The organism is Lolliginicoccus suaedae (assembly GCF_008312885.1).
GTDB lineage: Bacteria > Actinomycetota > Actinomycetes > Mycobacteriales > Mycobacteriaceae > Lolliginicoccus > Lolliginicoccus suaedae.
This window is the reverse complement of the sequence record NZ_VSSO01000003.1, coordinates 115,344-171,475: the sequence shown is the minus strand read 5'-3', so window position 1 is coordinate 171,475 and position 56,132 is coordinate 115,344. Positions and strand designations below refer to the sequence as shown.

Sequence of the window (56,132 nt, the reverse complement as noted above, 5' to 3'; positions counted from 1 at the left end):
ACCGGGGCCCGCAAGTCCCGGGATATCGCTGCCTATGCGAAAGCAACCGATACGGTCCTCGGATCGCTATCCCCGCATGGGCTGACGCTGTGCGCATCGACCCGGCCGACGATCTCCTGGCAGGGCTACCAGCCGAGCCGCAAGGCCAGCGAGATGCCCCAGCCGAACCCGGCCGCCGATCCGGGGCATCCCTTCCATGGGCAGGTCGTCGTGGTCACTGGCGAGTTCTCGCGTTGCAGCCGGGAAGCGTTGTGGGACATGATCGCCGAGCGTGGCGGCAAGCCCGAGCTCAATGTCACCCGGCGCACCACGATGCTCATCAAGGGCACCTGGGTCGATTCGAATGGATCCCCGATCGAGACGAGCAAGGAGCGCAAGGCCCGCGAGCACATCGCGGCCGGACGCCCCATCACGATCATCGACGAGAGCCAGCTGGCGGGCCTGCTGGATTGAGGGAGCGGCGCCGGTGCAGGCGCACGTGCTGCTAGCGGTGCACTTGCGGAATCGCCAGAACGTCGGAGCAATGCGCAAGGCCCCCGGCATGTTGTGCCGGGGGCCTTGCGCGGAAGTAGCTGGTGTCAGCCGTGGTAAGGCTCTGCCTTGGTGAGGGTCACGGTCATGATCTTGCCGTTCGGCAGCTTGTACTCCTTCGTCTCACCGACCTTGGCGTCGATCAATGCCGAGCCAAGGGGGGAGCTGGGGGAGTAGGTCTCGAGCTCATCCGTCGCCGTGCTCTCCTCGCGCGTCGCGATGAGGAACGTCTCGGAATCTGATTCGTCGCCACCGTAGTAGACCGTGACGACGGAGCCGGGAAGGGCGACACCGGACTGCTTGGGCGCCTGACCGACCTTGGCGTTGTTGAGCAGTTCCTGAAGCTGGCGGATGCGCGCTTCCTGCTGCCCCTGCTCCTCGCGGGCAGCGTGGTATCCGCCGTTCTCCCGAAGGTCGCCTTCCTCGCGTCGCGCGTTGATCTCCGCGGCGATCACGGGTCGATTAGCGATGAGCGCCTGGAGTTCACGATCGAGCTTGTCGTACGACTCCTGGGTAAGCCAGCTCGCCTTCGTGTCGGTCATTGTCGATCACTCCTTTATACTGTGGCTGGTGCGCTTGTCACCAAGCCCAAGCCGGGCGGACCGGGAACCATCCACGGTCGCCATGCCATTGGGAACAATTGCTCCCACATGCGCGTACACGGCCCCACTCAGGGCCGTGCCCATACAGGATACACGTCCTTTGCATGAACAGCGGTCTAATGAATCCTGAACCGCGGCTTGCCGAATGCCAGCCCGAGCAGATCGATCCGGTGGGCCCGGCAGCTCGTTCCCGCCCGCGCCGCAGTCTATGCCGGATATGCCGGTTTTCCTCGATTGTCTTTCGCCCCAGGGTTTTCCGGGCGGAAAATGCTGCGGAACCGTGCGCCATCGAGCATTCTGGTCGAGGGTGACGCCCGTCACTGCATATTCCTGATCAAGGGAGAACGACCCATGCGAAATGTCGTGCGCGCGGGAATCGCCGCCGCCGCTACGGTTCCGATGATGCTCGCTGCCTCCGGGATGGCGTCGGCCCAGACCGAGTTCGGTGCCACCGCGATGGAGCTGGGCCCCGTCATCATTGTCTCGGTGTCCGGCGCCGAGCCCGAGGCCGAGTGCGTGACCGTGCCGCCCCAGGTGTTCGGTGGCACCGCTGACGCCGACGGCAATGCCTTCCTGGTCCTGCTCAGCGCCACTGACCTGGTGGGTGGCATCCTCGTGACATGCACTCCGGGCGCGTTGATCATTCCGGATGTCACCACCGCTGAGGTGGAGTCGGGCTCGCTCGAGTCCTGATCCGTGCCTCGTGGCCCTGCCCGTGGGAGCGCGGGCGGGGCCACGAGCATGTGCGGTCGGCGAGGCGGTGGGCACCCCAACGAGCCCCGAGCCCCGAAGCCTCGCGCCTAGCCCTGCTGGGGCTGGAGGTACGCCGGGACGGTGCCGCCGCAGCCGTAGACCTCGGCCATTCCTGGCGGCTTGGAGGTAATGATGGTGGTGGTCACCTCGACGGCACTGCTGGGGGAGCCGGGGACGAGAACTTCGCGCCGCCCGGTTTCCGATCCGTCGCGGGACCGGGATCGCACGATGCACACCACGTCGGCTTCCGGATCGTCGCGGACGACCTTGAACCGCAGCGTGATGGTCTGGTCGTCGATGACCTCATAGCCGAGCGACTCGGCCTCGATGGGTGCCGAGGTGATCGGCCGGTAGCCGAGGTAGGCGATCACGGCGATCCCGAGGGCGAAGACCACTCCGAGCGCGATCACGAACGGTCGCCTGGTCCGCCCATTCGATGCTGCTCCGGGGTATCTCGGGGGCTGGTCGTGCTGCGTGCTGGTCAAGGCGGTGCTTCCCGTTGGACGTGATGGGGGATTGTGGAGGTGCTTGCCTCCCATGATGCCACCCGCCTGGCGCTCGCTGCCCGCTGCGCTGGGCCGAGGGTAGCCGGGCGGTGCGCCGTGGCGAGGCACGGGCGGCCACACGTATCCTCTTATGGAGCGTGGCGCGCGAGCTGACCGTGAGTTGCCGTCGTGCCGCTCATGCGGAATCGTGAGAGTCCACGGCAGGCTGGACGTGGGCGCCACCAGGCGGCCCAGGGGTCGCGCAGGGGAGATGCGGAGGAGATATCGTGGCCGGTTTGAGGCTCATGGCGGTACACGCGCACCCTGATGATGAGGCGAGCAAGGGTGCCGCCACGATGGCCCGCTATGCCAAGGAGGGCCACGAGGTCATGGTCGTCACCTTGACCGGTGGCGAGCGTGGCGATGTGCTGAACCCTGCGATGGACATCCCGGGCGTGCTCGAGCGCATCAACGAGGTGCGGCAGGAGGAGATGGCGCAGGCCGCGAAGATCCTGGGCGTGCAGCATCGCTGGCTGGGCTTCGTCGATTCGGGCTTGCCGGAGGGTGATCCCTTGCCGCCGCTGCCCGAAGACGCGTTCGCGCTGGTTCCGATGGATGTGGCCACCGAGGCGCTGGTACGGGTGGTCCGGGAGTTCAAGCCGCACGTGATGATCACTTATGACGAAAATGGTGGCTATCCCCATCCCGATCACATCATGTGCCACAAGGTATCGATGGAGGCCTTCGAGGCGGCGGGCGACCCGGCCCAGTTCCCCGGAGCGGGCGAGCCGTGGGCGCCGTCGAAGATCTACTACGTGCATGGCTTCCTGCGCGATCGCATGCAGTTGTTCCATGATGACTTCCTCGCCCGCGGCCTCGAGAGCCCCTACGCGGAGTGGCTGGCGAACTGGAAGCCCCGGCAGGGCGACATCATGGGGCGCGTGACCACCCAGATCACCTGTGGTGATTTCTTCCCCTTCCGGGATGATGCGCTGCGCGCCCATGCGACGCAGGTGGATCCGAACGGCCCGTTCTTCGTGGTGCCGCTGGAGATGCAGCAGCGGCTGTGGCCGACCGAGGAGTTCGAGCTCGCTCGGACGAGGGTCCGCACAGCCATCCCGGAGACTGATCTGTTCGCTGGCCTCGTTGCCGGCGATGATGCGAAGGAGCAAGACTGATCGTGGCCACCCATATTCCTGACGTCGCGGCCTGGGGCAACTGGGCGCTGGCCGAGGGTGCCACTTTCCTCGCCCAGAATGGCGTGGAGACGACTGGCCCCGAGTTCGGCAAGGCGCCGCCGGTCGCGGCGGCGATCATCCTGCTGCTCGCGGTCGGGCTGTTCCTGCTGATCCGGTCGATGAACAAGCATCTGGCCAATCTGCCGGAGACGTTCGAGCGGGAGCATCCCGAGCCAGATCAGGCGGTCGATGAGGGCACTGATCGCTCAGCCGTGGAGACGGACCAGCCACAATGAGCGGGGCCGGGGAGCAGGAGCGGTCGCGCAACATGCTGGGCGGGGCGTCGAGCCCTTACCTGCGCCAGCATGCCAGCAACCCGGTGCATTGGCAGGAGTGGAGCAGCGGCGCGCTTGAGTGGGCGCGCGAGCGGGACGTGCCGATCCTGTTGTCGATCGGCTATGCCTCGTGCCACTGGTGCCATGTGATGGCGCACGAGTCGTTCGAGGACGAAGAGATCGCGGCCATGATGAACCGGGACTTCGTGTGCATCAAGGTGGATCGTGAGGAGCGCCCGGACCTCGATGCGATCTACATGAATGCCACGGTCGCGATGACCGGCCAGGGTGGGTGGCCCATGACGTGCTTCCTCACCCCGGGCGGGGAGCCATTCTATTGCGGCACGTATTTCCCGGCGCGGCCTCGTGGCAGCATGCCAACGTTCCCGCAGGTGCTCGCCGCGATCTCGGGCACCTGGCGGGACCGGCGCGAGGATGTGCACCGCGCGGCAGGCTCGGTGACCGCCGCCCTGCGCGAGAACGCGGGCGCGCTGCCGGCGGGGGAGCGACTGCCCGATGCGGCCATGCTCGAGGCCTCCGCGGCAGCGGTCCTGGCCGATGAGGACACCGAGCGCGGCGGGTTCGGGGGCGCGCCGAAGTTCCCGCCGTCCGCGCTGCTCGAGGGCTTGCTGCGGCGCTATGAGCGCACTGGCGAAGGCTTGCCGACGATACAGCGGGCAGCCGCGGCGATGGCGCGCGGCGGCATCTATGACCAGCTCGCGGGCGGGTTCTCCCGGTATGCGGTGGATGCCGAGTGGGTGGTGCCGCACTTCGAGAAGATGCTCTACGACAATGCGCTGCTGCTGCGGTTCTACGCGCACCTCGCGCGCCGGACGGGTGATGCCCTCGCCGCGCGGGTGACGCGGGAGACCGCGGGCTTCCTGCTGCAGGACTTGCGGACACCCGAGGGCGGATTCGCCTCGGCATTCGATGCGGACACCGAGGGCGTGGAGGGCCTGACGTATGCGTGGACGCCGCAGGAACTGATGGATGTCCTCGGCCTCGAGGATGGATTGTGGGCGGCCAGCCTGTTCGCCGTCGGAAGCACGGGTACGTTCGAGGGCGCGCAGAGCGTGCTGCAACTGCCTGGTGACCCCGATGACGCCGAGCGCTTCGCCCAGGTCCGGGCCGCGCTGCGCGTCGCGCGGGACGAGCGGCCCCAGCCGGAGCGCGACGACAAGGTCGTTACTGCATGGAACGGGCTCGCCATCACCGCGCTCGTCGAGGCCGGGCTGGCCCTCGATGAGCCCCAGTGGGTCGAGCAGGCGCGGGTCGCCGCCGATTACTTGCTCGGCACGCATGTCGTGGATGGCCGGCTGCGGCGTGCTTCGCTGGGCGGGTCGGTCGGCGACGCCGTCGCGGTCCTCGACGATCATGGCGCGCTCGCGGTGGGCTTGCTCGCGCTCTACCAGGCCACGGGCGAGGATCGCTGGCGGGCCAGTGCCGAGGAGCTTGCCGACGTCGCGCTGGCGCGCTTCGCGGATGCCGAGGCTCCGGGCAGCTGGTTCGATACCGCTGATGATGCCGAGACGCTTCTCGCGCGCCCCCGTGATCCGCTGGATGGAGCCACGCCCTCGGGCGCATCGACGATCACCGAGGCGTTGCTCGCGCTCGCGGTCATCGCCGAGCCGGAGAAGGCTATCCGGTACCGGGAGCACGCGGAGGCGTCCCTGGCGCGGGGAGTCCTGCCGATCCAGCGTGCGCCGCGCTCGGCGGGGCATTGGTTCGCGGTGGCGGAGGCTGCCCTGCATGGCCCGATCGAGGTGGCGATCAGCACCACCGGCGGGGACGATGGCGGGTTGCTCGCGGCCGCGCGGGCAGGATCACCGGGAGGCGCGGTCGTGGTCGCTGCAGAGGAGGGCTCCACGCCGCCGCTGGCCGACCGCCCTGCCGTGGACGGCCAGCCAGCGGCCTACGTGTGCCGGGGCACGGTGTGCCAGGCGCCCGTGGGCGACCGCGACGCTCTTACTGCGCTGCTTGCTGCTTCCGACGGCTGATCACGGCGGCGGCGAGCTCGTCGAGCAGGCTCTCGGTGGTACCGAGATCCATGCAGGCATCGGTCACTGACTGCCCGTAGACGAGCGTGCCGGGGCCTGGCTCCTGGCGGCCCGCGACGAGGAAGCTCTCCAGCATCACCCCGGAGATCCCCTGGTTGCCGGACGCGACCATCGCGGCGACCTCGCGCGCTACCTCGGCCTGGCGGATGTGGCTCTTGCCCGAGTTGGCGTGGCTCGCATCGACCATCACCGAGCCGGGCAGCCCTGCCTTGCCGAGCAGTGCCACGGCTGCCTCGATGTCTGCCTCGTAGTAGTTGGGCCCGCCGCGCCCCCCGCGCAGGATGACGTGGGTGTCAGGGTTTCCGGTCGTCGAGACGAGGGCCGCCTTGCCCTCGACATCGGAGCCGAAGAACACCTGTGCTGCTCCCGCGGCCCGGCAGCCATCGATCGCGACCTGCACGTTGCCGTCGGTGGCGTTCTTGAAGCCGATGGGCATCGAGACTCCGGACGCGAGCTGGCGATGCACCTGGCTCTCGGTGGTGCGGGCCCCGATGGCGCCCCAGGTGACGGTGTCGGCGATGTACTGGGGACTGGTTGGCTCGAGGAACTCGCATCCTACTGGCAGGCCCGTGTCGAGCACGCCGAGCAGCACGGAGCGGGCGAGCCGCAGGCCGCGCGGGATGTCGTAGGTCTCGTCCATGCCGGGATCGTTGATCAAGCCCTTCCAGCCGACGGTGGTGCGGGGCTTCTCGAAGTACATGCGCATCACGATGCGCAGCTCGTCGCGGTGGGCGTGGGCGATCGGGGCGAGCCGCTGCGCGTAGTCGAGCGCGGCCTCGGTGTCGTGCACCGAGCAGGGGCCGGTGACTACGACGAGGCGGTCATCGGTGCCGTCGAGGATGGCGCGGACCTCGTCGCGGGTGGTGGCGACGAGGGTGGCACGCTCGTCGCCGAGCGGCATCTCGTCGAGGATCGCGCGCGGGCTCGGCAGGGGCGAGATGGAGCGGATATGCACGTCGCTCGTGGAGGCTGCGGTGCCATGCTGGCTGGCGGGCTGGACATCGTCGCCGAGGGAGAGAGACATCGTGGGCCTTTCGTTGATGCTGAGGCGGCCACACGTGGAATGCTCATCCCGGTGCCCGCCGACTAGCGGACTGGAAGCCAGCAGGCGGTGCTGCCTGCGGCTTGGGCTCCGGATGAACAGTGATCGTCAGCGCGCGAATCGACGACCGGCTCCACCCGGAGCCGGTGTAAAGCGCCAATACGACCTGACAGGAGTCATGCCAACGACCATAACGCAGGATCGCCGTTTCGTCATCTCAGTGACTATTGCGGACTACAGCCACGCTCCCACCCCCTGGGCCGGAGTCCCTCGGTCACTGGTCATCCGGCGATGTCGCGCCGCGCGAAGCCCGTCGCGGCGGCGATCAGCAGCGCTGCCGCGATGCCGAGCAAGGCCCAGGGAAAGGCCGCGGAGGGGTAGTCGGCGACATGGGCGAAGGGCGTGAGGTCGCTCGCCCACCCCGGGAGGCGCAGCACGGGCCCCAGGATCGCGATGATGGCGGACGCTGCGTACACCAGCCATGCGATGCCCACGAGGCGTGGAGCAGTGGCAGCCAGGGCGAGCGCGAGCGCGCCGAGCACGAGCGCCGGTGCTGCCTGCACCAGGCCACCGGTGATGATGCTCGTGGTGGCCGACCAATCATTCCCGCTGGCGCCCGCGCCGATCGCGAGGGCGGTGCCGCCGACGAGGCAGGTCAGCACTGCGGCAAGGAGCATCGGCAGCGCGTAGAGCGCGAGAACGCGGTGCCGGCGGAGCGGGGCCACCGCGAGGGCGGGGAGGCGGCCCGCTCGCTCATCGGCGTGCAGGCGCAGCGCCACGGCAGTAGCGCCCCCGGCGGCGAGGATGGCGAGAGCGATCAAGCAGAAGGCGAGGAACGCATCAGTGAGGGACTGGTCGCCGTAGGCGGCCATGACCTCGGCGGTGGCCTCCGAGGATCCAGCGATGCTGTCGATGCTGGGCACGATGGAGCCGAACGCGGCGAACGTGATGCCCGCGGCGACGGCCCAGGCGAGGATGGTGCCGCGCGCGAGCCGCAGGTGCAGGCCAGGAAGCGTCTGCAGCAGCGGCCCCGCGCTCGCTGGCCCGGGCCGCGCGGCGAGCAGTCCTTGCCCAAGGTCGCGGCGCGCGTTGACGGCGAGCGCGAGCAGGAAGATCATGGCCGCGGCGGCGACCGTTGCGGCGAGCGGGAGGGGATCGTTGCTCCCGAAGGGCTCGCTGGCCTGGGCCCAGCTCAGCGGCGATGCCCAGCCGAGGGGCAGGTCGGTGGTGTCGTGGATGGCGCGCAGCGCGAAGGAGGCGCCGAGGATGCCGAGCGCGAGCCTGCGTGCCGCGGAAGCGTTGCTGGCTACCTGCGCGGCGAGCAGCGCGAGCATTCCGAACAGGATGCCGATCGTCGCGGCAGCGGCACCGAATGCCAGGGAGCCGCCGTGGTCCGCGCCTGCTGCGAGGAGGGCGAGACTGATGGCGGCGCCGAGCACGAGCTGGTTGACGGTGACGAGCAAGGCGCTGGCCGCGAGGGGGGCGCGCGGGCCGATCTGTCCGGCAAGGATGAGTTCCCACGCGCCGGAATCCTCGTGGGCGCGGGTCGCGCGGATCGCGAGGAGGATCGCGCTGGCGGCGATGGCGATGCTGGCGAGCCAGCCGGCCTCGTAGACGGTGATGCCGCCGATGGTGTCGAGTCCGCGCGGGGGGCCGCTCATGGCGATCTGGGCGGTGATCTGGCCGTTGGTGCGGGCGTAGGCGACGCGCTCGGCGGCGGTGGGGTAGAGGGAGGCGATCGACCGGGCGCCGAGCCAGACGAGGGCGGGCAGGGCGAGGAGCCAGATGGCCATGCGTGCCCGGTCGAGGCGCAGGAGCAGCCGGAGGAGCGTGGCGGTGCCGGTCATCGGGTGCTCCCGCTCGGGGTGGCGTAGTAGCTGCGGAAGAGGTCCTCGAGGGTGGGGGGCGTGCACGAGAGCTCGAGGAGGCCAGCGGCGTCGAGGCGGTTGATGACCGCGGGCAGGCCTGGCGCCGAGATGTCGAACTCGGTGCGGTGGTCGCCGTCATCGGCGGAGGTGGCGAGGTTGGCCAGGCCGTCGGCGTCGTCGAGCGAGGGCTTGGCGCTGGTGCGGGCGATGATGTGGGACCGGGCGGCGCCGCGGAGCTCGGCGAGCGATCCGGTTTGCACGGTGCGGCCGTCGCGGATGATGGTGGTGGTGTCGCAGAGCTGGTCGACCTCGCTGAGGATGTGGCTCGAGAGCAGTACTGTGGTGCCTTCGCGGGCGGCGGCGGTGACGCACTGCGCGTACTCGGCGTGCATGAGCGGGTCGAGCCCGGTGGTGGGCTCATCGAGGATGAGAAGGTCCGGGCTGGCGGAGAACGCGGAGATCAGGGCGATCTTCTGCCGGTTTCCCTTGGAGTAGCCGCGGATGCGCTTGCGGGGGTCGAGACGGAAGCGGTCGATGAGCTCGGCGCGCTTGCGCGGGCTGGTGCCAGGGTTGGCGCGCGCGAGGACGTCGAGCGTCTCGCCGCCGGTGAGGCTGGGCCAGAAGGCGACATCGCCTGGCACGTAGGCGGTGCGGCGGTGGATGTCGAGCGCGTGGGTGGCGGGGTCGTGCCCGAGGACGGTGGCGTTGCCGCCGGTGCGCCGCATGAGGCCGAGAAGGATGCGGATGGTGGTGGATTTCCCGGCACCGTTGGGGCCGAGGAAGCCGTGGATCGATCCGGTGGCGACCTGGAGGTCGAGCCCGTCGAGGGCGGTGAAGCGGCCGAACTCCTTGGTGAGCGCGGTCGCGTCGATGGCGAGCTTCATGCTGGCTCCTGCGGCGAGGCGAAATGTCAGTGACTGTCAAATGACAGTGACTACCAAAAATGTAGCGCATCATGGAGTAGAACTGCAAGTGACTGTCAGAATTCGCTAGCATGGTGCCATGAGTCCCACCACGCACCGCGAGCCCGGTCTGCGCCAGCGCAAGAAGGCCGAGGCCATGCGTCGCATCCAGCACGCCGCGCTCGACCTCTTCGAGGACCAGGGCTACCAGAACGTCACCATCGAGCAGGTCGCCCGCGCCGCCGATACCTCGCCGAGCTCCGTATACCGCTACTTCGGCACCAAGGAGCAGCTCGTCCTGCACGATGACTACGACCCCGAGCTCCTCGCGCTCCTCGCCGCGGCCCCCGGCTCCATCGTCGAGGCGCTCGAGACCATGCGCGCGGGCATGGCCACCATCATGGCGGGATGGGAACGAGACGAGGTCGAGGACATTGCGCGGCGGCTGCGCCTGATGCTCGAGGAGGACAGCATCCACGCGGCCATGACGCTCCAGATGGCTGAGTTCGAGTCGTTCATCCGCTTAGCGCTCGCCGCGCGCGACGAGCCTGGCGAGGCGGCGCTGCGGACGCGGATGATCGCCGCCATCCTGGTCGCGGGGCTCGTGGCAGCGATCCGCCACTGGGCCGACACCGGATACGGCGATCGCCTCGCCGAGGTGCTCGACGAGGCGATGGCGACGATCATCCGCGCGGCGCGCGCGATCGAGGGCTGAGCCAGCTGCGGGGGGGGGGTCTAGTTGAGGGCGACCAGCCAGATCGCGATGTAGTGGCAGAGCGCGGCGATGACGGTCGCGGCGTGGAAGAACTCGTGATGACCGAACGTGGTGGGCCACGGGTTGGGCCACTTGGTGGCGTAGAGCACCGCGCCCACGCTATAGAACACGCCGCCCACGGCGAGCAGCACCAGGGGCACCATTCCGGCCTCGGAGACGAGGTCGGGAATGACGAAAGCGACCGCCCAGCCAAGCAGGATATACAGCGGCACGCCGAGCCAGACAGGCGAGGTGGGCCACAGCATCTTCAGCGCGACCCCGGCGAGCGCACCTGCCCAGACCACGGTCAGGATGAGTCGGCCCGTGTCCTCCGGCAGGGCGAGCATGCAGAAGGGCGTGTAGCTGCCGGCGATGAACAGGAAGATCATCGAGTGGTCCGCCCGCTTCATCCAGATGCGCTTGGCGGGGGACTTCCAGGTGACGCGATGGTAGAGCGCGCTGACCCCGAACAGCCCGGAGATCGTGACGCTGTAGATCGACACTGCGAGCAGCGCGCGCGATCCTTCCAGCGCACCGACCACGGAGACGAGAGTGATGCCAGTGATGATCGAGATGGCAAACGCGTAGAGATGTATCCACCCGCGCATGCGGGGCTTGAGCGGCTTGAGCGCCTCGACGATCGATGACATGGGAGCCGTCGCCTCCTTATAGGGCTGTTTGTCCGGGCAGGAACTTTACTTACGGTAGCGTAGGTTACGCAACAGTAACTTGCTGTGTGGCGCGTTCAACTCGCCGTTAATCCATTGTCCTCCCCCGAGTCGCCCAAAGCTGCCTGGCAAGCGGCGTAGGCTACGTCACCGTGGTGATCGAACTGTGAAGCTACCGTCCACAACGGTGTACCGGCTGTACGAGCAGCGACTCCTCCGGAAGCTCGAAGGCATGCAGCGTCCCAAGCACATCGCCGTCCTCTGCGACGGAAACCGCCGCTGGGCACGCGCGGCGGGCTTCACCGACGTCAGCCACGGCTACCGCATGGGCGCGCGCAAGATCGCCGAGATGCTCGAATGGTGCGACGAGGCAGGCGTCGGCCTCACCACGATCTACCTGCTCTCCACCGAGAACCTCCACCGCGACCCCGATGAGCTCGCCGCGCTCCTCGAGATCATCACCGACGTCGTCGAGGAGATCTCCGGGCCCGGCAAGAACTGGCGCGTCCGCGTCGTCGGTGCGATGGAATTGCTCCCGGAAGCCGCCGCGACGCGTCTTCAGGAGGCCGCGCGGCGCACCCGCGGGCGCACCGGGACCAACGTCAACGTCGCGGTCGGCTATGGCGGCCGCCAGGAGATTTCCGACGCCGTCCGCGCGCTGCTCGCCCGCGCCATCTCCGCGGGGAAGACCGGCGACGAGCTCATCGAGTCCATCACCGTCGAAGGCATCGCCGATCACCTCTACACCTCAGGCCAGCCCGACCCCGACCTCGTCATCCGCACCTCCGGCGAGCAACGCCTCTCCGGCTTCCTGCTGTGGCAGAGCGCCTACTCCGAGATCTGGTTCACCGAGGCCTACTGGCCCGAGTTCCGGCGCGTCGACTTCCTCCGCGCACTGCGCGACTACGGCGCCCGCCACCGCCGCTTCGGTCGCTGAGAAGCACCGGCGGCAGGCTCACAGCTTGCGCAGCCGCAGCCTGTTGATCCGGTGATTGTTGTCCTTGCGCAGCACCAGCGTCGCCCGGGGGCGGGTCGGCAGGATGTTCTCCACGAGGTTCGGATAGTTGATCGACGCCCAGATCTCGGACGCCTTGGCGCGCGCATCCTCATCCGACAGCGACGAGTAGTGGTGGAAGTGCGAGCGCGGATCCGCGAACGCCGTCTTGCGCAGCGTCAGGAACCGCTGGATGTACCAGTCCTCGATGTCCTCGATGCGCGCATCGACATAGATGGAGAAATCGAACAGGTCCGACACCATCAGCGTCGGGCCGGTCTGCAGCACGTTCAAGCCCTCGATGATCAGGATGTCGGGCTGGCGCACCACGTGCCGCGCCCCGGCCACGATGTCATACGCATGATGCGAGTACACCGGCGCGGAAACCTCCGCGGCGCCCGACTTGACCTCCGTGACGAAGCGCAGCAGCGCCCGCCGGTCATAGCTATCGGGAAAACCCTTGCGGTGCATGATCCCGCGCCGCTGCAGCTCCCGCGTCGAATGCAGGAACCCATCGGTGGTCACTAGGTCCACCCGCGGATGGTTCTCCCACCGCGCGAGCAGCGCCTGCAGCACGCGCGCGGTGGTGGACTTGCCCACCGCGACGCTACCGGCGACCCCGATCACGAACGGGACCTGCTGGTCGGGGTGCGCCTCGCCGAGGAATGTCGCGGTCGCGGCGAACAGCCTTTGCCGCGCCGCCACCTGCAAATGGATCAGCCGGGAAAGCGGCAGGTACACCTCCTCGACCTCCGCGAGATCGATCTGCTCGCCGAGTCCGCGCAGCCCGCGCAGCTCATCCTCGGTCAGCACCATCGGCTGCGACCTGCGCAGCCCTCGCCATTGGTCGCGGGTGAACGCCACATACGGGCTCGGCTCGCTCATCGACAAGCCCCCTCGCTGGCGTAGTGCCGGGCGCCGGACCTGGATTCCGTGCGCTCACCGATGTTCGAACTGATCGTCAACTCCTCGTGCTTGGCCCGATGCCCTGCCCACGCGGCCCTACAGGCAGATCCTAGCCCCTGCGACGCGCTCCGGATCCAGTACCTCGGCGGGCACGGCCGCGTTGCCGATATCGTGGACCGTCATGGACAGCGCGGCGCCCACGGACGGACTCGTCAACGACTACCTGCGGCTCGGTCTGCGGTTCGACCGCATCGAGGAAGGATTCGTCGACGCCTACACCGGCGATCCCGCGCTGCGGCGCGAGGTCCTCGACGAACCCGCTCCCGATCCCGCGCGGCTCGCCGCCGAGGCCCGCCGGCTGCGCCGCGACATCGACCAGAGCGATCTGCCGGCGCAGCGCCGCGAGTTCATCGCCACGCACCTGCGGGCGCTCGAGTGCTCCGGCCGCAAGCTCGCCGGCGAGGCTGTCCCGTTCATCGAGGAGGTCCGCGACTACTTCGACGTCGAGATCGGGCTCGGCGACCCCGAGCACTACCGGCAGGCCCACCGCGAGCTCGACGCGCTCCTCCCCGGGAACGACGACCTCGCCGAGCGGATGCGCGCGCACCGGGCCAGCGAGGAGATCCCGCCCGAGCGGCTCGACGAATGCGTGGCGGCATTCTCGAGCGCGCTGCGCGATATCGTGCGGACCCGCTTCGGCCTGCCCGCCAACGAGCAGGTCACCTTCGACATCGTCACCGACAAGCCGTGGTCGGGCTTCAACTATTACGAGGGCGGCTTCCGCTCCACCGTTGCCATCAACGCCGACCTGCGGCAGCACACCTCCTCGCTGCCGCACCTGATCGCCCACGAGGCATACCCCGGCCACCACACCGAGCACTGCCACAAGGACATCGCGCTCGTCGAGCAGGGGCAGCCCGAGCAGACCATCTTCCTCGTCAATACCCCGCAATGCCTCATGGCCGAGGGGCTCGCGGACCTCGCGCTGCACGCGGCAGCGGGGGAGCAGTGGGGCACCTGGGCCCAGGAGATCTACGCCGACCTTGGCCTGCGCTTCGACGGGGAGCGCGCGCAACGGATCGCCGCCGCGGCATCGGGGCTGCTGGCCGTCCGGCAGGACGCGGCCATCATGCTCCACGACCGCCACGCCGATGCCGACGAGGTGGCGGAGTTCCTGCAGCGCTGGCTGCTCATCACCCCGCAGCGCGCCCGGCAGACGCTCCGGTTCCTCACCTCGCCGCTCTGGCGGGCCTACGTGAGCACCTATGTGGAGGGCTACCAGTTGCTGCGCGACTGGTTGCGCCTCGACGACACGAGCACCCCGGTGGCCGGGCAGCCAGGCTCGGGGGGAAGGTTCGCGCGGCTGCTCGACGAGCCCCTGCTGCCGGGCACGCTGCGGGCCGATCTCGGCCGGGCACGGAGCTGAACCGTCCGCTGCTGCTCGCTCGTGGCGGGTTTCACCGGGGCTGTGAAGTTCCGTACACTTGGGCAGGCTTCGCGCGATCGACGTCGCCACGGACGAAGAACCCAGGAGATTTCACTGATGACTGCTGCATCCGCTGCCGCTTCGAGCTTCACCGCATCGCTCGCTGAGGTCGATCCCGACGTCGCGGCAGCGATGGCCGGTGAGCTCGCGAGGCAGCGCGACACCCTCGAGATGATCGCGTCGGAGAACTTCGTGCCCCGTGCGGTGCTGCAGGCCCAGGGCTCCGTCCTGACCAACAAGTACGCCGAGGGCTACCCGGGGCGCCGCTACTACGGTGGCTGCGAGCACGTCGATGTCGTCGAGAACCTCGCGCGCGATCGTGCCAAGGCCCTGTTCGGCGCCGAGTTCGCCAACGTGCAGCCCCATGCGGGCGCCCAGGCCAACGCGGCGGTCCTGCATGCGCTGATGAAGCCGGGCGAGCGGCTGATGGGCCTCGATCTCGCCCACGGCGGCCACCTCACCCACGGCATGCGCCTCAACTTCTCCGGCAAGCTCTACGAGGTCGGCTTCTACGGCGTCGATCCCACCACCTTCCGCGTGGACATGGACGCCATCCGCGCGAAGGCGCTCGAGTTCCGCCCCGAGGTCATCGTCGCCGGCTGGTCGGCCTACCCCCGCCAGCAGGACTTCGCCGCGTTCCGCGCCATCGCTGATGAGGTCGGCGCGAAGCTGTGGGTGGACATGGCCCACTTCGCTGGCCTCGTCGCCGCGGGCCTGCACCCCTCGCCCGTGCCGCACGCCGACATCGTCTCCACCACCGTCCACAAGACGCTCGGCGGCCCCCGCTCCGGGCTGATCATGGGCACCAAGGAATGGCAGAAGCCCATCAACTCGGCAGTTTTCCCCGGGCAGCAGGGTGGACCGCTGATGCATGCGATCGCCGCGAAGGCAGTCGCGTTCAAGATCGCCGCGACCGAGGAGTTCGCGCAGCGCCAGCAGCGCACCCTCTCCGGTGCCCGCATCATCGCGGAGCGCCTCACCCACAGCGACGTCGCGGGCAAGGGCATCTCCGTCCTCACCGGCGGCACCGATGTGCACCTCGTGCTCGTCGACCTGCGTGATTCCGAGCTCGACGGCCAGCAGGCCGAGGACCTCCTCCACGAGGCAGGCATCACCGTCAACCGCAACGCTGTCCCGTTCGACCCGAGGCCGCCGATGGTCACCTCCGGCCTGCGCATCGGCACCGCCGCGCTCGCCACCCGCGGGTTCGGCGACGCCGAGTTCAGCAAGGTCGCCGACATCATCGCCCGCGCCCTCACCGGCGCCGCCGACGTGGATAAGCTACGTGGCGAGGTCTCCGCGCTGGCGAAGGAGCTCCCGCTGTACGAGGGCCTCGAGGACTGGCGCCTGATCGGCTAGCAAGCACGACGAAGGCGGCGAAACCACAGGTGAACAGTGGTCTCGCCGCCTTTCGTAACGGTTCACCCAACGTTTACCGCCATGGCGTCACCTCGACAACGAGCGAGCGGTAGCGTCGCCGGTGTAGGGCACATCACGTGCCTACCCGGGAAGCCCTGACCGCCATCACGAAAGGGTCGGCACCCGACCCGGCGCACGGGACCACCCCGGCCACAGCGAGACCGCCCACAGTGGTGCGCGTGGGCAAAGGAGCGCCCGTGACCGTGACGAACACCCCACGTTCCGTCCGCACATATGTCCTCGACACGTCGGTCCTGCTGTCCGACCCGAGGGCGCTCGCGCGGTTCGACGAGCACCACATCGTCCTTCCTCTCGTCGTCATCGGCGAGCTCGAGGCCAAGCGCCACCACCCCGAGCTCGGCTGGTTCGCCCGGGAATCCCTGCGCACCCTCGAGGACCTCCGCACCGAGCACGGCCGGCTCGACAGCCCCGTGCCCGTCGGCACCCTCGGCGGCACCCTCCGCGTCGAGCTCAACCACATCGATCCCGATGTCCTGCCCGCGGGTTTCCGCACCGAGACCAACGACTCGCGCATCCTCGCCTGCGCGCTCAACCTCGCCGCGGAGGGCCAGGATGTGGTGCTCGTCAGCAAGGACATCCCGCTGCGCGTCAAGGCCGGGGCCGTGGGCCTGCGCGCCGACGAGTACCACGCCCACGACGTCGTGATCTCCGGCTGGACCGGCATGACCGAGGTCTCCGTCGATCGCGCCACCATCGATGCGCTGTTCGAGACCGGCGAGATCGATCTCGAGGAGGCCCGCGAGCTGCCCTGCCACACCGGCCTGCGGCTGCTCTCCGCGAGCTCGAGCGCCCTGGGCCGCGTCACCGCCGACAAGACCATCAAGCTCGTCCGGGGCGACCGGGAGGCATTCGGGCTGCACGGACGGTCCGCGGAGCAGCGCATCGCCCTCGACATCCTCCTCGACGACAGTGTCGGCATCGTTTCCCTCGGCGGCCGCGCGGGCACCGGCAAGTCAGCCCTCGCCCTGTGCGCCGGGCTCGAATCAGTCCTCGAGCATGGCAACCACCGCAAGATCGTGGTGTTCCGGCCCCTCTACGCCGTCGGCGGACAGGAGCTCGGCTACCTGCCGGGCAGCGAGAGCGAGAAGATGGGGCCCTGGGCGCAGGCCGTGTTCGACACCCTCGAAGGGCTCGCCAGCCCCAACGTGATCGAGGAAGTGCTCTCCCGCGGCATGCTCGAGGTCCTGCCGCTCACCCACATCCGCGGACGCAGCCTCCACGATTCGTTCGTCATCGTCGACGAGGCCCAGTCCCTGGAGCGCAACGTGCTGCTCACCGTGCTCTCCCGCCTCGGCACCGGGTCGCGGGTCGTGCTCACCCACGATATCGCCCAGCGCGACAACCTCCGCGTCGGCCGGTTCGATGGGGTAGCTGCGGTCATCGAGAAGCTCAAGGGGCACCCGCTGTTCGCGCACATCACCCTGACGCGCAGCGAGCGTTCTCCCATCGCGGCGCTGGTGACCGACCTGCTGGAAAGCTGACGCGGCTGCTTCGCGGCAAACGGCGGACGGCCCCGGGATGATTCCCCGGGGCCGTCCTCAGTCATCGGGCGAATGCCGCGGGGAAGATGCCCCTGCAGCATTCGACGGGTCACTCCTCGCCGGTCAGATCCTCGGCCTCGTCCAGCGGGGCCGTGACGCCCGGATCCTCGGCGGGTGCCTCGCCGAACGACATCGTATCGAGCTGATCGAGAATGCCCGACTCGGTGAGGGTACCGAGGATCGCATCGAGCATCCCGGTCGAGACTTGCCCGAAGATCTCACCGAACACCTCGTTCAGGGCGTCGCCACCCACGACGCCGAGCAGATCGAATCCCCCATCGAGGAATGCATCCAGCATTGGCCGCTCCAATCATTGTCCACGCCTTGCGATACTGGCCGCGCTGACACGACCGCTCCAGCATTCGTAGCACGCCGCCGGGCCCGTTCCTCCCGGCTCAACCAGACCGCAACGCAGACGAGACCGCGCGTGCATCAAAACAGCTGCCCGGCAGCGGAACAGGTCCGCTACCGGGCAGCTAGGCGCAATGCGACAGGCCTACTTGACCTTCGCCATGGCGAGCACATCGAGGCGCTTGTCGAGCTCGGCCTCCGACAGCTTCTCCGGCACAAGGCCGCGGTCGATCACGGTCTGCCGGATCGTCTTCTTCTCCTTGAGCGCTTCCTTCGCGACCGCGGCAGCCTCCTCGTAGCCGATGGCGCTGTTGAGCGGCGTCACGATCGACGGCGAGGACTCGGCGAGCTCCTTGAGGTGCTCGGTGTTGGCCACCAGCCCCGCGATGCAGCGATCCGCGAAGATGCGCGACACGTTGGAGAGCAGCGTGAACGACTCCAGCACGTTGCGCGCCATCATCGGGATGTAGACGTTCAGCTCGAACGCGCCATTGCCGCCGCCCCACGTGACGGCAGCATCATTGCCGATGATCTGCGCGCCGACCTGCGTCACGGCCTCCGGGATGACCGGGTTCACCTTGCCCGGCATGATCGACGAGCCCGGCTGCAGGTCCGGCAGCTGGAGCTCGCCGAGGCCAGTCAGCGGGCCGGAGCCCATCCAGCGGATATCGTTGGCGATCTTCGTCAGCGACACCGCGATCGTCTTCAGCGCGCCGGATGCCTCGACCAGGCCATCGCGGGCGGCCTGCGCCTCGAAGTGATCAGCGGCCTCGCGCAGCTCCGACAAGCCCGTGGACTTCTTCAGCTCCTTGACGACCTTCGCGCCGAACTTGTCCGGTGCGTTGAGGCCGCTGCCCACCGCGGTGCCGCCGATCGGCAGCTCGCCCAGGCGGGGGAGCGTCGCCTTGACGCGCTCGATGCCCGCCTCGATCTGTCGTGCATAGCCGCCGAACTCCTGGCCCAGCGTCACCGGAACCGCATCCATCAGGTGCGTGCGGCCCGACTTCACCACGTTCTTCCACTCCACCGACTTCGCCTGCAGCGCCTTGTGCAGGTGCTCGAGCGCGGGGACCAGCGTCTTGATCGCAGCCTCGGTCGCCGCGAGGTGCGTCGCAGTGGGGAACGTATCGTTCGACGACTGCGACATGTTCACATGATCGTTCGGGTGGACCGTCACGCCGTTCTGCGCGGCGATCGACGCGATGACCTCGTTGGCGTTCATGTTCGAGCTCGTGCCGGAGCCGGTCTGGAACACATCGATCGGGAACTGATCGTCATGCTTGCCCTCGGCGATCTCGTTGGCCGCCGCGATGATCGCCTCGGCCTGCTCGGCCGGGAGCAGCCCGAGATCCTTGTTCACCTTGGCGCACGCGGCCTTCAACAGGCCCATCGCACGGATCTGCGTGCGCTCGAGGCCACGGCCACTGATGGGGAAGTTCTCCACCGCGCGCTGCGTCTGCGCGCGCCACAACGCGTCGACAGGGACACGCACCTCTCCCATGGTGTCGTGCTCGATGCGGTACTGCTGTTCAGCCACGGTTCCTCCGGGATGGTCGACTTTGCTCTCGGGCCTTGCTGTTCGTGCACAATACTGCTGCCCCCGCCAGGCAGGGGAAGCGAGGGGCGGCGCCATCGGCGCCAGCGATCAGGGCAACGGCGGGAACGCCGAGCCGTCACCCTCGAAATCAATGCTGGAGTACGACTTCAGCTTCGTCAGGCGATGATAGGCCTCGATCATCCGGACCGTGCCCGACTTCGAGCGCATCACGATCGACTGGGTCGTCGCGCCGCCCGCGCGGTAGCGCACACCGCGCAGCAGATCGCCATCAGTGATCCCGGTGGCCACGAAGAACACATTGTCGCCCGCGACGAGATCCTCGGTCAGCAGCACCCGATCGAGGTCATACCCGCGATCCAGCGCCTTTTGCCGCTCCTCGTCATCCTTCGGCGCCAGCCGGCCCACCAGCGTGCCACCGAGGCACCGCATCGCAGCGGCCGCGATGATGCCCTCCGGGGTGCCACCGATGCCCATCAGCATGTCCGTGCCCGAATCCGGACGGGCCGTGGCGATAGCGCCGGCGACATCGCCATCAGAGATCAACCGGATCCGCGCGCCCGTCTCGCGGACCTCCTGGATCAGCTTCGCGTGGCGCGGGCGATCCAGGATGCACACCACCACATCACCGACGCTGGACTTGTGCGCCTTCGCCACCCGCTGGATGTTCGCCTTCACCGGGTCATTGATGTCGATGACATCCGCGGCATCCGGGCCCACTGCGATCTTCTCCATGTAGAACACCGCCGACGGATCAAACATCGCGCCGCGCTCGGCGACCGCGAGGACCGAGATGGCGTTCGGCTTGCCCTTCGCCATCAGCGTCGTCCCGTCGATCGGATCAACGGCCACATCCACCTCGGGACCCTCGCCGTTGCCGACCTCCTCGCCGTTGTACAGCATCGGGGCCTCGTCCTTCTCGCCCTCCCCGATGACCACCGTGCCACGCATCGTCACCGTGCTCACGAGCTGGCGCATCGCATCCACCGCGGCACCGTCCCCGCCCTCCTTCGCGCCACGGCCGACCCACCGGCCCGCGGCCATCGCGCCCGCCTCGGTGACGCGCACGAGCTCCAGCGCGAGATTGCGGTCAGGCTTGGGGTTCAGCAAAGGATCAGGGGTGGGTGTGCCACCGGAAATGGTCGTCATGGACGAGGTGCCTCCCTCAGGTTTGTCGCCGGGCCCGGCGCCCAGAGCAGCGACGAGCCCACAGCGTCAGGATGTGCTCGCTCGCATTCTTCCAGAGAAACCCGCACCGGGTGGGCGGCAGGCGCAACATGTCGTGGCCCGCGGGCTTCGCGGCGCACCCAGGGATCGCCAGCCACGGCGATGCGGGTTCCTGGCCGGAAGTTTGGAATACTGGCCCCGTGGCGTCGAACAAACCTCGCATCCTGCAGAACCAGCGCGACATGCTCCTCACGATGATCCCGCTCGTCCTCCTCATCGCGCTCGTCGCTGGCATCTCCGGCCTGTGGAGCAACCCAGACCCGGCCCCCGTCGGCAGCATCGACGAGACGCTCGCCCTCGAGTACGACGCCACCATCGTGGATTTCCCCATCCGCATCCCCGACGCGCCCTCGGAATGGCAGCCCAACTCCGGGCAGCGCGTCGAGCTGGAGGAGGACGGCGGCGGCATCGTCACCTGGATCGGCTACGTCACCGACGACAACCTCTACCTTCGGTACAGCCAGTCCGGCATCAGTGCCCAGCGGCTCGTCGAGTACCACTACGGCGATATCAACAATGTCCTCGGCACCGAGACGGTCGACGGAACCACCTGGACCCTCTACCGCGCCGGCAACGGAGAGCCCATCTGGCTCGTCGACCTCGACGACGTGCGCATCGCCATGACTGGCAGCGCCACCGAGGCGCAGTTCACCACCATGGCCGAGCGCATCATGGCCGTCGAGCCGCTCGACTAGCTGGGGCTGGGCCGGATGGCGGCCCGTGCGGCCTTGGTCGGGCTGGCTCGCGGCTGGCGGCCCGTGCTGCACAAGCACCGGAAGCTGCTAAACGCGATAGAAGCCGCGCCTGGTTCGCGGCAGTTTGTATCGCGTTTGCGGCTTGGGACTCGCGTGCGGCGCGGCTGGCGAGCGCGGCGACAGGCGAATGCCGCCACCGGGGAATCCCTGACGCATCAGCCCGCGTCGCTGTCCTCGCCGCCAACCTCGTCGCGCGCCGCGATGGCAGTCTCGATGCGATTTCGCGCACCGGAGAGATGCTCCTCGCAACGGTCCGCGAGCTGCTCGCCGCGCTCCCAGAGGGTGATCGAGGTGTCGAGATCGAGCCCGCCTTGCTCGAGTACACGAACGATGTCGATGAGCTCGTCGCGCGCACGCTCGTAGCCCAGCGTGGCGGTCGCCGGGCGCGACTGGATCTGCTCGGGCGTGATCTGCTCGGCCTGCGCCATGATCGTGGGACCTTTCGTTATCGGTTCGGGGGTTGCCTGAACTATTCGGAGCCGCGCGAGGAGGCGCGGAACACACCATCGGTGACGCGCACCCGCAGCTCGGTGCCCGCCGCGGCCTGAGCCACCGATGTGACGACCCGTGCCGGGCCGTCCGCCGGGATCTCCTGCACCACCGCGTAGCCGCGAGCCAGCGTTGCTGCGGGGCCGAGGGCGGCAAGCCTGGCCCGGACATGCGAGATCTCTGACCGCGCGACATCCACGGCCCGGGAGAGCTCCCGGCGCGCGCGCTCGCGGTGCAGGGTGATGTCCTCGCGATGCTGGTCGACCATGACCATCGGCGTAGCGAGCACCGGTCGCGTCCGCAGCTGCTCCAGCAGGCGTTCCTCGCGCACCACCCATGTTCGCAGAGCGGAGACGCAACGGTCCCGCAGTTCCCGTACGAGCTGGCGCTCCGCAACCACGTCGGGGACCACGCGCTTGGCTGCATCGGTGGGCGTGGCGGCCCGCACATCGGCGACATGGTCGCACACGGGACTATCCGGCTCGTGCCCGATCGCCGACACGACTGGAGTGGTGGCGCTGGCGATGGCGCGGCACAAGGCCTCGTCGGAGAAGGGCAGCAGGTCCTCGACGCTGCCACCTCCGCGAGCGATGATGATCACATCGATCTCGGGATCCGCATCGAGCTCCCGCAGTGCCTCCACGATTTGCGCGACAGCCCCGGCGCCCTGGACAGGGGTGTTGCGGATCTGGAACTCCACCTCGGGCCAGCGCCGCTCGCTCACCGACACCACATCGCGCTCCGCGGCGCTCGCTCGCCCAGTGATGAGGCCGATCCGGTTCGGCAGGAACGGCAGCGGACGCTTCAGCCGCGGATCGAACAATCCCTCTGCCTGCAGCAATGCCTTCAGCCGCTCGATGCGGGCCAGCAGCTCACCGATCCCGACCGGCCGGATCTCGGTCACTTGCAGCGAGAACGTGCCCCGGCCCACGTAGAACGATGGCTTGCCCCACACCACCACTCGCGTTCCCTCCACCAGCTCGACCGGGGATTCCGAGAGCAGGCGGGGAGAGCACGTGACCTGTAGCGACACATCCGCCGAGGGATCGCGCAGCGTCAGGAAAGACGTCCTGGTTCCGGGGCGGCGGCTGAGCTGCGTGATCTGGCCCTCCACCCACACGCCGCCGAGCCGATCGATCCACTGCTTGATCTTGGTGGAGACGACCCGGACGGGCCACGGCTCATCCGCGGTGCTCGCCGGGCCCGGGGCAGCGCCCGATGCAGTGCTCGGCGGGGGGCCGCCACTGGATTGTGCTGAGGAACTCACCCGGACGACAGTACAAGCCGGCCCCGACATTTCTTGGATCAGCGCGCCCCAGCTGACCGGGACCGCTCGCTGCGCGAGGACCCTAGTTGCCCGAGACCGTGGTGATCCGGTTGGCCAGCATCGTCTGGAACGGAGCGCGCTGGAACTTCTGCTCCTCGTAGCGCAGCAGCTCGGACAGCTCGTCGCGCGAGAGCTTGCGCAGCCGCGCACGGAGCTGCGCGAGGGTAAGGGTGTCGTAGGCGATGCGCGCGGCGATCGCGGGAACGAACACATCATTCTCGAGCGCGACGCTGATGGCCCGGCTCGACGCCGAGACCGTGGCCCGGCGAGGTGGTTGAACGGCCTTGGCCGGGCTGACCGGCGCTGAGTAGAGCGCGAACCGACCGCTCGCCGCCGCGGAGGCAGCCGGCGCGGAGACCGCCTTGGGCGCGGGCGAGCCGGCGGGCCGGGCCACGGTGCTCACGCTGTCACGGTCCTCGTCGAAGGTCGCCCATTCGGGCTCATCCTGCGGCGGGTACAGCCATACGAATGCTTGATCGCCCTTGATGGCCAGCTCTGTCATCTTTTGCTGCATCCGCATCGAGGTTTGCAGCACCTGGCTCACCGCGGTCATCGGGAAGGTCGCGGCGGTGCTGGGTAGTCGTCGTGTTTCCTCGACCAGCGTGACGGCGATGCCAGCCATGACTCGTGCGGCGAAAGGAGGGCGTCTCATGCTTCCAGCGTGCCCTATCACCGCCGTGTTCTCTAGCAGATCCACTCCGACGTGTCGCGGGAACTTGCGGGCGCACCGTACCCTGGAGGCATGTCGTCGGCAGTGAACATGGGAATTCCCGGGTCCGTCAGCAGCACCGCTTCCGCCGAGCAGGGCAAGCGGATCCTGCTCGCGGAGCCCCGAGGCTACTGCGCCGGGGTTGATCGCGCGGTAGAGACCGTGGAGCAATCGCTCGCCAAGTTCGGCGCCCCGGTGTATGTGCGCAAGCAGATCGTGCACAACAAGCACGTGGTGGAGACGCTGACCGAGCGTGGCGCGGTCTTCGTCGAGGAGGTCGATGAGGTCCCCGAGGGCGCGATCGTTGTCTTCTCGGCCCACGGGGTCGCCCCGACCGTTCATGTCGGTGCCGCGGAACGAAACCTGCATGCGATCGACGCGACCTGCCCGCTGGTCACCAAGGTGCATCAGGAGGCCAAGCGGTTCGCTCGCGATGACTACGACATCCTGCTGATCGGCCACGAGGGGCACGAGGAGGTCGAGGGCACTTCCGGTGAGGCGCCGGACCATGTGCAGCTCGTCGATGGCCCGCATGCCGTTGATGACATCACGGTTCGCGACGAGAACCGGGTCGTGTGGCTGTCGCAGACCACCCTGAGCGTCGACGAGACGATGGAGACCGTCCGGCGACTGCGGGAGAAGTTCCCCAACCTGCAGGATCCGCCGAGCGATGACATCTGCTACGCGACGCAGAACCGGCAGGTCGCCGTGAAGGCGATGGCGCCGGAGTGCGATCTCGTCATCGTGGTGGGCTCGCGCAACTCCTCGAACTCGGTTCGGCTGGTCGAGGTGGCTCTCGACGCTGGCGCGCGCTCGAGCTACCTGGTGGACTACGCCAAGGAGATCGACCCGACGTGGCTGGACGGCGTCCAGACGGTCGGTATCACCTCGGGCGCGTCGGTTCCCGAGATCCTCGTCGAGGGCGTTATCGAGTACCTCGCTGACCATGGCTTCTCCACGGTGCAGCCGGTCACCACCGCCAACGAGACCCTGGTCTTCTCACTGCCGCGCGAGCTGCGCAACGCACGCCGCAACGGCTAGCTCCCATCCCCGGGCCGTGCACTACTGCACGCGTGGGTCGCTGGGACGAGGCCCTGCGCTTCCTGGACCTGCGCTGCCTGTCCCGTCGCTGCGCGGGTCCCGCTGTGGAGACCGTGGCGCAGCGGTGCCGTAGCTACCGCTCGGGTATGCGCTGGAACCACCGCCGTGCTGCCGGGCGGTGCCCGCGCGGGGGGCGCGTGCCGAGGGAGCTCCCGCGCGGGAAGCCCTGGGGTCGGCGCTCCCTGGTCGCTGGCCCATCCCGCCGGGCCGCTGGACCCGCCGCGGTTGCTGCGGCGCGCTGCGTGGGAGGAACAGCCGGATCCCGCCGATCACGACGACGGCCGCTGCCACGAGCAGCATGAGCGGGAACCGCGAGACGAGCGGGATCACGAGATCGAAGATGCGGGTGCGCAGACCGCCAGCGGTCTCCGGCACGATCACCTGGTAGGCGAGCGGCACGGCCACGAACAAAATCAGCGGTGGTTGCACCATCGCGGTGAACAGCGCGCGCTGCTGCACGAGGACGACTGCGGCGACGCATCCGAGGAAGTAGAAGATGCTGAACACCAGCGTGAGCTCGTCGCCGCGCACCGCATCGAGCGCGATCCCGACGATGGTGAGACCGACCGCGATGGCGATCGCTCCCCACCAGGGCACGCCTGAGCGGTGGGGGAGCAGGGAGCGCATCTCGGCGGGGACCGGGTTGGAGAACTGGCGGTTGTCAGGCACTCTCGCACCATACCGGGCCGTGGTCATGGCAGGCGCTCCGCGGGGGCGAGCGCGGCGGGCGTGCCGTCCGAGCGGGTCACGGCACGGGGAACCGTGTCGACGGGGCTCACCGTGGGCGGTTCCGCGGTGAAAGCGGGCAGCTCGTGGAGCTTCCGGGCAGTGACGAGGATGCGGGATTCCATCGACGAGACGGTCGAGTTGAACGCCTCCACGGACTTGCCGAGCTGCCCACCGAGCTGGTCGAGGTGCTTGGCGAGAGTGCCGAGCCGTCCGTAGAGCTCGCTGCCGAGCTGGTGGATGCGCTGCGCGTCCTGCGACAAGGCCTCCTGCTTCCAGGTGTGGGCGATGGTGCGCAGCAGCGCGACGAGCGTGCTGGGGGTGGCGAGCACGACGTTGCGGGCGAACGAGTGCTCGAGCAGCTCGGGGTCGGCGCCGACGGCGGCGTCGAGGAACGGGTCGCCGGGGATGAACAGCACCACGAACTCGGGCGAGGGGTCGAACGCGGCCCAGTAGGACTTGGACGAGAGCTGCCCGATGTGGGCGCGCAGCTGGGCCGCGTGCTTGCGCAGGAGCGCGGTCTGCTCGCTGTCGTCGCGCGCCTCGAGGGCCTCGAGGTAGGCGCTGAGCGGGGCCTTGGCGTCGACCACGATGTTCTTGCCCCCGGCGAGGTGCACCACGAGGTCCGGGCGGACGGCGCGCGTGCCTTCCGGGCCATCGTGCGTCGCGTGCGCCTGGGTGCTGAAGTCGCAATGCTCGGTCATGCCGGAGAGCTCCACCACTCGCTGGAGCTGGATCTCGCCCCACCGGCCCCGCACCTGCGGCGCGCGGAGCGCCTGCACGAGCTGCCCGGTGTGGGTGTTGAGCGTCTGGGAGACCTGCTGCATCCCGGTGACCTGCTCCATGAGTCCCGAGTACGCGGCGATTCGGTTGTGCTCCACGCGCTGCACCTGTTCCGCGAGCGTTCCCACGGCCTCGCGCAGGGGACCAACAATGTGCTGGACCTGCTCGTTCATGGCGCCAGAGTGCCGCTTCGCCGAGTCCTCGCTGGCCGCGGTGAGCGAATCGCGGAGCAGGTGCTCGGAGTCCTTGCGCGCCTGCAGCTGGGCCTCGGCGTAGGCGATGCGCTGCCCGTGGCGGCTGGATTGCAGGAGCCAGCCGATGCCGATCCCCGCGGCGAGGGCGACGAGCAGGGCCAGGAATGTCAACGCGTTCATGGACGCCATCATGGCGGCTGGCTCCGACAGAAACACGGAACGGCGTGTTGTCGGTGTGGTGCTCTATCCTCGGTCGCCATGAGGATCCTGCACACCTCCGACTGGCACATCGGCCGAACGTTCCACGGTGTTGACCTGCGCGCCGACCAGGACGCGGTGCTCGCGGCCATCGCAGGCATCGTCGCTGCCGAGGGCGTCGATGGGGTGGTGGTATCGGGCGATCTCTATGACCGGGCCATGCCCAACGCCGATGCGGTGCGCTTGTGCAACGACGCGTTCGTGCGGATCAGGGACGCAGGTGCCCGGATCATCGCGACGTCGGGCAACCATGATTCCGCGACACGCGTGGGCGCTGCGGCGGAGTTCGCTGCAGCCGGTGGCCTGCACCTGCGCACCCGGGTGGCAGAGATCGATGTGCCCGTGCTGATCGAGGACGAGCATGGCCCGGTGGCGTTCTACGCGATCCCGTACCTCGAGCCGGATGTGGTGCGCGGCGAGCTCGGCATCGCCGAGCGATCCCACGAGGCGGTCCTGGGCGCTGCGATGGCCCGGATCAACGCGGACCGCGAGGAGCGCGCGGCCGGGGCCCGCCTCCGCACGGTGGTCAGCGCGCATGCGTTCGTCACAGGGGCCGTGCCGTCGGAATCCGAGCGCACCATCAGTGTCGGCGGGGTGGAGACCGTGCCGATGTCGGTGTTCGGGGACGTGGACTACGTGGCGCTCGGCCACCTGCACACCCCGCAGGTCCTCGCGCGGGGGATCCGTTACTCCGGCAGCCCGGTGCCCTACTCGTTCGGCGAGCGCAGCGACCGCAAGGCAGTGTGGATCGTCGATCTCGACGCGAACGGCCTCCGCGATGTCACCGAGGTTGCCCTGCCGCTCGCGCGCCCGCTGGGGGAGCTGGCGGGGACCGTGGAGCAGTTGCTGTCGGATCCCGCGCTCGAGGCGTTGACCGGCCACTACTTGTCCGCTGTGCTCACTGATGCGGTGCGTCCCCGCGATCCTATGCGCGTGCTGCGCGAGCGCTTCCCGCACCTTGTCCACCTGCGCTGGGAGAGCCCGGTGCGGGACAAGGAAACAAGCTACCGGCAGCGCGTGCGCGGGGCGAGCGACAAGGAGATCGCGCGGCGCTTCCTCGTCGATGCCTGGCGCGAGCCCACCACGGAGGACCTCGATCTCGTCGAGGACGCATTCCAGGAGGCCCGCGCGGAATCGCCCTAGCGGTGCCCGCGTCCCGTCGGCAGCACCCTGACCCGTCCCCGCACCACCACTCGAGAAAGCCACGGCACCCTCATGCGACTGCACACTTTGACGATCGAGGCATTCGGTCCTTTCGCGGGCACCGAGCGCATCGACTTCGATGAGATCGGTGGCGACGGACTGTTCCTCCTGCATGGGCAGACCGGTGCGGGCAAGACAACGATCCTCGACGCCGTCGCGTTCGCGCTGTTCGGGTCGGCGCCAGGCGCGCGCGGGAGCGGTCACAAGTTCTTGTCCCACCACGCCCCGGAGGACGCCACTCCGCGGGTGACGCTCGACGCGACGATCAAGGGCCGCCGGCTGCGCCTCGTGCGCAGTCCCGAGCATCAGCGCCCGAAGCGCCGGGGCTCCGGTTTCACGACGCAGAACGCCGGGGCAAGCCTGGAGTGGCTCGCGCCAGGCGGCGGCACCGGCACTGGTGAGCACCTCACGCGCATCGATGAGATCGGACGTGCCGTCAGCGACCTTCTCGGCATGAGCAAGGATCAGTTCTTCCAGGTGGTGCTGCTGCCGCAGGGCGAGTTCGCGGAGTTCCTGCGCGCGTCCATCGAGGACCGCGAGAAGCTGCTCGAGAGCCTCTTCGCCACGCACCGCTTCGGTACCGTCGAGAACTGGTTCCGCGATCAGCGCCGCGCCTCCGAGCGTCGCATGCAGGATGCCATCCACAAGATCGAGCTGCAGATCAGTGCTATCAGCACGTCCGCCGACCTCGGTGCCGACGATGATGCCCCGCCAACGAGCAGCGATGACGTGCGTGCCTGGATGGAAACGGTCGAGGCGGTCGTCGCCGCGCGGGCCGAGGCGGCCGAGGCGGCCCGCGCGGAAGCGGCCACCACGTTCGCTGCCGCCGATGCGCAGCGGACCCGAGCGCGGGAGAACGCGCAGCGCCGCGATGCCCTCGCCGAGGCCCGGAAGCAGATCGACGAGCTCGAGCGTGACTCCGCCCGCATCACGGCCCTGGCCGCTGAGCTAGGCGACGCGCAGCGGGCCAGCACCGTCGCCGGCCCGCACGAGAAGCTCGGCGAGCTGCGCGCCCGATTGGCCGAGTCCCGCAGCGCGATGGCGCAGCATGAGCAGGTGCTGCAGGACGTGCCGAGCAGCACGGAGATCGCCAGCCTTATCGAGAGTGGCGACCACGCGCCGGCGCGAGGCCTGCTCGACACGGCGATCGGAGCATGGAACGCCGAGATCGGCAAGCTCACCGGACTTTCCCGCTATGCCACCGAGCTCGACGGTGCCACGACCCGGATCGCGAAGCTCGACCAGGCGATCCAGGACGAGCAGTCGAGCCATGACGCGCTGTCCGCCCGGCTCGACGACATCCCTGCCGAGCGGGACCAGATCGACACGGCGATCGCGGAGGCCGCGACCACGGCCCGCACCGAGGAATCATCGCGGCACGAGCTCGCCTTGCTCGCGGACCGCCGCGACGCCGCGCGCAAGCTGAAGCCGGCGATCGCCGTGCTCGAGGATGCGCGAGCGGAGCACGATGCGGCCCGGGCTCGCTACCTCGATTCCCGCGAGCTTCGTATTCGCTTGCACGCGCAGCGCATCGCGGGGATGGCCAGCGAGCTCGCGCAAAAGCTGAGGCCAGGCGAGCCGTGCATGGTGTGTGGCTCGGCCGAGCATCCAGCCCCTGCCACGCCCGGCCAGGACTCCGTCAGCGATGGCGCCGAGGAGGAAGCCGCGCGGGCGGAGATGACGGACCTCGCCGCCCGGGATGCCCGGCAGGAGGAGGTCCGTATCGCCGAGAGCGAGGTGGCGAGCCTGAGCCAGCGTGCCGGGGACATCGAGCTCGACGAGCTCGAGCGCCAGCTGACGGATGCCGGGAAACTCCACGAGCAGGCCCAGCAGGCTGTCACTGAGCTCGAGCGGCTCCAGCGCCGCCGCACAGAGCTCGACGGTGCCGAGTCGGCATTGCGCGAGAAGCTCGCTGCCTCGCGCACGACGCTCACGTCCATCGCGGAGCAGCATGCATCGCTGCTGCAGCGCGCGCACGAGCTGACCGTGATGCTCGATGAGGCCCGCGGCAGCGATCCGGACCTCCATTCGCGCAGGGAAAGGCTAGAGAAGCTCGCCGCCGTGGCAACGGAGCTGCGCGATGCCATGACGGCCGTGGACAACCTCGAGTCGCGCCTGAGCGAGCAAACCCGCGAATGCGAGCAGGCCGCCCTCGAAGCGGGTTTCCAAGCCGTGGACGAAGCGATCGCCGCGATCCGGGACCCCAGGTGGCAGGAGTCGGCCACGAAGTCGCTGCAGCAGCACCGCGACCAGCACAACCGGGCCCGGGCGGTGCTCGACGACACGGACAACCAGGCGGCAGAGCAGGATCCCCTGGATCTCGCGGCGGCGGAGGAGACCTTCTCGCTCGCCCAGGAAACCAGCGACCGGTCTTCCGCGGACCACGCCCGCGCCTGCCACGCGCGCGACCGCACCGCGAGAAGCATCGTCACGCTCACCACGCTGCTCGACGAGCACGCCGGGCGGCACGAGAAGCATCAGCGGCTCATCAAGCTCACCGAGGTCATCACCGGCACCGGTGAGAACACGCGCAGCATGTCACTGCGCTCCTACGTTCTCGCGGCCCGCCTCGAGGAGGTCGCCGAATCCGCTTCGCAGCGGCTGCGCATCATGACCGCGGGCCGCTACGAGTTCCAGCATTCCGACAGCAGCGGGCGTCACGGCAAGCGAGGCGGGCTCGGCCTCGATATCCGCGACGACTACACCGGCACCCTCCGGCCCGTGAACAGCCTCTCCGGCGGCGAGACGTTCATGGCGTCGCTGTCGCTCGCGCTCGGCCTCGCCGACGTCGTCGCCGCGGAATCCGGCGGCGCCATTCTCGACACACTCTTCATCGACGAAGGGTTCGGCACCCTCGACGCCGATACGCTCGATGCAGTGATGAGCGTGCTCGACGAGCTGCGCGCGGGCGGTCGTGTCGTCGGCATCGTCAGCCACGTCGACGAGATGCGGCAGCGGATACCCTCGCGCATCCATGTTCGCAGAGGACGCGACGGTTCCTCGATCCACACCACAGCCCCCGGGGGCGACGGTTCCCGCTGATCCTCACCAGTGACAGGGAGCGGCTACCTAAGTTGCTGGGTGGCGGCGTTGCTAGGTAGCTGGAGGGGCGCCGCGCTAGGGTGCCTACCCCGCCGGTGAGTGTGCGAAAAGCGACAGTCGCCGTCGAGAATGCTGTCGTTTCCCGCACACTCGCGGCCTGGCGCGCGGCCCCGCTAGGTCTCGGATGCGGGGCCAAGCTCCGCCGAGGGCTTCTCCGCGAGTTCCTCTGTCAGCTCCCCGTCGTCCCAGATCTCGCCGCCGTTGCTCTTGATCGTCACCACCTCGTCGACGTAGCGCACCAGCACCGCGACCATCGCGGCCACCGGCACAGCGAGGAACGCACCGATGATGCCGAACAGCGTGGAGCCTGCCGTCACCGAGAGGAGCACGATCACCGGATGCAGGTTCATGCTGCGGCTCTGCAGCACAGGCTGCAGCACGTTCCCCTCGAGCTGCTGCACCAGAATGATGATGCCCAGCAGGATCAACGCGGTTATCCAGCCATTCGCCACCAGCGCCACCAGCACAGCGAGGGCACCCGCGACGAACGCACCAACGATCGGGATGAAGCCGGCGACGAACGTGATGATGACCAGCGGTCCCGCGAGGGGAACACCGAGGATCACCAGGCCGAGGCCGATGAAGGCGGCATCAACGAAACTGACGATCGCCTGCGTGCGGATGAAGCCGCTGAGGGTACGCCACTGCCGGAACAGGACCTCCTCGACGTGGCGAGCGGCGGGCGAGCCGGTGACCCGGCCCATCCACGGCAGGAAGCCCGGCCCATCCTTGATGAAGAAGAACGACAGCACCAGCGTCAGCACCAGCGTGATCATCACCGACGTCACCGCGCCCACACCGGTGAATACCCCGGAGGCGATGGCGCTGGACGAATCCTGGATGCCCGTGACAACGGTATTGATGTACTCCGCGAACTGCTCCTCGCGGATATTGAGCGGGGGACCCTGCAACCAAGCCTGGATCTCCCGCACACCGCCGGATGCCTGGTTCGCCAGCTCCGGCGCCTGGCTGACCACGGACGGCACGACGAGTGCGATCACGCCACCGAACGCGCCGATGGCCAGCAGCATCGTCACGAGCGCGGCCAGTGCGGGGGGCAGGTAGGCGCGGCGCAGCAGCGCGGTGATCGGCCACAGCACCGTGGTGATGATCAAGGCCAGCGAGATCGGCAGGATGATCACCCAGAACTCGCCGACGATCCAGCCGAGCACCCATGCCGCCGCTGCGATCAGGACGATGCGCAGGCTCCAGGTGGCGAGCCAGCCGCCACCAATGCCGATCAGCGTGCCCCGGTCCGGCGGGCCCTCCGTCGTCGTCTCGCGAGCAGGTTCGTGCGCCGTCAACGCAGTCTCGAGCGCGCGCTCGCGCTCGGCGCGTTCTGGCCGGTCCTGTGCAGTCACCTCAAGCCCCATCTGGTGTGAGCGGATAGATCAAGTCGATGTTGTCACCATGCTGGCCCGTCGGCCACTGCTGCGGCGACGTTTTGACGCGCATCACCCTTATTGATGCATGAAAAGCCCGTGGCACGGGACATACCCGGCAATCAGCACTAGGCTCGGGATTCGAGGACCGGGCACAGAGCGCCGGTGCGACCGATGCAGCCGGAGGAAGACATGGCACGACGGATTCTAGGGACTCGCGCAACGATCGCGGCGAGCAGCGCGCTGCTCATCGCCAGTGGGCTCGTCGCGTGCGGCAGCGACACCGACGACGCGGCGCCACAGGGAGCGTATGGCGCGCCCGCTACGGAGCAGGCCGAGGAAACCACCGCCGGGACCGAGGACGGACAGGCCACCGAAGCCACCGAGGTCCGGGTCTCGGGCTTCGAGTTCACCCCTTCCAGCGTGACCGTATCCGTCGGGGACACCGTCACCTGGGTCTTCGACGACGGGCAGATCCCGCACAACGTCGTCAGCCGCGACTCCTCGCCCGAGGAGTTCCGCAGCCCCACCATTCGCGAGGACTCCTGGTCGTTCACGTTCAGCGAGCCAGGCGAGTACAGCTACTTCTGCTCCATCCACCCACAGATGACCGGCACCGTCATCGTCGAGGAGTGACCGTCGACCGCGCAGCACGCGCGGGGCCGGGCTGCGGCACGCGCGGGACTAGGCCGAATAGGACTGTGACGGAGTAGTCCGTACACTGATCTAGCTGTGAGCCTAACCCTCGGAATCGTCGGCCTCCCCAATGTGGGCAAGTCCACCCTCTTCAACGCCCTGACCAAGAACGATGTCGTCGCCGCGAACTATCCCTTCGCGACGATCGAGCCCAACGTGGGCGTCGTCGAGCTGCCAGACCCGCGCCTCGACAAGCTCGCGGAGATCTTCGGATCCCAGCGCATCCTGCCTGCCACCGTGTCGTTCGTCGACATCGCCGGCATCGTCAAGGGCGCCAGCGAAGGTGCCGGGCTCGGCAACAAGTTCCTCGCCAACATCCGCGAGGCCGACGCCATCTGCCAGGTCGTCCGTGTGTTCACCGACGGCGACGTCGTGCACGTCGACGGTCGCGTTGATCCGCTCGCCGACATCGAGGTCATTGAGACCGAGCTGATCCTCGCCGACCTGCAGACCCTCGAGAAGGCTGTCCCGCGCATCGAGAAGGAAGCCAAGAACAACAAGGACCGCCGCCCCCTCGCCGAGGCAGCCAAGGAAGCCCAGGAGCTCCTCGACAGCGGCAAGACCCTCTTCTCGCAGAAGGACAGCATCGACCTGCCGCTGCTGCGCGAGCTCCAGCTGCTCACCACCAAGCCATTCCTGTACGTCTTCAACGCCGACGAAGGCGTGCTCACCGACGAGGACCGCAAGAACGAGCTCCGCGCCTCCGTGGCCCCCGCCGAAGCCGTGTTCCTCGACGCCAAGGTCGAATCCGACCTCCAGGAGCTCGACGAGGAATCCGCCATGGAACTCCTCGAGACCATCGGCCAGACCGAACCAGGCCTGCACTCCCTCGCCCGCGCCGGATTCCAGACCCTCGGCCTGCAGACCTACCTCACCGCCGGGCCAAAGGAAGCACGTGCGTGGACCATCCACCGCGGCGACACCGCGCCCAAGGCCGCCGGCGTCATCCACACCGACTTCGAGCGTGGCTTCATCAAGGCCGAGATCGTCTCCTTCGACGACCTCGTCGCCGCGGGGTCCATGGCTGCCGCCAAGTCCGCTGGCAAGGTGCGCATGGAAGGCAAGGAATACATCATGGCCGACGGGGACGTCGTGGACTTTAGGTTCAACGTCTAAGCGTCAAGCAATCCGCACATGCGGATAGTCCGCCTCGCGCCCCTGGAAGCTCAGGATGCTCGGGTTGTTGATTACGCCGCTACGGATCTCGATCGCGCGGGAGATGGTGAGGCTCTTCTCCCATGCGGCGGGGCCGTCCATGACTGTGCGCATGAAAGGTAGCAGTGCTTCGCTGATCTCCCAGGTGGCTGAGTTCCACAGGTAGGAGGGGCTGTGGTCGACGGCGTAGTAGTGGACGCCTTCACCGACGGTGAACATGGGGTCGTCGAACCCGGTGGGCTTGGCCCATTCGAAGCCCATTCCCGCGTCGCACGAGACGTCGATGATCAGGCTGCCGGTGGCGAACCCCTTCAGGTCCTCGGTCCGCAGGTAGGTCAGGGGTGCGGCGACATCCTGGAGGGTGCAGTTGACGACGATGTCGTGCGAGGCGAGGAACTCCGGGAGCAGGACGTTACCGTTGTCCGTGAGCACCTCGCTGAGGTGGACCTCGCCGTCACCAGTGTTGAGCTGGGCCATGTGGGCGCCGTGGATGGGGGAGCCGACGGCCGTGATGTCGCGCTGGGTGAGAACTTGGATGTCGTGGACGCCCTGCGCGTTGAGCGCTGTGACGGCTCCTCGTGCTGTGGCGCCGAATCCGATGACGACCGCGCTGAGGCGGGGGCCGTAGCAGCCCGTCGATCCGATGAGTCGTAGTGCATCGAGTACCGAGCAGTAGCCGGCGAGCTCGTTGTTCTTGTGGAATACGTGCAGGCTGAATTCACCGCGGCGGTTCCAGTGCTGCATTGCCTCGAAGGCGATCAAGGTGAGCCGACGGTCGATCGCTGTCTGCGTCAGCCCGGGGTCCTGGACGCAGTGCGGCCATCCCCACAGCACCTTGCCCTCGGGGATCACGGATACGTCGGCTGCCTGGGGCTTCGGTAGCAGCAGCACATCAGCCGTCTCGATCACTTCTGCGCGATCCGCGACCTTGCCGACCCGTGATTCGATGTATCCGGGCTCGAGCTGGAAGCCAGATCCGTAGCCACGCTCGACGATCATCCGCGCGCGGAGGTCCGGGTCGATCCGGTCGAGGTGATGGGGGTGGATCGGCAGCCGTCGCTCGTTCTCCATCGAGGACTCCGCGACCAGGCCGAGGGTGAGAAGAGTGCTGGTCGGCGAGGTGGGGATAGGGGAAGTGGGTAGAGCGGCGCCGGGAATAGGGGCTCCCATCATTGGGGAACCAGGGGTAGTTCCAGGCACGACCCTACGCGAATGCTGCCCGGCCAGGTGCCACGGCAGCCCTGACCGTTGACGGGCCGGCCCAGACGAGCGAGGCTGGGGATGTGAAGAGCCGAGGGTTGTGATGGGAGGCGCGAGCGAGCCGTCCCCGTGGCTAGCGGAGACCCGATCCTCGTATGACACCGATGCCGCCGGGTACGCGGAGAAGGTAGACGGCCTCCTCGGCAAGCATCCGCACTTGCGGGCGCATCTGGATGTGTTCGCGGAGCTTGTGCGGAGCAGCGGTGGCGGCCCGGTGGCTGATGTGGGTTGTGGTCCCGGATATGTCACGCGGTATCTGCACGATGTGGGCATCGACGCGTTCGGGATCGATCTCTCGCCGGAAATGGTCGCGATCGCCCGGCGTGCCCACCCGGATCTGCGCTTCGAGACGGGCACGATGACGAGCCTCGACCTGGACGACGACTCGGTGGCCGCCATCGTCGCGTTCTGGTCCACCATCCACATTCCCGACGACGCCATGCCCGGAGTGATCGCGGAGTTCGATCGAGTCCTGCGGCACGGAGGCATTGTCCTCATTGGTTTCCATGTCGGCGACGGGATTCAGCACGCCTCGACGGGGTACACGGGCGAGCCGATCAGTGTGGATACCCACCTCCGGCAGGTGAGCACGATGTCGGGCTGGTTGCGCGACTCCGGGTTCCGCATCGAGTCGGAGTCCGTCTTCCGGCCCTACGAGGACTCTCCGGGCGCGATAGTGCTCGCTCGGAGCAAGGGGTGAGCGTTCATGTGTGCGTTCCAACATTGACGACCCGACCGGACGAGTCGCGGTAGAAGAACCGGGTGACACCCCATTCCTCGACGGTCAGCGGATGCACGATCTCGGCCGCGGCGGTGAGCGCGGAATCATAGGCGGCGTCCACGTCGTCGACGAATATCGAGACGTCGGGGTTGACTGGCGCGGTGGCGTCCTGGGTCAGCAGGCTCAGCTGATGCCCGGAGTCGTCAGCGAGCGTGACGATCCATCCGTGATCCATCACCACTGCGAGGCCGAGGATCTCGGTGTGCTCCCGGACGGCCCGGGGGAGATCCGCAACGGTCAGGTTGGGCACGATCCGTTCGATCCTCATGGGCACGAGTAGACCAACCAGGTCGCGTTGTGTCCAGGGTTGAAGTCCTTTTCCGGGTAGCACTCGGGGTTTCACCCGATGCGCGGGCACGCCGGGTATCCGTAGCGTTGTTGGCATGGATAGGGGCGTGGCGGGTGCCGCGCTGTTCCCGAGCAATGGAGGTCGTGCCATGACGATGCAGAGCCAGTTGAGGCGTACCCGGGATGGTCGCTGGATGGGTGGAGTGTGCGCGGGCATCGCGAAGCAGTACGGGTGGGATGTGAACCTGGTGCGCCTGGTGTTCGTGCTGGTGTCGTTGCTGGGGACGCTGGGGATCGGTGTGCTGGTGTATCTGGTGATGTGGGCGATGATCCCGCTGGAGGATTCGTCGGCAACGCCGCGCTGGTAGCTGAGTGACTCCGTGAGGCTGCTGTGAAGTCACTGAGAATGCTCCCTCGGGCGGGCTGATGCCGGGGGATCGGTCGTAGAGTCGGTATCGCGCCCCCGCACAGACGTGTTTTTCTCCTTGGTCTCGGACTCTGCGGGGGCGTCCATCATGTCCGGGCGTTGACCGCGCACGCGTGCCCTGTGTACGAGCGGGCGTTTCCCGGGCGGCCGGATGGCACAGTCTTCGCTATCGTGGTGGATCGATGCGCGGCCCGCCACAAGGTCCGCGTGATGCAGCGAGACAGCGAGGACGCGTAGTGGACGGCAGTGCCCTGTCGGTCAGCCCCAGCCAGGGAGAGCCAGCACCGCGAGTGGCAGCGCCTCGTGCGTCAGATCCGCCGCTCTCGCGCCTGCTGAGGTGGGCGCCACTTGTGCTTGCCATAGCGCTCGCGGCACGCCTGCTGTGGACGGCGCTCGTGCCGAACGCCACGAACTTCCTCGATCTGCATGTGTATGTCGATGGGGCGGCGCGGATCACCGCGGGCGATCTCTACGCGTTCCGGTACGCGACCAACACGCCCGAGTTTCCTCTGCCATTCACCTACCCGCCGTTCGCGGCGCTGGTGTTCTTCCCACTGAGCGCGTTGCCGTTCACCCTGGTGGCGTTGCTCTGGCAGGTGGGGATCGCTGCGGCGCTGTATGCGGTCGTGCGGTTGTGCCAGCGCATGCTCGGTGCCGCGAGCCGTGTGGGCAGCCGCCGTGAGGCGATGCTGTGGACAGGCGTCGGCCTGTGGACCGAGCCGGTGCGCACGACTCTCGACTATGGCCAGGTCAATGTCTATCTGGTGCTGCTGGTCCTGGTGGCGGCGAGCACGTCGCGGTGGTGGCTGGGCGGGGCACTCGTGGGCATCGCGGCCGGCATCAAGCTGACCCCGGCGATCACGGGCCTGTTCTTCCTCGCGCGGCGACGCTTCGGGGCCGCGGCGTTCTCGGCGGTGGTGTTCTTCCTGACGGTGGGCGTCTCGTGGCTGGTGATCCGGGACGAGACGCGCGAGTACATCGGCTCCTACTTCGGTGACGCTGATCGGATCGGTCCGACCGGATCGGTGTGGAACCAGTCCTTGTTCGGCGCCGCGCACCGCTTCGGCCTGCCGGAGAACACGGCCCGCATCGTGTGGCTCGTCGCGGTCGTGCTGGTGTGCGTGCTTGCCTGGGCGGCGTGGCGTTCCCTGCCGCGCCATGATGTGCTGGGCACGTTGCTGGTCGTTCAGATTCTGGGCCTGCTGGTCTCGCCGGTGTCGTGGTCGCATCACTGGGTGTGGGTGATCCCGCTGCTGCTGTGGCTTCTCCGGGGCCCGTTCGCGGCGATGCCAGGGGCACGTGTCCTCGCGGCCGCGTGGGCAGTGGCGGTGCTGGTGGGCGTGCCGTGGGTGCTGAGCTTCTTCCAGCCCACGATCTGGGAGGTCGTCGAGCCCGCGCCGCTCGCCTGGATCGCGCTGGTCTACGTCGCGGGAGCAGTCGCCGTGCTCGCCTGGATGGTGTGGTGCGGGCGGGCGCGCCGCTCGCTAGTGTCTGCGCCATGAGCGCTGTGCAACTGCCGCATCCCGAGCTTGCTGCTGCCTACGCCGCCGCGCGCGAGAGCCCAGGCGCGACGGGTGCCTGCCATCTCGATAGTGCCGCAGCGGGCCGCATGAGCCGCGCGGTGCGCGCAGCGATCCGCGACCATCTCGATCTCGAGGCACGCGTGGGCGGCTATGTGGCGCACGAGCAGGTGAGCGAGCGAATCGATGGTGGTCGCCGTGCCATCGCCGAGCTGTGCGGCGGGCAGCCTGATGGCGTCGCTTTCACGGAGAGCGCGACCGCAGCCCTTCGTGCCATGCTGCTCGCGATGCGGCTGCCTGCGGGATCGAAGGTGGCGGTGCTGCCGTGCGAGTTCGGCCCCAACCTGCGCGAGCTCCGCGCCTTCGGGCTCGAACCGATCACCGTGCATCCGTTCACCGAAACAGGCCAGCTCGACCTGGTGAGTGCGGCCGAGCAGCTCGATCAGTACCCTCCGGCGCTGCTGCACCTGTGCTATCTCGGCTCGCACCGGGGCATCGTGCAACCCGTGCGGGAGCTCGCGAGAATGGGGCGGGAACGCGGCATACCAGTGCTCGTGGACGCCGCGCAAGGATTCGGGCATCTCGATTGCTGCGTCGACGCTGACGCCATCTATGGGACGAGCCGCAAGTGGTTATGCGGACCTCGTGGGGTTGGCTTCGCCATGCTGCGCGACGGCTTCCTCGGCGACGGCCTCCCTGGGGGCGGCGCGGTGCTGGTGGAATCGCAGGAGGCGTACATTGCGGGCCGGGTGGGTCTCGCGGTGGCGCTCGAGGAGCACATGCCGCTCGGGCCACAGAAGGTGCGGGAGCGTTTGCACGCGATCGGACAGCTCGCCCGCGGATTCCTTGCCGGCCGGGGCGGGTGGCGGGTGGTCGAGCCTGAAGCTGAGCCGTCCGCGCTGACCACGCTGCGCCCTCCCTCAGGTTTTCGTGACGAGGACGTGGCAGCGTTGCGGAAGCACCTACTGGGCATGTCCCCGGCCATCGTGACGACTTACGCGGGGCCCGAGCGAGGCCCGCTGGAAGCCACGGCTGGCGTACTGCGCGTGAGCCCGCACCTCGACGTCACCGCGGATGCTCTCGAGCAGCTCGCTGGCATCCTCGATACGTGGCGCCCGTAGTCCAGGGTTTGGTGCGCGGGCCGCTTCGCCGCGGGAGCCACAAGCCGGCCGGTGGCTGCCGCATGGGCGCCTTTCCCAGCTGCCACCCTTGCGCGGATCTGCCACCCTTGGCTGACCGCTGCCACCCTTGCGGGGATCTGCCACGGAAATAACCGTGGCAGCTGGGCGCGATCCGTGGCAGCAGCACGAGAAGGGTGGCGGCTGGGGCATACGGCCTGGCGGGCGTGCCGGATGGCGGCGCATTGCTGGCCGATCGCTGTGACGCCGCTCGCCAGTGGAAACTTTTCCCGCTCCAGCCAGGAAAAGTTTCCACTGGCCGCCAGAACCCGGCCCACCAGAACCGGAGCCTCCAGCCCCTAGTCCTCCTCGTCGGGGTTGTTGCGCAGGTGGATGAGGCTGGCGATGAGTCCGCCCCACACGATGGTGAGGGAGACGATCATCATGACGATGGCGGTGGTGGTCATCGGCGGGCTCCTGTCGCGAGGAACTGGGTGGATTCTGGGTGCCCGAGGTCGGTGCCGCGCCGCCAGGGCAGCAGCGCGAGGATGATCGCGAGGCCGATGAGGATGGCCTGGGTGGACCAGCCGAGGGTGAGGACGAAGTCGGCGGGGTATCCGCCGTAGCCCTCGTCGGCGAGTGTCCGGATCTCGCTGATGAGCATGGCGCCGAGCACGAGCGGCGTGGCGACGACGATGCAGAACTGCCACAGGATTCCGGCCCTGAACGACGAGACCGCGTTGAGGTGGGCGCCGAGGTCGCCGGTGCGGCGCAGCAGCCAGGCGACGGAGATGACGGTGACGAGAGCGACGCCGACGATGCCGAGGTTGTTGACGAACTTGTCGACGACGTCGAGCACGCTGACACCGGTGGTGGTGGGGAACAGGGCGATGGAGCAGGCGGCCATGGCGCCGCCGACGCCGAGCACCGCCGGGATGCGGGTGATGCCGAGCTTGTCCTGCACGGCGGAGATGACGACCTGCACGATCGAGATGAGCGAGGTGAATCCGGCGAAGACGAGGCACAGGAAGAACAGCGCTCCGAACACCGATCCGCCGGGCATCACGGAGATGATCTGGGGGAAGGCGATGAAGGCGAGGCCGATGCCGCCTCCTACTACCTCGTCGACGGGGACTTCCGCGACGCTGGCCATGTAGCCGAGGGCCGCGAAGACGCCGATGCCGGCGAGGATCTCGAAGCTGCTGTTGGAGAACGCCACGACCATGCCGGAACCGGTGAGGTTGGTGCGGATGCGCAGGTAGGAGGCGTAGGTGATCATGATGCCGAAAGCGATGGAGAGCGAGAAGAAGATCTGCCCGTAGGCGGCGATCCACACGGTGGGGTCGGCCAGCAGGCTCCATTCGGGATCGAAGAACGCGTTGAGCCCGTCGGCCGCGCCGTCGAGGAAGAGCGAGCGGATGACCAGCGCGAGGAACAGCACGACGAGCAGGGGCACGAAGATCCGGGCGGAGTTGCCGATGCCGCGTTGCACGCCGAGGGCGAGGACGGCCAGAGTGGCGAGCCAGACGAGCGCGAGAGGGATCGCGACGCCGGGAACGAGGTCGAAGCCGAGGCGCGCGCCGTCCTCCTGCTGGAGGAACGTGCTGAACAGGAATCCCTCGGGGTCGTCGCCCCAGGCCCGGCCGATGGAGAAGAAGGTGTACCGCACGGCCCAGGCCACGATGACGGCGTAGTAGACGGCAATGACGAAGCAGATGCCGACCTGCCACCAGCCGAGGGTCTCGGTCCACTTGCTGAGGCGGCGGAAGGCGAGCGGCGGCGAGCCGCGGAACTTGTGGCCGATGGCGTAGTCCAGGAAGAGCAGCGGGATGCCGGCGGTGAGCAGCGCGATCAGGTACGGGATCACGAAGGCCCCGGCGCCGTTCTCGTAGGCGACGAACGGGAAGCGCCAGATATTGCCGAGTCCGACCGCGGAGCCGATCGCGGCCAGGATGAAGACTGATCGCGCGCTCCATACCTCGCGTTGTGTGTCCATTCGGGGCGGCTTTCTGTTGGCGGCGGTGGGGCGGGTGCCGCATCGCGCGGCGGCTAAGCACACGGTAAACGACTTGTTCACGATGCTGGCGGGAAGTGATCAACTGTTGTCCAGCAGGATGCCGCCGTGTTTCGCTTCGGGCCCGCGAGTGTGATACGGCGAAGTTCTCCAAGGCCTGGCGGGCTACGCCCGAAAAGCGCATCATGGTGACATGGATCACGTACTGAGCATCAATGACATCCGAACCGCGATCCGGGAACTGCGAGTCCGCGAGACCGAGGCCCGGAAGGAAGGCCGCGAGGCTGATGCCAACGAGATCGCCGAGCGCATCCGTGGCTATCAGGAGGAGCTCGCCGAGCGTCCTTGATCGGGGCGTCCGCTGAGGAAGCTTGCCCCGAACCCTTTCGTGCATCGCGCTAGGGGCGCCGAGCAGCGAGAACCCCGCCGGGAGCAATCACCGACGGGGGTCTCGTGGGTTGCCTGGGAAATGCCCGGGCAGTGTGGCTAGTAGCGGGTCATTCCACCACGAAGATGCCGACCGTTGGCGCGAAGCCGCAGGTGATGGGCCCGTTGGGGCCTTGCAGCGTGGCTTGGCCGTGGATGGTGGCGAGGATGCGACCACTGCCGGTCCTGGAGATCGCCGTGTAGGTCGCCGGGCCATCCGCGTTGATCCCGGCGCTGTTGTCGAGCTTGGTGGCGCCGGACCGGCCGGAGTCGATGTTGAACCACGACACGGTGAGCGGGTCCGCGGGAACCTCGCTGGTCGCCCCTCCGGTGCCGAGCGCGGTGAAGACGAACGCTGCCTGGCGCGCACGCGGGCCGGGGGCGGGGATGCCGGCGGGGCCGGATACCGCGAGGGCCGTGGCGATGGAGCTCTGGCCCGGGCCGATGCAGTCGAAACCGATCGTGGGGTAGAGGAACTGCTGGATCGGTGGTCCGTCGGTCGGGATCGGCGGCCCTCCCTGCGGGGGCTCGGGCGCGCTGATGAACGACACGATGCGCCGTGCGCCGTCCTGCACCTGCGGGGGCACGTCCGGCTGGCCGAGCAGGCGGGTGAGGGTCGCGAGCAGCTCGTCCTGCGCCTCGGTGCCGTTGCCGGCGCCGGTTGCCGCGGAGCCGATGATCGCGGGCAGGATCTCCAGGGCGGCAGGATCGATCGTGGACAGGTCGATCCCGGGGGGAGCGATCGGAAGCACGGGTTGGGCGGTACTGACGCCGGGGAGCGACAGTGCTGCGGTGACGGTGATCGCCAGTGCCGCAAGCGTTGTTCGCGGCTTTCGGGTGTGGAGCACTCGAGGTTCCATCCTTGTCTCCATTGAGGCCGGGGCCGGTGGTCGTCCCAGCAGCGCCCGAGCTGCCGGATGTGGTGTGCGATGGCGGGCAGCATCGAGGCTTGCCGACGATCGAGCGCGGCCCGCGCTGATGCTGAGCCTGGTGGTGCCTTCCGGTCAGGGGCACCACGAGGCTTGGGGATCATGATTCATGGCTGGAGGCGGCACTGTTCCGGGTTTGCGGGAGCGTTACCAACTCTTGGCTGTAGTTCAGCCGAATCCATTCCACTTCGCAACCTGGGGAGCAGGCAGGCCCGGCGTGGCGTGATGCTACGGGGCGCCGATGCTGGCGATCTCCGCCTCGATCCTGCGCGCGAGATCGAGATCGAGCTGGGTGATCCCGCCTGCCGAATGCGTCGCGCAGGAGAAATGGACGGTGCGCCAACGGATGTCGATGTCGGGATGGTGGTTGAGCTGCTCGGCGATGACCGCGATCCGGTCGACGAGCCGGATGGCGTCGGGGAACGAGGCCATGGTGGCTGTGCGCTGGAGCGCGTCGCCCGCGCGCTGCCAAGCGTCGGTGGTGCCGAGGAACTGGTCGATCGTGGGGTCGTCGAGAATCTCGCTCATCCTCCTAGTGTGGCAGTCATCACAAGCAGTGGGTAGTGGTCGTCGTTGGGCGGCCCGCGCCAGGGGAACGCGCCATGATGCCCAGCGCGCCCACTGTGCCCGTATGGTGGATCCTTGCCGTACCCCTGCGAGAGGAAGACATCATGGTCGCGCCACATCGAGCTGCCATCGCGGGCTGCGCGCTCGCGGCGCTCCTTCCGGTCCTAGCGGGCTGTTCCACGATCGGTTCCGGCGACGGGGATCCGGAGGGGACCGTGGTGCTGCTGACGCACGATTCGTTCTACCTGCCCGAGGACGTGCTCGACGCCTTCGAGGCGGAGACCGGGCTGACCATCGATCATCGTCCGCAGGGCGACGCTGGCCAGCTGGTCACGGGCCTGGCCCTATCCCGTGATCGGCCGATCGGCGATGTCGTGTTCGGCATCGACAACACGTTCGCCTCGCGGGCAGTGGCCGAGGACGTGCTCGAGCCCTATGAGGCGCGCACGCCCGTGCCCGAGCGCTTCGCCTACCCGGGCGAGCCGGTGCTCACCCCCATCGACTACGGCGATGTGTGCCTGAACATCGACACCCGCTACTTCGCCGAGCAGGGCATCCCCGAGCCCGCCAGCCTCAGTGATCTCACCGATCCCCGCTACCGCGACCTCACCGTCGTGCAGAACCCCGCCACATCCTCGCCAGGGCTTGCCTTCCTGCTCGCGACGATCGAGGAGCAGGGCGAGGATGGCTGGCAGGACTACTGGACGCGGCTGCGCGACAACGGCGTGCTCGTCGTCGACGGCTGGACGCAGGCCTACACCGTCGAGTTCTCCGGCTCCGCGGGTGAGGGCCCCCGCCCGATCGTCGTCTCCTACGCCACCTCGCCCCCCGCGGAGGCCGGGCCCGACGGCGCCGCCCCGCCCACGCGGGCACTTCCGGACACCTGCTTCCGGCAGATCGAGTACGCCGGGATCGTCGCGGGTACGGCCAACGAGGACGCCGCCGGCGAGCTGATCGAGTTCCTACTGAGCCCGCAGGTGCAGGAAGCGCTGCCCGAGAGCATGTATGTGCTTCCCGTGGTGGAGGACACCCCGCTGCCCGAGGCCTTCGACCGGCACGCTCCGCGGCCGGACGAGCCGATGTCGATGGATCCTGGCCGCATCGGCGAGAACCGTGACGAGTGGATTGCCCAGTGGCGCGACCTCATGCTCGGGTAGCGACACCGACGATGGTCTCTCGCCGCGCCCGCCGGATACCGGCGGGTGTGTGGCTGGGCGTGCTGCCCGCGATCTTCCTGCTGGTGTTCTTCGCCTGGCCCGTGCTCGCGATCCTGGAGCGCGGGCTCACCGGCGCCGGCGGGAGCCTCGACCCGCTCGGGGTGCTGCGGATCCTCGCGGAGCCCGAGGTGTGGGGCATCGCTGGGTTCACCATCGGGCAGGCGCTTGCCTCGACGGTGCTGACCCTTCTCGCGGGGTTGCCCGTGGCATGGCTGCTCGCGCGCGTGGACCTGCCGGGCCGATTCCTGCTGCGGATCGCGGTGACGGTTCCGTTCGTGCTGCCCACGGTGGTGGTGGGCATCCTGTTCCGGGTGATCCTCGCGCCGCAGGGCCCCCTCGGCTTCCTCGGGCTCGACGGCACCGTCTGGGCGATCCTGATCGCCCACGTGTTCTTCAACATCGCCGTGATCGCGCGCACGGTCGGCTCGGTATGGTCCACCCTCGACCGGCGGGCCGAGCAAGCAGCGCGGACCCTGGGCGCCACCCCATGGCAGGCCTGGCGGACCGTGACCCTGCCAGCGCTGCGGCCCGCCATCCTGTCCGCCTCGGCGATCGTCTTCCTCTTCTGCGCCACCAGCTTCGGCGTGGTGCTCGTGCTCGGCGGCAGCCGGTACCGCACCCTCGAGACCGAGATCTACTTGCAGACCGTGCAGGCGTTCGACCTGCGCGCTGCCGCCGCGCTGTCGATCCTGCAGATGCTGACCATCGGCGCGGCCATTCTCATCGCCACCCTCGCGCGGCGACGGCGGCTCGGAGACGGGCCATCCGCGCTAGCGGCGGGGCAGCAATCGCGGCCGCGAGGCAGGCAGTGGGTGCCAGTCGGCCTGGTTCTCGGCGTGGTCGCGGCCCTGCTGGTCGCGCCACCCCTGCTGCTCGCATGGACCTCCGTGCGGCGCGGTGGCAGCTTCACCCTCGAGGGATACCGCTTGCTGCTGGGCGGCGGGCAGCACGAGGCCTGGGCCGCCATGCTGATGTCATTGCGCACCGCTACCGATGCCGCAGTGCTCGCGACGGTCCTGGGCGTTCTCGCGGCGGTCGCGATCACTGCCGCGCGGGGCCGGTGGGCGATCGCCGGGGAGGCAGCATTGCTCGCGCCGCTGGGCATCAGCGCGGTGACGGTGGGGTTCGGCCTGCTCATCACGCTGGGACAGTTGCCAGGCGATCTGCGGTCCTCGCCGCTCGTGATTCCCATCGCGCAGGCGCTGATCGCGATCCCGCTGGTGGTGCGGGTGCTCCTGCCTGCGCTGCGCGCGGTGGATCCTCGGCTGCGGGAAGGGGCACGCGTGCTCGGCGCGGCACCGCTGCGGGTGTGGGCGAGCATCGATCTGCCGCTGGCCTGGCGGTCGCTGGCGGTGGCGGCGGGGTTCGCCTTCATCGTCAGCCTCGGCGAGTTCGGCGCCACGTCGTTCCTCGCCCGCGCGGGCGAGCCCACGCTGCCCGTGCTCATCGGGCGCTTGATCAGCAGGCCCGGGGCAGAGAGCTATTCGGTAGCGATGGCGGGAGCGGTCGCGCTGCTAGCGCTGACCGCAGCGGTCATCGCAGTGGTGGAGATCGTGCGCGTCGGCGAGATAGGGGAGTTCTGAATGCTGCGGCTCACAGGGATCACGGTGCGCTACGGGGAGACGCTCGCCGCGCACGATGTGACGCTCGAGGTGCCCGGCGAGGCTCATGTCCTCGCGCTGCTCGGGCCCTCGGGATCGGGCAAGACGACGGTGCTGCGCGCCGTGGCGGGGCTCGAGCCCATCGCCGCCGGCTCCATCACCCTCGGCGGGGAGGACCTGGCCGCGGTGCCGGTGCACAAGCGGCGCATCGGCCTGGTGTTCCAGGACGGGCAGCTGTTCCCGCACAAGTCCGTGGCGGGGAACATCGCCTACGGTCTCGCGCTCGCCAAGGACGATGCGGGCAAGCGGATGCCGCGGGCGGAGCAGGAGGGCCGGGTGGCGGAGCTGCTGGACCTGGTCGGCATGAGCGGCTTCGGGCCGCGCCGGGTGCATGGTCTCTCCGGGGGCGAGGCGCAGCGTGTCGCGCTGGCCCGGGCGCTCGCGCCGCGACCTCGCCTGCTGCTGCTCGACGAGCCGCTCTCAGCGCTCGATCGCGGCCTGCGCGACCGCCTGGCCACCGACGTGCGCGACATCGTGACCAAGCACCGGACGCCGACGATCGTCGTCACCCATGACCACAGCGAGGCCGCGTTCCTCGCCGATCGCATCGCCGTTCTCATCGATGGGCGGATCCATCAGGTAGCGGCCCCGCGGGACCTGTGGCGCCGGCCCGCGGACCGGGCCGTGGCACGCTTCCTGGGCTTCGAGGCATTCCTGGATGCCGATGTCCGGCATGGGGTCGCGCGCTGCGTCCTCGGCGCGGTTGGGGTGGACGCCCCGGATGGGCCGGCGGTGCTGGCGCTGGGCCAGCACTCGCTGGCCATCGCACCGCATGGGCCAGTCACAGCGACCGTCCTGTCCCGGGTCGTGATGCCCGATGGGCTACGGCTGCGCGTGGCCGTGGACGGCATGCCGGGTGGCCGGGCGGAGCTGGGCGCGGTGGGCACGCTCCACGATGATGCCGAGCCGGGGCAGGTGATCCGTCTCGGCCTTGATGGGCGCCGGACCGGGCTGATCGCGCAGGGCCGCGCGCCGCGCGAGGCGGCGCTGGATGGAGCGCGGGCGCGTGGGTGACCGGTGCATCGATGGCCAGCGCCAGGAGGTCGTGGCGGGGGCGGTCGTCCGGGATGGCTGCCTGCTGGTCGCGCGCCGGTCGTCGCCGCCGGAGCTCGCTGGGCTGTGGGAGCTCCCGGGCGGCAAGACCGAGCCAGGGGAGGAGCCGCGGGAAGCGGTGGAGCGGGAGCTCGCCGAGGAGCTAGCGATCGTGGTGGTGGCGGGCGAGCGCGTGGGCCCGGAGGTCCTCATCGGCGAGCGGCTCGTGCTGCGCGCCCACGCGGCGGAGTGGATCTCGGGGGAGCCGGTGGCGATCGAGCACCAGGAGGTGGCGTGGATCGGCAGCGAGGAGCTCGAGGGTCTCGCCTGGGTGCCCCATGATCGGGTCCTGGTCGAGTTCCTTCGCGAGCTGATCAGGCCGCGCGAACCCGCTTGAGCTCCTTCTTCAGGTCGCTGCCCTTGACGCCGTTGGACTCGAGCTTCTTCATCTTCGCCACGACATAGGGGCAGCGCATGCACCGGGTCTTGGATCGGCAGCACTTCTTCTTCGGCTTGAGGCTGCTGACTTTCGATGCTTTGACCTTGCCCATCGTGTGGTGCTCCAGTGTGGTCGGTGGCGGTCGGGGACCAGGTGCTTCGACTAAGCATAGCCTCGCTTATGTAGGTTGGGCTAACTGATCTTGGAGTGCTCGATTGAGCCCTTGCGGCACCTAGCGGGTATCCTCGGTGCTGGTCACCCATCGGAAGCGTCATCGACCATGCCCACTCGGGCGGTCGCATGGGCAACCGTCTTTTCACCACGTCCCGGCCCCGGCGCGCCCACCGGCGCGACCAGCATGACCGGGGCGCCTCAATCATGTACAGGAGCTTGTGTGTCGTCCACCTCGGCTGATACCCGCACCCCAGCCTTCCGCAACATCGCGATCGTCGCGCACGTCGACCACGGCAAGACCACGCTCGTCGACGCGATGCTGCGCCAGTCCGGGGCCTTCGCCGAGCGCGAGGAGCTCGTCGAGCGAGTCATGGACTCCGGCGATCTCGAGCGCGAGAAGGGCATCACCATCCTCGCGAAGAACACCGCCGTACGGCGCGTCAACCCCGACGGCTCCGAAGTGATCATCAACGTGATCGACACCCCGGGCCACGCTGACTTCGGTGGCGAGGTGGAGCGCGGCCTGTCGATGGTCGATGCCGTCGTCCTGCTCGTCGATGCCAGCGAGGGGCCGCTCCCGCAGACCCGCTTCGTGCTGCGCAAGGCGCTCGAGTCGTCGCTGCCGGTGATCCTTGCCGTGAACAAGACCGACCGGCCCGACGCCCGCATCACCGAGGTCGTCGACGAGGTCCATGACCTCCTCCTCGATCTCGCCAGCGACCTCGAGGACGAGAAGGCCTCGGCCGCCGCCGAGCACGCGCTCGAGATGCCCGTCATCTACGCCTGCGCCCGCTCCGGCAAGGCCAGCCTCACCCAGCCCGAGGACGGCGAGGAGCCGGATTCCCCCGACATCCAGCCGCTGTTCGACCTGCTCCTCGAGCACGTGCCCGCGCCCGTCGCGGATCCCTCTGCCTCGCTGCAGGCCCACGTCACCAACCTCGACGCTTCTGCCTTCCTCGGTCGCATCGCGCTCGTGCGCATCTACAACGGCACCATGCGCAAGGGACAGACCGTCTCCTGGCTGCGCAGCAACGGCGAGGTGAAGAGCGTGCGGCTCACCGAGCTCCTGCGCACCGAGGGCGTCACCCGCGTTCCCGCCGACGAAGCAGTGGCCGGCGATATCGTCGCGGTCGCGGGCATCGACGAGATCATGATCGGCGACACCCTCGCTGATCCCGCGAACCCGGTCGCGCTGCCGCGCATCACCGTCGACGAGCCCGCGATCTCGGTGACCATCGGCACCAACGGCTCGCCGCTCGCGGGCCGCAATGGCGGCACCAAGCTCACCGCTCGCCTCCTCAAGGCCCGGCTCGACCAGGAGCTCGTCGGCAACGTGTCGCTGCGCGTGCTGCCCACCGAGCGTCCCGACTCCTGGGAGGTGCAGGGACGTGGCGAGCTCGCGCTCGCGATCCTCGTCGAGACCATGCGCCGCGAGGGATTCGAGATGACCGTCGGCAAGCCCCAGGTGGTCACCCGCACCATCGACGGCAAGCTCCACGAGCCGTTCGAGCTGCTCACCATCGATGTGCCCGAGGAGCACCTCGGTGCGGTCACCCAGCTGATGGCTGCCCGCAAGGGCCGCATGGAGAAGATGCACAACCACGGCCAGGGCTGGGTGCGCATGGAGTTCGTCGTTCCCGCGCGCGGCCTCATCGGCTTCCGCACCGCGTTCCTCACCGAGACCCGCGGCACCGGCATCGCCAACAACCACTCGAGCGGCTACGAGCCCTGGGCGGGCGAGATCCGCAGCCGCCACACCGGCTCGCTGGTCGCCGACCGCGCGGGCGCCATCACCAACTTCGCGCTGCAGACGCTCCAGGACCGTGGCCGCTTCTTCGTCGAGCCCGGTGACACGTGCTACGAGGGCATGGTCGTGGGCGAGAACCCCCGCGCCGAGGACCTCGACGTCAACATCACCAAGGAGAAGAAGCTCACCAACATGCGCTCCTCCACCGGTGACGAGCTCGAGCGCCTGCAGCGGGCCACCCGGCTCGACCTCGAGGGCGCCCTCGAGTTCTGTGGGTCCGACGAATGCGTCGAGGTGGGCCCCGAGATCGTGCGTGTCCGCAAGGTCATCCTCGACTCCACCACCCGCGCCCGGGAGCGCTCGCGCGCCAAGACCCGCGACAAGGCCGCCGAGTAGTCACTACCGAGTAGCAGCGGGACAACGTGTCGCATGTTCCCCGCGTCCACGACCGGACGCGGGGAACATGGCACGATGACAGTCGGGGCAGGCACGAACCGCCCTAGCGGGCACGGTTCGCCCGCGCGCAGCGCACACGGGGAGGAACGAGTGCCGACCATGTCGACGACGCCCGCAGCAAGATGGGCGAAGGTCCTGCTCGCCAGCGGGGCATTGCTCTCGCTCACCGCCTGCACCGCGAGCCCCCCGCCCCCGATCCAGAGCACCGGCACCGTCACGCCCACGCCCCAGCCGGTCGCCGTGGAGAACGAGATCATCGTCGCGATCGACGATATCGGCAGCGGGTTCAACCCACACTTGCTCTCCCACCTCTCGCCGGTGAGCAGCGCCATCGCCGATCTCGTCCTGCCCAGCCCGTTCCGGCCCGTGCCCGATCCGCAATCGCCCGGCGGCGTGCGATGGGAGCCCGACCCCTCGGTGCTCATCTCCGGCGAGGTCACCAACGACGGCACCGGCGAGGACCCGTTCACCGTCACCTATGTGCTTCGCAACGACGCGCAATGGTCCGACAGTGCCCCCATCGCGGCCGAGGACTTCCTCTACCTGTGGCGGCAGATGACCACGCAGCCAGGCGTCGTCGATCCCGCCGGATACGACCTGATCACCTCCGTGCGCTCCTCGTCCGGCGGCAAGACCGTGACCGTGGAGTTCAGCGATCCCTACCCGGCCTGGCGCGAGCTCTTCAGCCACCTGCTCCCCGCGCACCTGATCAAGGATTCCCCCGGGGGCTTCGACGACGGGCTTGCCGACACGATCCCGGTATCCGGATCGCGGTTCAACATCAAGCGCGTCGATCGCGGGCGCGATGACATCCGGCTCGAGCGCAATGATCGCTTCTGGGGCGTCCCGGCCCAGGCCGACCGCATCCACATGCGCCGCGGCGGAAGCGCCTCTCAGATCGCGGACTCGCTGCGCTCCAACGACGCGCAGATCGCCGAGGTCCACGGTGGGGCATCCCTGCAGGCCCAGCTCTCCGCCATCCGGGGACTCTCCACGGCCCGCGCCTACCAGACCCGATCCCTGCAGCTCGTGCTCAACACACGCATCGAGCCGCTCGACGACCCCGAGCTGCGCAAAGCCCTGCTGAGCGTTCTGGATACGGACGTCCTCGCGACCGTGGGCGGCGGTGGAACCGCCACGGTGGCGGTCGCGGAGGCGCAGATCCGGCCCCCCTCGGACCCGGCGTACACGCCCACCGAGCCTGCTCGCATGCGGTACGAGGAAGCGATGGCCATCCTCGCTGCCAGCGGCTACCAGCTCGTCGGCGATACGTTGCGCCTCGGTGGGGACCCGGCCGGTGCCGCGCTGAACCTCGTCATCGGTGTGCCCGGAGGGGACCAGACCGCCCGCGCGGTCGCGAACACCGCAGCGGACCAGCTGCGCCAGGTGGGGGTGCGGGCGCGCGTCTCCCAGCTCGCCCCCGCGCGCCTCTACGGCGAAGCCCTCACCGGGGGCGAGATCGACATGCTCGTCGGCTGGACGCAGACCGGCTACGACCCCGCGACCACCCTCGCGTCGCGCTGGGCCTGCCCGCCTTGGGAGGCCGCCCCCGCCGAGGAGCCCGGGGCCACCGAGGACCAGCGGGACATCGAGCGCGCGCCCAGCAACCTATCCGGTGCCTGCGCCCCCGCGATCGACGACCTCATCCATGCGGCGCTGACCGGGCGCGCCAGCGCCGATGCTGTCATTGCCCAGGCCGAGCCCGTGCTGTGGGAGCTCGCCGCCGTGCGCCCCATCCTCCAGGACGTCACCCTGGTCGCGGCCCGCGACACCGTGGCCGGGGTCAACCTCGACCTGCCCGTGCCTGTCGGCGTGTTCGGCGACGCCGCGCAGTGGACAAGGCTGCCCGAATGACCAGCGCCCCAATGACCAGCGCCCCAACGAGCAGCGCTGCCCACCGGCTCATGCTCGTCCACGCCCACCCTGATGACGAGACCCTCATCACCGGGGGGACGATCGCTGCGGCGCGCGATGCCGGCATCGAGGTCCTCGTCGTCACCTGCACCCTCGGCGAGGAGGGCGAGATCATCGGTGACGAGATCGCCGGGCTCGCCGCCCAGCATGCTGACCAGCTCGGAGGCTACCGCTACTGGGAGCTCCAGCGAGCGCTCAGCGCGCTCGAGGCGCCGGAAAGCCGCGGCCGGGTGCGGGGAGTCCTTCTCGGCGGCGCGGGCCGCTGGCGCGATTCGGGGATGGCCGGAACCGACGGCTCTCGCAATCCGCGCGCGTTCATCAACGCGCCACTGGTGGACACCGCCAGCGAGCTCGCCGCGCTCATCCAGGACTTCCGGCCACACGTGCTCACCACCTACGACCCCAATGGCACCTACGGGCATCCCGATCACATCCGGGTCCACGAGGTCACCCATCGCGCGGTCGAGCTCGCTGCTGGTGCCCCGTCAGGCTGGAATGTGCCCCGCCTGTTCTGGAGCGTCATCGGCCACGGCGCTTTCGAGGAGCAAGCGGCCCGGCTGACCGGTGTCCCCGAGGGCTGGCTGCATGATCCTGCCAGCGGGCTCGGGCTGTTCCCCGACGAGAAGATCACCACCCGCATCGACGTCCGTGCCCAGCGTGACCGCAAGGCGGCCGCGCTGCGGTGCCATGCCACGCAGATCATGATTGATCTGCCCAACCGCGCGTTCGCCCTGTCCAACAGGGTCGCGCAGCCGATAATGGATGAGGAACACTTCGTCCTGGCCCGCGCCGCGGGCCATCCCGTTCCGGACGAGCGGGTCGCCCACGACCTGTTCGCCGGGCTCGGAACCACCTGAGATCGAAAGGAACCACCTCCATGGACCTCATCGCTTGGATCCTGAATCCTGTCGCTTACCAGCAGGAGATCTCGAATGCCTACTGGGATTTCATCTACGGCGCCGTCGAGAACTACAGCAACTACCTGGCACAGATCGGCTACCCGCGACGGTGATGCGCGCGGCCCGCTCCCAGGGCAGCCAGGCAGCCAGGCACCCAGGCATCTAGTCGCACCGCTTCGGAGAGGCAGGAACCGTGAACGTGGCGTCGCGATCCACTACGAGCATCCATCGTGGCCGCAGCAGCATGCCGGCGTGGGCCGGTCCGCGGCAGCGGCCCACCATGAGCGCATCCCGCCTCGATCCCTACATCGTGGGCGTGCTCGTCATTGACGGCATCCTCCTCGCGGTACTGTCGATCTTCCTGCTGCCCAGCCAGCTCGAAGGGGTGCCTTTCCCGTATGCCGTGCTGATCGCTGCGGTCGGCAACATCCTGCTCGTCGAAGCGGGCCTGCGCCTCGGCTACACCATCAGGCGGGCGGCCGCGCCCATCATCGCCTGGACCGCAGTAGTGCTGCTGGCGTTCCTCGGCGGTCCCGGTGGCTCGATGCTGCTGCCCGGCCACGATCCTCGTGGCCTCTACCTGCTCATCGGTGGTCTCGTGCCGGTCGCGTTCTGGATGGCGCGGGAATCCATGCTCGACAACAACACCGGGACCACGCCGGCGTCCCAGCGCTGAGCCGGGCGCACTGAGCTGGGCACACTGTCTGCGGCACACCGTTTGGGGCACACTCACCTGGGCCCGAGCAGCTAGGCGCGAGGCAGCGACTGGACCATTCGTGGCGTGACCGCCGCGATGATGTCCCATGCCCACGGCTCGGGAACATCGATCACCTGATAGGCATCGGCCCCGGCAGGAGTGGCAGCGGTAAGCGTGGCCAGCCCTGCGCGGCGCTGGAAGTACGTCTGCCGCACGCTCCAGCCGACGATGCCCTCGGCATCGACCATGTCGCGGGAGCGCAGGAGCGACCCGCTCTGGCAGACCAGCCACCCCGCGGGCGTAGCGTGCCCGAGGGAGCGGTACCGATCGAGGCCCAGGCCTATGGACGCCGCGAGCAGCAGCCCCGCCGCGAGCCACGCCCACCAGGGGAGCGGGGCCCCAGCGAGAGAAGCGATCGCCAGCGCGGCAAGGACGAGCACGGGCGGCGCGAGCGCCCGGAACATGCGGCGCCGCAATGCTGCGCTGCCATGCCCGCGCAGCGCCACATGCATGACGCCGGGATCACCCACCACCGCGGCCGCGACCTCTTGCGCGCGGTGCCGGGGCGCATCGGGCAGCACCAGGGCCGAGGTGCCGGAGGATTCGCCGATGCCAGTCATGATGGCCCGTGCCCGCGCCCCGCCGCCGAGGCGCAGCAGCACCGGTTCCTCGATGGACACCCCGCGCAGCCGGCGCCGGTCGAGGGTGCTCTCGCGGGTGGTCAGCAGGCCGTGCTCGACGCGCAGCACGTGGCCGTCGTCGTGGAGGGTGAATCCGGAGTAGGACAGGATGTAGCGGGCGATGGCGATGGCGCTCGCCGCGGCGAGCACGGCCAGCACCGCGAGGGCGGACGCGACGAGGGGGCCGAGCTCGCGACCGAGCGACGCGGCATCCTGCGCCAGCCCCGAGTTCGCGATGCGATCGATCGCGGCGCCGGACTGGAAGAACAGGCCCATCCCGGCGCCGATCGCCACGAGACCGGTGTAGCCCAGCGGCGCGTAGCGCATCCAGGAGGCCTGCCAGTCGGCGAGCTCGGTGCCGGGATCTCCCTGTGCGCCCGAGGCATCCGAATGGCTCCCCGGTTCAGTGTCATCGCTGTCGGCCGGGGTGCTCGGCACCAGCAGCACAGCGCGGAGCTCGGGGACGGCCTCGGCCGCGATGGCGTCGAGCTCGAACCCGGAATCGTCGGTGCCGGTGCCGATGCGCAGCACCGTGAGGCCCAGGACGCGGTGCAGCACCGTGGCGTGCGTATCGACTGATCGGACGCGCGAGCGCGGCACGGAGAGCACGTTGCGCTGCAGCAGCCCGCGCTTGAGCTGCACGTGATCAGGGCCGACGCGGTACCGGGTGGTCAGCCAATCGATCGTCGCGACGTAGACGAGCCCCGCGGCGGCGATGAGCAGCCACGCTGGGTTGCCGGTCTGGGCGCCGAGGATGAGCGGCACCAGCAGCGCGGGCAGCGCCCTGAAGCCCGCTGTGACGGGCTTGACGAGCAGCATGCGGGCGTCGAGGCGGCGCCAGGGCACGGCCTCATCGGTGATGGCGGATGATTCGGGCGCGCTCACGTGGCATCCCCGCGGGTCTGTGCCGCGATGTCGGTCAGATCGCGGACGGTGCGCTCGGCGACGTCGAGGTCGAGCGCGGGGATGGTCACCGCCCCGGCGGAGGAAGCGGTGGTGACGGTGACCGTCGCGAGCCCGAGGAGACGGTCGATCGGCCCGCGGGTGGTATCGACGGTCTGCACGCGCGAGATCGGTGCGATGCGATGCTCCTGCACGAGCCACCCCTGCCGGGTGTGCACGGCCTCGTCGGTGATCTCCCAGCGGTGCACCCGGTACCGCCACAACGGAACGCCGATGGTGTGCAGCGGGGCGAGCACCAGCGTCGCGGCGCCCGCCGCGACCAGCGGCCAGCCGATACCGGGCCGGAGAACGGCAAGAGCGAGCTGGGCGACGATCAGCACGAGCCACAGGATCAGGATTCCCGATGCCCACAGCAAGGGAGCCTTGCG

55 protein-coding genes (2 of these 55 cut by a window edge) are annotated in these 56,132 nt (G+C 68.8%); 30 read left to right on the top strand and 25 right to left on the bottom strand.

Annotation, left to right across the window (positions count from 1 at the left end; all coding sequences use genetic code 11):
* On the top strand, positions 1-453 hold the 3' end of the coding sequence (locus FXO18_RS09995; RefSeq protein ID WP_187774297.1) for an exonuclease domain-containing protein. The gene continues 609 nt to the left of window position 1, outside the view; 453 of the gene's 1,062 nt are visible here — the last part of the coding sequence; the start codon falls outside the window, past its left edge; it ends in the stop codon at positions 451-453.
* Positions 454-578: 125 nt separating this feature from the next.
* On the opposite strand, the gene greA is transcribed toward FXO18_RS09995, so the two are convergent.
* Positions 579-1,073 carry a transcription elongation factor GreA gene (gene greA / locus FXO18_RS09990; protein WP_149360972.1) on the bottom strand — a complete coding sequence of 165 codons (495 nt, stop codon included), beginning with the start codon at positions 1,071-1,073 and terminating at the stop codon, positions 579-581.
* Between the two features lie 411 nt (positions 1,074-1,484).
* On the opposite strand from greA, the gene FXO18_RS09985 reads away from it, so the two are divergent.
* Positions 1,485-1,826, top strand: coding sequence for a hypothetical protein (locus FXO18_RS09985; RefSeq protein ID WP_149360971.1), 342 nt, complete (start codon positions 1,485-1,487; stop codon positions 1,824-1,826).
* Positions 1,827-1,933: 107 nt separating this feature from the next.
* Here FXO18_RS09985 and FXO18_RS09980 read toward each other — a convergent pair whose 3' ends face one another.
* Positions 1,934-2,296: a DUF4307 domain-containing protein gene (locus tag FXO18_RS09980; RefSeq protein WP_235900595.1), complete on the bottom strand. Its 363-nt coding sequence runs from the start codon at positions 2,294-2,296 to the stop codon at positions 1,934-1,936.
* A gap of 362 nt (positions 2,297-2,658) precedes the next feature.
* On the opposite strand from FXO18_RS09980, the gene mca reads away from it, so the two are divergent.
* The 3 genes from mca to FXO18_RS09965 are packed head-to-tail and all read left to right on the top strand — an operon-like array spanning position 2,659 to position 5,881.
* Positions 2,659-3,549, top strand: a complete 891-nt coding sequence (gene mca, locus FXO18_RS09975; protein ID WP_235900594.1) for a mycothiol conjugate amidase Mca — start codon at positions 2,659-2,661, stop codon at positions 3,547-3,549.
* Positions 3,550-3,596: 47 nt separating this feature from the next.
* Entirely contained in the window at positions 3,597-3,845 is a 249-nt protein-coding gene (locus tag FXO18_RS09970) for a hypothetical protein (protein ID WP_149361289.1), read from the top strand.
* Positions 3,842-5,881 (top strand): thioredoxin domain-containing protein, encoded by a 2,040-nt coding sequence (locus FXO18_RS09965; RefSeq protein WP_149360969.1) that lies wholly within the window; start codon positions 3,842-3,844, stop codon positions 5,879-5,881. Before FXO18_RS09970 ends, FXO18_RS09965 begins: the two co-directional genes overlap by 4 nt.
* Here FXO18_RS09965 and FXO18_RS09960 read toward each other — a convergent pair.
* The 3 genes from FXO18_RS09960 to FXO18_RS09950 all read right to left on the bottom strand — a co-directional run bounded on the left by FXO18_RS09960 (position 5,850) and on the right by FXO18_RS09950 (position 9,735).
* Positions 5,850-6,965, bottom strand: coding sequence for a 3-deoxy-7-phosphoheptulonate synthase (locus tag FXO18_RS09960; RefSeq protein ID WP_149360968.1), 1,116 nt, complete (start codon positions 6,963-6,965; stop codon positions 5,850-5,852). The genes FXO18_RS09965 and FXO18_RS09960 overlap by 32 nt on opposite strands.
* Positions 6,966-7,264: 299 nt before the next feature.
* Positions 7,265-8,830, bottom strand: coding sequence for an ABC transporter permease (locus FXO18_RS09955; RefSeq protein ID WP_149360967.1), 1,566 nt, complete (start codon positions 8,828-8,830; stop codon positions 7,265-7,267).
* Complete coding sequence (locus FXO18_RS09950) at positions 8,827-9,735, bottom strand: ABC transporter ATP-binding protein (protein ID WP_149360966.1); 909 nt, start codon at positions 9,733-9,735, stop codon at positions 8,827-8,829. Before FXO18_RS09950 ends, FXO18_RS09955 begins: the two co-directional genes overlap by 4 nt.
* A gap of 118 nt (positions 9,736-9,853) precedes the next feature.
* On the opposite strand from FXO18_RS09950, the gene FXO18_RS09945 reads away from it, so the two are divergent.
* A complete protein-coding gene (locus tag FXO18_RS09945) occupies positions 9,854-10,468 on the top strand; it encodes a TetR/AcrR family transcriptional regulator (RefSeq protein ID WP_149360965.1) in 615 nt (204 codons plus the stop codon).
* Positions 10,469-10,488: 20 nt separating this feature from the next.
* On the opposite strand, the gene trhA is transcribed toward FXO18_RS09945, so the two are convergent.
* Entirely contained in the window at positions 10,489-11,157 is a 669-nt protein-coding gene (gene trhA, locus FXO18_RS09940) for a PAQR family membrane homeostasis protein TrhA (RefSeq protein WP_187774296.1), read from the bottom strand.
* A gap of 184 nt (positions 11,158-11,341) precedes the next feature.
* Between trhA and FXO18_RS09935 the strand changes: the two genes are divergently transcribed.
* Positions 11,342-12,112 (top strand): isoprenyl transferase, encoded by a 771-nt coding sequence (locus FXO18_RS09935; protein WP_149360964.1) that lies wholly within the window; start codon positions 11,342-11,344, stop codon positions 12,110-12,112.
* An 18-nt stretch (positions 12,113-12,130) separates the two neighbouring features.
* Here the strand turns inward: FXO18_RS09935 and coaA are convergent, their stop codons facing one another.
* A complete protein-coding gene (gene coaA, locus FXO18_RS09930) occupies positions 12,131-13,054 on the bottom strand; it encodes a type I pantothenate kinase (protein ID WP_149360963.1) in 924 nt (307 codons plus the stop codon).
* 202 nt (positions 13,055-13,256) lie between these two features.
* Between coaA and FXO18_RS09925 the strand changes: the two genes are divergently transcribed.
* The 3 genes from FXO18_RS09925 to FXO18_RS09915 all read left to right on the top strand — a co-directional run bounded on the left by FXO18_RS09925 (position 13,257) and on the right by FXO18_RS09915 (position 17,482).
* Positions 13,257-14,501 carry a DUF885 domain-containing protein gene (locus tag FXO18_RS09925; protein ID WP_149360962.1) on the top strand — a complete coding sequence of 415 codons (1,245 nt, stop codon included), beginning with the start codon at positions 13,257-13,259 and terminating at the stop codon, positions 14,499-14,501.
* 117 nt (positions 14,502-14,618) lie between these two features.
* Positions 14,619-15,920 (top strand): serine hydroxymethyltransferase, encoded by a 1,302-nt coding sequence (glyA, locus tag FXO18_RS09920; protein ID WP_149360961.1) that lies wholly within the window; start codon positions 14,619-14,621, stop codon positions 15,918-15,920.
* A 263-nt stretch (positions 15,921-16,183) separates the two neighbouring features.
* Positions 16,184-17,482 (top strand): PhoH family protein, encoded by a 1,299-nt coding sequence (locus FXO18_RS09915; RefSeq protein WP_187774295.1) that lies wholly within the window; start codon positions 16,184-16,186, stop codon positions 17,480-17,482.
* Between the two features lie 109 nt (positions 17,483-17,591).
* Here FXO18_RS09915 and FXO18_RS09910 read toward each other — a convergent pair whose 3' ends face one another.
* The 3 genes from FXO18_RS09910 to glpX all read right to left on the bottom strand — a co-directional run bounded on the left by FXO18_RS09910 (position 17,592) and on the right by glpX (position 20,597).
* Positions 17,592-17,840 (bottom strand): hypothetical protein, encoded by a 249-nt coding sequence (locus FXO18_RS09910; RefSeq protein ID WP_149360959.1) that lies wholly within the window; start codon positions 17,838-17,840, stop codon positions 17,592-17,594.
* Between the two features lie 198 nt (positions 17,841-18,038).
* A complete protein-coding gene (locus tag FXO18_RS09905) occupies positions 18,039-19,430 on the bottom strand; it encodes a class II fumarate hydratase (RefSeq protein ID WP_149360958.1) in 1,392 nt (463 codons plus the stop codon).
* A 108-nt stretch (positions 19,431-19,538) separates the two neighbouring features.
* A complete protein-coding gene (gene glpX / locus FXO18_RS09900; RefSeq protein ID WP_149360957.1) occupies positions 19,539-20,597 on the bottom strand; it encodes a class II fructose-bisphosphatase in 1,059 nt (352 codons plus the stop codon).
* 218 nt (positions 20,598-20,815) lie between these two features.
* Here glpX and FXO18_RS09895 point away from each other — a divergent pair, with 218 nt between their 5' ends.
* Positions 20,816-21,370, top strand: coding sequence for a DUF4245 domain-containing protein (locus FXO18_RS09895; RefSeq protein WP_187774294.1), 555 nt, complete (start codon positions 20,816-20,818; stop codon positions 21,368-21,370).
* Between the two features lie 215 nt (positions 21,371-21,585).
* Here the strand turns inward: FXO18_RS09895 and FXO18_RS09890 are convergent, their stop codons facing one another.
* The 3 genes from FXO18_RS09890 to FXO18_RS09880 all read right to left on the bottom strand — a co-directional run bounded on the left by FXO18_RS09890 (position 21,586) and on the right by FXO18_RS09880 (position 23,898).
* The gene (locus FXO18_RS09890; RefSeq protein ID WP_149360955.1) at positions 21,586-21,858 is read right to left on the bottom strand and encodes an exodeoxyribonuclease VII small subunit; all 273 of its coding nucleotides are present in this window, start codon (positions 21,856-21,858) and stop codon (positions 21,586-21,588) included.
* A 41-nt stretch (positions 21,859-21,899) separates the two neighbouring features.
* A complete protein-coding gene (gene xseA, locus FXO18_RS09885; protein WP_235900593.1) occupies positions 21,900-23,186 on the bottom strand; it encodes an exodeoxyribonuclease VII large subunit in 1,287 nt (428 codons plus the stop codon).
* A gap of 82 nt (positions 23,187-23,268) precedes the next feature.
* On the bottom strand, positions 23,269-23,898 hold the full coding sequence (locus tag FXO18_RS09880) for a lipid droplet-associated protein (protein WP_149360953.1): 630 nt from the start codon (positions 23,896-23,898) through the stop codon (positions 23,269-23,271).
* Between the two features lie 90 nt (positions 23,899-23,988).
* On the opposite strand from FXO18_RS09880, the gene FXO18_RS09875 reads away from it, so the two are divergent.
* Positions 23,989-24,996 (top strand): 4-hydroxy-3-methylbut-2-enyl diphosphate reductase, encoded by a 1,008-nt coding sequence (locus FXO18_RS09875; protein ID WP_149360952.1) that lies wholly within the window; start codon positions 23,989-23,991, stop codon positions 24,994-24,996.
* Between the two features lie 21 nt (positions 24,997-25,017).
* Here FXO18_RS09875 and FXO18_RS09870 read toward each other — a convergent pair whose 3' ends face one another.
* A complete protein-coding gene (locus FXO18_RS09870) occupies positions 25,018-25,725 on the bottom strand; it encodes a DUF6542 domain-containing protein (RefSeq protein ID WP_149360951.1) in 708 nt (235 codons plus the stop codon).
* A gap of 23 nt (positions 25,726-25,748) precedes the next feature.
* Entirely contained in the window at positions 25,749-26,939 is a 1,191-nt protein-coding gene (locus FXO18_RS09865; protein ID WP_149360950.1) for a DNA recombination protein RmuC, read from the bottom strand.
* Positions 26,940-27,017: 78 nt separating this feature from the next.
* Here FXO18_RS09865 and FXO18_RS09860 point away from each other — a divergent pair, with 78 nt between their 5' ends.
* Positions 27,018-28,160, top strand: coding sequence for an exonuclease SbcCD subunit D (locus tag FXO18_RS09860; protein ID WP_149360949.1), 1,143 nt, complete (start codon positions 27,018-27,020; stop codon positions 28,158-28,160).
* A gap of 72 nt (positions 28,161-28,232) precedes the next feature.
* Positions 28,233-31,262 carry an AAA family ATPase gene (locus tag FXO18_RS09855; protein ID WP_149360948.1) on the top strand — a complete coding sequence of 1,010 codons (3,030 nt, stop codon included), beginning with the start codon at positions 28,233-28,235 and terminating at the stop codon, positions 31,260-31,262.
* A 173-nt stretch (positions 31,263-31,435) separates the two neighbouring features.
* On the opposite strand, the gene FXO18_RS09850 is transcribed toward FXO18_RS09855, so the two are convergent.
* A complete protein-coding gene (locus FXO18_RS09850) occupies positions 31,436-32,683 on the bottom strand; it encodes an AI-2E family transporter (RefSeq protein WP_407936459.1) in 1,248 nt (415 codons plus the stop codon).
* Between the two features lie 213 nt (positions 32,684-32,896).
* Here FXO18_RS09850 and FXO18_RS09845 point away from each other — a divergent pair, with 213 nt between their 5' ends.
* A complete protein-coding gene (locus FXO18_RS09845; protein WP_187774293.1) occupies positions 32,897-33,340 on the top strand; it encodes a cupredoxin domain-containing protein in 444 nt (147 codons plus the stop codon).
* Between the two features lie 96 nt (positions 33,341-33,436).
* On the top strand, positions 33,437-34,516 hold the full coding sequence (gene ychF, locus FXO18_RS09840) for a redox-regulated ATPase YchF (RefSeq protein ID WP_149360945.1): 1,080 nt from the start codon (positions 33,437-33,439) through the stop codon (positions 34,514-34,516).
* A gap of 3 nt (positions 34,517-34,519) precedes the next feature.
* Here the strand turns inward: ychF and FXO18_RS09835 are convergent, their stop codons facing one another.
* Positions 34,520-35,728, bottom strand: a complete 1,209-nt coding sequence (locus tag FXO18_RS09835; RefSeq protein WP_149360944.1) for a N(5)-(carboxyethyl)ornithine synthase — start codon at positions 35,726-35,728, stop codon at positions 34,520-34,522.
* 130 nt (positions 35,729-35,858) lie between these two features.
* On the opposite strand from FXO18_RS09835, the gene FXO18_RS09830 reads away from it, so the two are divergent.
* Entirely contained in the window at positions 35,859-36,515 is a 657-nt protein-coding gene (locus FXO18_RS09830; protein ID WP_149360943.1) for a class I SAM-dependent methyltransferase, read from the top strand.
* 4 nt (positions 36,516-36,519) lie between these two features.
* Here the strand turns inward: FXO18_RS09830 and FXO18_RS09825 are convergent, their stop codons facing one another.
* Positions 36,520-36,864 carry a VOC family protein gene (locus FXO18_RS09825; RefSeq protein ID WP_149360942.1) on the bottom strand — a complete coding sequence of 115 codons (345 nt, stop codon included), beginning with the start codon at positions 36,862-36,864 and terminating at the stop codon, positions 36,520-36,522.
* 127 nt (positions 36,865-36,991) lie between these two features.
* Between FXO18_RS09825 and FXO18_RS09820 the strand changes: the two genes are divergently transcribed.
* The 3 genes from FXO18_RS09820 (at position 36,992) to FXO18_RS09810 (ending at position 39,952) form a co-directional block, all read left to right on the top strand.
* Complete coding sequence (locus tag FXO18_RS09820; protein WP_328593415.1) at positions 36,992-37,252, top strand: PspC domain-containing protein; 261 nt, start codon at positions 36,992-36,994, stop codon at positions 37,250-37,252.
* Between the two features lie 241 nt (positions 37,253-37,493).
* Positions 37,494-38,813, top strand: coding sequence for a mannosyltransferase (locus tag FXO18_RS09815; RefSeq protein WP_149360941.1), 1,320 nt, complete (start codon positions 37,494-37,496; stop codon positions 38,811-38,813).
* A complete protein-coding gene (locus FXO18_RS09810; protein ID WP_149360940.1) occupies positions 38,810-39,952 on the top strand; it encodes an aminotransferase class V-fold PLP-dependent enzyme in 1,143 nt (380 codons plus the stop codon). The genes FXO18_RS09815 and FXO18_RS09810 overlap by 4 nt, the downstream gene beginning before the upstream one ends.
* 356 nt (positions 39,953-40,308) lie before the next feature.
* Here FXO18_RS09810 and FXO18_RS09805 read toward each other — a convergent pair whose 3' ends face one another.
* Both FXO18_RS09805 and FXO18_RS09800 read right to left on the bottom strand, forming a co-directional pair.
* Entirely contained in the window at positions 40,309-40,416 is a 108-nt protein-coding gene (locus FXO18_RS09805) for a methionine/alanine import family NSS transporter small subunit (protein ID WP_149360939.1), read from the bottom strand.
* Positions 40,413-41,945 carry a sodium-dependent transporter gene (locus tag FXO18_RS09800; protein ID WP_149360938.1) on the bottom strand — a complete coding sequence of 511 codons (1,533 nt, stop codon included), beginning with the start codon at positions 41,943-41,945 and terminating at the stop codon, positions 40,413-40,415. Before FXO18_RS09800 ends, FXO18_RS09805 begins: the two co-directional genes overlap by 4 nt.
* Positions 41,946-42,156: 211 nt before the next feature.
* Between FXO18_RS09800 and FXO18_RS15945 the strand changes: the two genes are divergently transcribed.
* A complete protein-coding gene (locus FXO18_RS15945) occupies positions 42,157-42,312 on the top strand; it encodes a hypothetical protein (protein ID WP_187774292.1) in 156 nt (51 codons plus the stop codon).
* A gap of 148 nt (positions 42,313-42,460) precedes the next feature.
* Here the strand turns inward: FXO18_RS15945 and FXO18_RS09795 are convergent, their stop codons facing one another.
* Together FXO18_RS09795 and FXO18_RS09790 are read right to left on the bottom strand one after the other, a co-directional pair.
* The gene (locus tag FXO18_RS09795; protein WP_149360937.1) at positions 42,461-43,237 is read right to left on the bottom strand and encodes an Rv1157c family protein; all 777 of its coding nucleotides are present in this window, start codon (positions 43,235-43,237) and stop codon (positions 42,461-42,463) included.
* A gap of 309 nt (positions 43,238-43,546) precedes the next feature.
* Positions 43,547-43,846 (bottom strand): 4a-hydroxytetrahydrobiopterin dehydratase, encoded by a 300-nt coding sequence (locus FXO18_RS09790; protein ID WP_149360936.1) that lies wholly within the window; start codon positions 43,844-43,846, stop codon positions 43,547-43,549.
* Positions 43,847-43,989: 143 nt separating this feature from the next.
* On the opposite strand from FXO18_RS09790, the gene FXO18_RS09785 reads away from it, so the two are divergent.
* Genes FXO18_RS09785 through FXO18_RS09770 form a run of 4 tightly spaced genes read left to right on the top strand, consistent with a single transcriptional unit; the run spans position 43,990 to position 48,192 of the window.
* On the top strand, positions 43,990-45,042 hold the full coding sequence (locus tag FXO18_RS09785; protein WP_149360935.1) for a thiamine ABC transporter substrate-binding protein: 1,053 nt from the start codon (positions 43,990-43,992) through the stop codon (positions 45,040-45,042).
* Positions 45,018-46,685, top strand: coding sequence for an ABC transporter permease (locus FXO18_RS09780; protein ID WP_235900591.1), 1,668 nt, complete (start codon positions 45,018-45,020; stop codon positions 46,683-46,685). The genes FXO18_RS09785 and FXO18_RS09780 overlap by 25 nt, the downstream gene beginning before the upstream one ends.
* A complete protein-coding gene (locus FXO18_RS09775; protein WP_149360934.1) occupies positions 46,686-47,777 on the top strand; it encodes an ABC transporter ATP-binding protein in 1,092 nt (363 codons plus the stop codon).
* Positions 47,770-48,192, top strand: coding sequence for a (deoxy)nucleoside triphosphate pyrophosphohydrolase (locus tag FXO18_RS09770; protein ID WP_235900590.1), 423 nt, complete (start codon positions 47,770-47,772; stop codon positions 48,190-48,192). The genes FXO18_RS09775 and FXO18_RS09770 overlap by 8 nt, the downstream gene beginning before the upstream one ends.
* Here FXO18_RS09770 and FXO18_RS15940 read toward each other — a convergent pair.
* Positions 48,170-48,346, bottom strand: coding sequence for a hypothetical protein (locus tag FXO18_RS15940; RefSeq protein ID WP_187774291.1), 177 nt, complete (start codon positions 48,344-48,346; stop codon positions 48,170-48,172). The genes FXO18_RS09770 and FXO18_RS15940 overlap by 23 nt on opposite strands.
* A 282-nt stretch (positions 48,347-48,628) precedes the next feature.
* Between FXO18_RS15940 and typA the strand changes: the two genes are divergently transcribed.
* The 5 genes from typA (at position 48,629) to FXO18_RS09750 (ending at position 54,100) form a co-directional block, all read left to right on the top strand.
* Positions 48,629-50,551, top strand: a complete 1,923-nt coding sequence (typA, locus tag FXO18_RS09765) for a translational GTPase TypA (protein WP_235900589.1) — start codon at positions 48,629-48,631, stop codon at positions 50,549-50,551.
* Between the two features lie 159 nt (positions 50,552-50,710).
* Positions 50,711-52,465, top strand: coding sequence for an ABC transporter family substrate-binding protein (locus FXO18_RS09760; protein ID WP_149360932.1), 1,755 nt, complete (start codon positions 50,711-50,713; stop codon positions 52,463-52,465).
* A complete protein-coding gene (gene mshB, locus FXO18_RS09755) occupies positions 52,462-53,382 on the top strand; it encodes an N-acetyl-1-D-myo-inositol-2-amino-2-deoxy-alpha-D-glucopyranoside deacetylase (RefSeq protein ID WP_235900588.1) in 921 nt (306 codons plus the stop codon). The genes FXO18_RS09760 and mshB overlap by 4 nt, the downstream gene beginning before the upstream one ends.
* Before the next feature lie 20 nt (positions 53,383-53,402).
* The gene (locus tag FXO18_RS16175) at positions 53,403-53,537 is read left to right on the top strand and encodes a hypothetical protein (RefSeq protein ID WP_268884932.1); all 135 of its coding nucleotides are present in this window, start codon (positions 53,403-53,405) and stop codon (positions 53,535-53,537) included.
* 167 nt (positions 53,538-53,704) lie between these two features.
* Positions 53,705-54,100, top strand: coding sequence for a hypothetical protein (locus FXO18_RS09750; RefSeq protein WP_149360931.1), 396 nt, complete (start codon positions 53,705-53,707; stop codon positions 54,098-54,100).
* 71 nt (positions 54,101-54,171) lie between these two features.
* Here FXO18_RS09750 and FXO18_RS09745 read toward each other — a convergent pair whose 3' ends face one another.
* Both FXO18_RS09745 and FXO18_RS09740 read right to left on the bottom strand, forming a co-directional pair.
* Positions 54,172-55,686, bottom strand: a complete 1,515-nt coding sequence (locus tag FXO18_RS09745; RefSeq protein ID WP_235900587.1) for a PH domain-containing protein — start codon at positions 55,684-55,686, stop codon at positions 54,172-54,174.
* Positions 55,683-56,132, bottom strand: partial view of a PH domain-containing protein gene (locus FXO18_RS09740; protein ID WP_149360930.1) — the 3' portion only. Its footprint extends 48 nt past the window's final position; only the last 450 of its 498 coding nucleotides appear in the window; its start codon lies beyond the right edge, outside the window — the gene reads right to left on this strand; its stop codon occupies positions 55,683-55,685. Before FXO18_RS09740 ends, FXO18_RS09745 begins: the two co-directional genes overlap by 4 nt.

Excerpts from the sequence above, each read along its gene's own strand:
- FXO18_RS09790 (WP_149360936.1), bottom strand. The coding sequence starts at position 43,846 with ATGAGCGAGATTCTCGACGACCCCACGATCGACCAGTTCCTCGGCACC.
- FXO18_RS15940 (WP_187774291.1), bottom strand. The coding sequence starts at position 48,346 with ATGGGCAAGGTCAAAGCATCGAAAGTCAGCAGCCTCAAGCCGAAGAAG.
- FXO18_RS09800 (WP_149360938.1), bottom strand. The coding sequence starts at position 41,945 with ATGGACACACAACGCGAGGTATGGAGCGCGCGATCAGTCTTCATCCTG.
- FXO18_RS09835 (WP_149360944.1), bottom strand. The coding sequence starts at position 35,728 with ATGATGGGAGCCCCTATTCCCGGCGCCGCTCTACCCACTTCCCCTATC.
- FXO18_RS09985 (WP_149360971.1), top strand. The coding sequence starts at position 1,485 with ATGCGAAATGTCGTGCGCGCGGGAATCGCCGCCGCCGCTACGGTTCCG.
- FXO18_RS15945 (WP_187774292.1), top strand. The coding sequence starts at position 42,157 with ATGGATCACGTACTGAGCATCAATGACATCCGAACCGCGATCCGGGAA.
- FXO18_RS09960 (WP_149360968.1), bottom strand. The coding sequence starts at position 6,965 with ATGTCTCTCTCCCTCGGCGACGATGTCCAGCCCGCCAGCCAGCATGGC.
- FXO18_RS09955 (WP_149360967.1), bottom strand. The coding sequence starts at position 8,830 with ATGACCGGCACCGCCACGCTCCTCCGGCTGCTCCTGCGCCTCGACCGG.
- FXO18_RS09950 (WP_149360966.1), bottom strand. The coding sequence starts at position 9,735 with ATGAAGCTCGCCATCGACGCGACCGCGCTCACCAAGGAGTTCGGCCGC.
- FXO18_RS09865 (WP_149360950.1), bottom strand. The coding sequence starts at position 26,939 with ATGAACGCGTTGACATTCCTGGCCCTGCTCGTCGCCCTCGCCGCGGGG.
- FXO18_RS09910 (WP_149360959.1), bottom strand. The coding sequence starts at position 17,840 with ATGCTGGATGCATTCCTCGATGGGGGATTCGATCTGCTCGGCGTCGTG.
- FXO18_RS09750 (WP_149360931.1), top strand. The coding sequence starts at position 53,705 with ATGAGCGCATCCCGCCTCGATCCCTACATCGTGGGCGTGCTCGTCATT.
- FXO18_RS09855 (WP_149360948.1), top strand. The coding sequence starts at position 28,233 with ATGCGACTGCACACTTTGACGATCGAGGCATTCGGTCCTTTCGCGGGC.
- glpX (WP_149360957.1), bottom strand. The coding sequence starts at position 20,597 with ATGACGACCATTTCCGGTGGCACACCCACCCCTGATCCTTTGCTGAAC.
- FXO18_RS09775 (WP_149360934.1), top strand. The coding sequence starts at position 46,686 with ATGCTGCGGCTCACAGGGATCACGGTGCGCTACGGGGAGACGCTCGCC.
- mshB (WP_235900588.1), top strand. The coding sequence starts at position 52,462 with ATGACCAGCGCCCCAATGACCAGCGCCCCAACGAGCAGCGCTGCCCAC.
- coaA (WP_149360963.1), bottom strand. The coding sequence starts at position 13,054 with ATGAGCGAGCCGAGCCCGTATGTGGCGTTCACCCGCGACCAATGGCGA.
- FXO18_RS09965 (WP_149360969.1), top strand. The coding sequence starts at position 3,842 with ATGAGCGGGGCCGGGGAGCAGGAGCGGTCGCGCAACATGCTGGGCGGG.
- FXO18_RS09945 (WP_149360965.1), top strand. The coding sequence starts at position 9,854 with ATGAGTCCCACCACGCACCGCGAGCCCGGTCTGCGCCAGCGCAAGAAG.
- greA (WP_149360972.1), bottom strand. The coding sequence starts at position 1,073 with ATGACCGACACGAAGGCGAGCTGGCTTACCCAGGAGTCGTACGACAAG.
- FXO18_RS09815 (WP_149360941.1), top strand. The coding sequence starts at position 37,494 with ATGCGCGGCCCGCCACAAGGTCCGCGTGATGCAGCGAGACAGCGAGGA.
- FXO18_RS09880 (WP_149360953.1), bottom strand. The coding sequence starts at position 23,898 with ATGAGACGCCCTCCTTTCGCCGCACGAGTCATGGCTGGCATCGCCGTC.
- FXO18_RS16175 (WP_268884932.1), top strand. The coding sequence starts at position 53,403 with ATGGACCTCATCGCTTGGATCCTGAATCCTGTCGCTTACCAGCAGGAG.
- FXO18_RS09760 (WP_149360932.1), top strand. The coding sequence starts at position 50,711 with ATGTCGACGACGCCCGCAGCAAGATGGGCGAAGGTCCTGCTCGCCAGC.
- FXO18_RS09810 (WP_149360940.1), top strand. The coding sequence starts at position 38,810 with ATGAGCGCTGTGCAACTGCCGCATCCCGAGCTTGCTGCTGCCTACGCC.
- glyA (WP_149360961.1), top strand. The coding sequence starts at position 14,619 with ATGACTGCTGCATCCGCTGCCGCTTCGAGCTTCACCGCATCGCTCGCT.
- FXO18_RS09845 (WP_187774293.1), top strand. The coding sequence starts at position 32,897 with ATGGCACGACGGATTCTAGGGACTCGCGCAACGATCGCGGCGAGCAGC.
- FXO18_RS09925 (WP_149360962.1), top strand. The coding sequence starts at position 13,257 with ATGGACAGCGCGGCGCCCACGGACGGACTCGTCAACGACTACCTGCGG.
- FXO18_RS09785 (WP_149360935.1), top strand. The coding sequence starts at position 43,990 with ATGGTCGCGCCACATCGAGCTGCCATCGCGGGCTGCGCGCTCGCGGCG.
- FXO18_RS09825 (WP_149360942.1), bottom strand. The coding sequence starts at position 36,864 with ATGAGGATCGAACGGATCGTGCCCAACCTGACCGTTGCGGATCTCCCC.
- FXO18_RS09860 (WP_149360949.1), top strand. The coding sequence starts at position 27,018 with ATGAGGATCCTGCACACCTCCGACTGGCACATCGGCCGAACGTTCCAC.
- FXO18_RS09805 (WP_149360939.1), bottom strand. The coding sequence starts at position 40,416 with ATGACCACCACCGCCATCGTCATGATGATCGTCTCCCTCACCATCGTG.
- FXO18_RS09890 (WP_149360955.1), bottom strand. The coding sequence starts at position 21,858 with ATGGCGCAGGCCGAGCAGATCACGCCCGAGCAGATCCAGTCGCGCCCG.
- FXO18_RS09875 (WP_149360952.1), top strand. The coding sequence starts at position 23,989 with ATGTCGTCGGCAGTGAACATGGGAATTCCCGGGTCCGTCAGCAGCACC.
- FXO18_RS09830 (WP_149360943.1), top strand. The coding sequence starts at position 35,859 with ATGGGAGGCGCGAGCGAGCCGTCCCCGTGGCTAGCGGAGACCCGATCC.
- trhA (WP_187774296.1), bottom strand. The coding sequence starts at position 11,157 with ATGTCATCGATCGTCGAGGCGCTCAAGCCGCTCAAGCCCCGCATGCGC.